The sequence below is a fragment of the Martinezella sp. CNPSo 3890 genome (assembly GCF_057784455.1).
Map to the genome: position 1 here is coordinate 344,721 of NZ_JBXSOR010000002.1, position 55,927 is coordinate 400,647.

The window sequence follows — 55,927 nt, forward strand, 5'->3', positions numbered from 1 at the left end:
GTTTGCGCAAGGAAGACACCGAGCTCAAGGCTAAGCTCAACGCAGCGATCGCCGCGGTACGCGCCAGCGGCAAATACGACGAGATCACGAAGAAGTATTTCAGCTTCGATATCTACGGCGCCAAGTAAACGATCGCAACGATGGCGACCTCTCCTCAGGGCATTCTGGACCTGCTCTCCCCCTATCCTCCGGGCTGGGGTGGAGTACTCTTGACCGGGGCCGCCTCCACGGTCGCCATCTCCGCCGGCGCTTTTCTGATCGGCCTTCTGCTCGGTACGGGCGGCGCGCTCGGCAAGCTCTCCGGCATCAGGCCGCTCCGGCTGCTGCTTGAACTCTATACGACCGCCGTCCGCGCGGTCCCCGAGCTGATCCTGATCGTCGGGCTCTATTACGCAGGGATGGACGGCCTCAATCGGCTCCTCATTGCGCTCAATCTGCCGGCATTCGAATTGAATGGCTTCGCTGTCGCGGTCGCCGTGCTTGGCTTCGTGCAGGGCGCCTATATGACGGAAGTGCTGCGCGGCGCGATCCTGGCGATCCCTGTCGGCCAGATCGAGGCGGCAAAGGCATTCGGCATGGGCGCACGCCTGCGTTTCCGTCGCATCATCTTACCCGCCCTGCTGCCGAATGCCCTTCCCGGTCTTGCCAATCTATGGATGTCGGTCACCAAGGACAGCGCTCTCGTCGCCGTCGTCGGCTACCAGGAACTGGCTCTCGCCACGCGGCTCGCTGGCGCTAGCACCAAGCACTATTTCATCTTTTTCCTGGCTTCCGCCCTCATTTATCTCGCTCTCACGCTCGTCTCGAACGCCCTCTTCGACCTGCTGGAGCGGCGTGTACGCCGCGGCCAGCCGAAGCTTGCCTGAGGGGTGCCGGCATGACCTTCTCATGGATATCCGCCTATTGGCCGCTTCTGTTGACGGGAGCCGTGCAAACGCTGTCGCTGCTTGTGATTTCCGTCGTCTTCGGCTTCGTCATCGCGATCGGCCTCGCCTTTTCCCAGGTCAGCGGCGGCCCCATCCTGCGAAGCCTTGCGCGTGGCTACTGCACCTTCTTTCGGGGCACGCCGCTGCTGATACAGCTCTGGCTGCTCTACTACGGCGTCGGCTCTCTTCTGCCGATGATCCCGGGAATCCGCCAAAGCCTGTTCTGGCCGATCCTACGTGAAGGTTTCTTCTTCGCGGCCGTCAGCTTCACGCTGAATTACGCGGCCTATGAGGCGGAGGTTTTGCGCGGTGCATTGCTGGCCGTTCCGAAAGGCGAGCTGGAAGCCGGCCGCGCCTTCGGCATGCGCCCCCTGACGCTGACGCGGCGCATCTGGCTGCCGCGCGCCATTCGCATCGCATTGCCGACGATCGGCGGCGAAATCGTCATGCAGTTGAAGGCAACGCCACTCGCCTTCACCGTCACCGTGATGGACCTCTATGCCGTTGCCACCAAGGTTCGTCAGGACACCCTGCTGGTCTACGAGCCTCTGATCGTCGTCACCGTCTTCTATCTCGTCATCACAGCCATCATCGCGCGAAGCTTCCGGTTCCTGGAAGCGCAGGTGCCGGTGCGGCGCTAACCCCGGCATGAAGGAGAGATCAAACCTCTCCGCAGATCCGAGCCATTCTGGAGATCCCATTCATGAGCAAACCCTTGATCCTCGACGGCGGCATGAGCCGCGAACTGCTGCGTCTCGGCGCGGAACTGAAGCAGCCGGAATGGTCGGCGCTGGCACTGGTCGATTCACCGGAGATTGTCCGGCAGGTGCATGACGAATTCATCGCTGCCGGCTCGGATGTCGTTACGACCAACAGCTACGCGCTCGTGCCCTTCCACATTGGCGAGGAACGGTTCTGGAAGGAAGGGGCTGATCTCATCACCCTTTCCGGACGGCTGGCGCGCGACGCCGCTAACGCCTGCAAGGATCGAAAAATCCTGGTCGCAGGCTCCCTGCCTCCGATCTTCGGCTCCTACGAACCACAGAATTTCGATCCGTTACGCGTTCAGGACTATCTCAAGGTTCTGGTCGAAAACCTCTACCCTTACGTCGATGTCTGGCTCGGGGAAACCCTCAGCTTGATCGCGGAGGGAGAGGCGGTTCGGACGGCGGTCGCTGAAACCGGCAAACCGTTCTGGATCTCCTTCACGCTTGCGGATGACGCCGCGCAAAGGAATGGCGCCTCGCCTAAGCTCCGCTCCGGCGAACTTGTCGAGGATGCGGCTCGGTGGGCAGCGTCATCTGGCGCGGACGCGCTCCTGTTCAACTGCAGCAAACCGGAAGTCATGCGCAAGGCCGTCGATGCGGCAGCGGAGGTTTTCAAGCAGGGCGGCAATAATCTGCGGATCGGCGTCTATGCCAATGCTTTCGAGGGAGAACAAGGCGAGTCGGCCGCCAACGAGGGCCTTCACGCGACCCGTCAGGATCTGAATGACGACGCCTATTCGCGCTTCGCCTGTTCATGGGTCGATGCCGGCGCGACGATGGTCGGTGGTTGCTGCGGGATCGGCGCCGGGCATATTCATAGGCTGAGGAAGGCTCTCCTTCATCCTCAAGGAGCATAGGAGAGCCTTGCGCAAGCATCGATCCGGGCAGGATCAAAATAGGCTGTATCGGAACGATCAGGCAGCCTTGAAGGGAGCGCTTGCGGCCCTGTAGGCAATCAGATCCTCGATCGTCACGAGATGGAGGCCATGCCGCTCGGCAAAGACCTCAAGCTCTGGAAGGCGGGCCATCGTGCCGTCGTCGTTCGCCACTTCGCAGATGACGCCGGCCGGCGAAAGGCCGGCAAGCCGGGCCAGATCCACGGCTGCTTCCGTGTGCCCAGGACGCGACAGGACGCCGTTTGGATGCGCGCGAAGCGGAAAGATATGACCGGGCCGGGCAAATTCCTCCGGACGCGATCCGTCCCTGACGAGGGCTTGAACGGTTGCCGCCCTGTCGGCGGCGGATATTCCGGTCGTGGTTTCCGGAATGTAGTCGACGGAAACGGTGAAGGCGGTCTTGAGGACTTCCGTGTTGCGCGGCACCATCAACGGAATATCGAGCTCGTCGAGCCTCTCGCCCTCCATCGGAACGCAGATGAGACCACGGGCATGGTTCATCATGAACGCGATCGCCTGCGGTGTGACCGCTTCCGCGGCGATCACCAGATCGCCTTCGTTTTCGCGGTCACGATCATCGACAACCACGATGATCTCGCCCCGCGCAATCGCAGCGATCGCATCTTCAATTTTCGAAATTGCCATTTTCCTGCCTTTCAAGGGTTGCCGTTCGAAACGGCGTGCATGGCCGGTCAAAGCCACCATTTTCCCTTGGGCGAACAAGCATGTGAACGCCGCCACGACGCGGCGTCTCCTGCGTTGCTCTCTTCCATCCGGACTATACCGTCGGCTCCGGCATCTCACCGGATCTGCTGACCCTTCCGAAAGCTCGGAAGGCGCTCGCGGGCTCGAGGAAACTCCCCATACCGCCGGTGGGGAATTACACCCCGCCCTGAGAACAATTGAAAGATAAGGGATCAATGCCTCATTCCGCAAGAGGCTTTGATCGCCAAAACGTCGAGAATCCGATCCGCCCAACGAACGCACCGTTCCTCATTGTCGAACTACGACATGATCAAGCCGCCATCGACATTGATCGTCTGGCCCGTGATATAGGCCGCATCGTCGCTGGCCAGGAAAGTGACGAGACCGGCGACATCTTCGCCCGATCCGGCCCGTTTCATCGGAATGCCCTGGACCCATTCCTTCATGAGTTCGCCGGGGCCGTAATTGCCCAAAAGCTTCCCCCAAGCCTGGTCGTTATAGGCCCACATGTCGGTTTCGATGATGCCTGGGCAAAAAGCGTTCACTGTGATGCCTTCGGTCGCGACTTCCTTGGCAAGGCTCTGGGTAATGCCGACGACGCCCATCTTCGATGCCGCATAATGCGGCGTGTAGATGAAGCCGTCCCGCGCCTGGCCGGAAGCGGTATTGATGATGCGGCCGCCGCGGCCATGTTTGCGCATGCGGGCAATCGCCTCCTGGGCGCAGAGGAAGACACCTTTGGTATTGACCGCCATGACCTTGTCCCATTCGCCCTCGGTCATGTCCTCGACGCGGGCGATGGTGATGACACCGGCATTCTGGATGGAAACATCGACGGCACCGAAGGCCACCTCAGCCGCCTCGTAGAGCCCCTTCACACTGGCCTTGTCGGTCACGTCACCGACGAAGGAAATCGCCTTCCCGCCATCAGCCTTGATCGCATCGGCGACCGCATGGACGGAATCCTCATTGGCCGAGACTACGAGATTGGCGCCCTCACGCGCGAACCGTCTGGCGATCGCGGCCCCGATGCCGCGGCTCGCGCCGGTGATGACCACGGTCTTGTTTTCGAAACGCTGCATTCCTATTCCTTTCGCGGTGACAGCCACGCCAGGCGCCGGCTCAAGGGGCCGAGCGCCCGCCTGTTGCTGGCGACTTCAAACGGCGGCCGAGATAATCCCGGCAAACTCCGATGCCTTCAGGGATGCGCCCCCGACCAGGGCACCATCGACGTTGCGAACGCCGAAGATTGCCCTTGCGTTCGATGCTTTGACCGAACCGCCATAGAGGATCCTGACATCCCTCCCCTCTTCTCCCAGCCGCTTTTCAAGCGCCTGGCGGATGGACGAATGCATCTCCTCGATCTGCTCCAGGGTCGGAACTAGCCCTGTTCCGATCGCCCACACTGGTTCATAGGCGATCACCGTGTTCGAACTGGTTGCGGTGTTGGGAATTGATGCTTCTAGCTGGGCACGAACCACTTCGATCGCCCTGCCCTCGTCCCGTTCCGCACGTGTCTCCCCGACGCAAATGATGCTCGTCAGCCTGGTCTCATGGACCGCGACAGCCTTGGCCGCAACTGCGCCGTCCGTCTCCCTATAGGCCGAGCGCCGCTCGGAATGTCCCAGAATGACGAAACGAGCGCCGATTTCGGCGAGCATCTCGGCGGAAACATCTCCGGTATAGGCGCCTGAGGTCCGCGCGTGACAATCCTGTGCCCCAATGGCAATCCCTGATCCTCGCACCCGTTCGACCGCTTTCTCGACCAGCGTTAAGGGCGGGCAGACGACGATGTCACACGCCGCGTGGTCCGTTATTCCCTTCAGCGCCTCGATCTCGGCCAGGGAGGACGCGAGACCGTTCATTTTCCAGTTGCCGGCAATCAGTTTCCTCATCGCATCACCAGCAGCAAAACCCGCCATCGACGAGCAGATCGACGCCCGTCACGAAGCTTGCGGCATTCGACAGCAGGAAGACGGCGGGGCCGACCATCTCATCGACCGTTGCCATGCGCTGCATCGGCGTCTGCTCTTCGAAAAGTTTTGTCTGATGAACCATTTCCGGACGCGTGTTCATCGGCGTCGCCGTGTATCCCGGCGAGATGGTGTTGACGCGGACGCCGCGACCGACCCACTCCATCGCGAGCGACTTCGACATGTGGATCACACCGGCTTTGGAGGCGTTGTAATGAGCCTGGCTCAGGCCGCGATTGACGATAACGCCGGACATAGAGGCGATATTGACGATCGATCCGCGCCCGTTCTTCAGCATCGCGCGTGCTTCCGCCTGGCAGGACAGAAAAACGCCCTTTAGGTTGATGTCCATCAGCGTCTGGTACTGTTCTTCTTCCATCTCTTCCGCGGGATTGGCGTTGGCGATACCGGCGGCATTGACTGCAAGCGTCAAGGCCCCAAGTTCCGCCTCGGTACGCGCAACCGCCTCCCCGAGAGAGGACTTGCTGGTCACATCGGCTGCAATCTGGATGGAACGGCGACCGGCAGCTTCGATATGCGAAGCCGTGTTCGCTAGACCATCGTCGGATCGACGGTCCAGAAGCGCGACGTTGGCGCCGCACTGCGCAAGACCGATGGCGATACGCTGCCCAATCCCGCTTCCGGCGCCGGTCACAAGCGCGACCTGTCCCTCAAGATCGAAAAGCTTCGGGGCGTTCAGAGTGATGTCGGACACCGCTCTTCCTTTCTGTTTGTCTAGATTGTCGCAAGTTCCATGACAGAGACGTCATTGGCCTCGTCACGATTGAGAATGCCTGCCTGCTTGCCCTGTGCAAGCACGAGAATCCGGTTGGAGACACCAAGAACCTCCTCGAGATCGGAGCTGACGACGATGACGGCCACCCCCTGCTTTGCGAGGTTGACGATGATGTCGTAAATGCTGGCTCGCGCGCCGACATCGATGCCACGGGTCGGCTCATCGAGGACGACGACCTTGGGGTCACGCATCAGCCACTTTGCGATGACGACCTTTTGCTGGTTGCCGCCCGACAGGTCCGAGGCATATTGCTCGGCCCGGCCTTTGACGCCGAATTTCGCCACAGCCTTTTCGGCGAAAGCACGTTTGACACGTGATGTGATCCAGCGTCCACCGAGCTTGTCGAGGTTGGCATAGATGATGTTTTCACTGATGCGATGCCCGACGACGAGACCCTGCTCCTTGCGATCCTCGGGCACCATCACGATGCCCTTGGCGATCGCATCGGCCGGATTGCGAAGCTTGAGCTCCTCACCCTCCAGCTTGATCGAGCCGGCGATGATCGGATCAGCGCCAGAAACGGCACGGACGAGTTCGGTGCGGCCGGCACCAACCAGCCCGGCAATGCCGAGGATCTCCCCGGCGCGAACTTCGAACGTCACGTCCTCGAAGGACCGGTCAGGCGAACTCAATCCGCTGACCTGCAAAACAGGGCGATCCGTCGGTTCGGGAAGAGCCGGGAACATCCGGTCCAGCGAACGGCCGACCATGCTTTCGACGATGGTACGAACAGGTGTGGCGCTGTCGGCGAACTCCTGAACCCGCTCGCCATCGCGCAGGACGACGATGCGATCGGTGATCTGCTTGATCTCCTCCATGCGGTGGGAGATGTAGATGATGCCGACACCTTCAGACCGAAGCTTTCTCACCTGCTCGAACAGCGCTTCCGTCTCCGCGCCACCAAGCGCTGCGGTCGGCTCATCGAGAATCAGCAGCTTGGCATTGAGCGCCAGCGCCTTGGCGATCTCGATGAGCTGCTGATTGGCAGTCGACAGGCCCGCGACCTTGCGTGTCGCTGGAATATGTAGGTTCAGGCGTGCGAGCTGTTCCTGGGCGCGCCGGACCATCTGAGGGCGATCGACAGCCCCGTTCTTCATCGGCCATCGCCCGATGAAGACATTTTCGGCGATCGAAAGATGCGGCAGGAGCTGCAATTCCTGATGGATCAGGACGACGCCCTTGTCGATCGCCTCGCGCGGAGTGGCGGGGGCATAGGGCTGCCCCAGCCATGTCATCGTTCCCTCGGAAGGCGTGCGTGATCCGGCGATGATGCCCGACAAGGTCGATTTGCCGGCGCCGTTTTCGCCGAGAAGCGCGACCACTTCACCCGGATAGACATCAAGGCTGACATTCTTCAGCACCTGAAGCGGTCCGTAGCGCTTGGATATGCCCCTCAGGGAAAGAACGGGCTCAGTCACGGCACACCTCCTCAAGATTTCAGGACGATTACGGGTGGTTGGCGATGAAGCCGGCCACGTTTTCCTTGGTCGTCAGCGTGGCGTCCATGAGCTGCACCGCGGGCACCTTCTCGCCGGCGACGAGCTTGACGGCATTGGCGACCGCGTCGCGGCCCATCTTCTGCGTCTGCTGCGTCGCGGTCACATCGAAGACACCCTTGCTGAGCGCTTCCAGAGCCGCCGTATCGCCGTCGAAGCCGCCGACAACGATCTTCTGGGACGGGTTTGCAACCTTGATCGCCTGCGCGGCGCCGAGGGCAAGCGCGTCGGCCTGAGCAAACACGATCGATACGTCGGGATTTGCCTGCAGCATGTTCTGCATGATCTGGAAGCCCTCGTCCTGGGCCCACATGTTGGAATATTGCTCGGCAACCACCTTCACGCCGGGGTTTGCCTTCAGCGATTCGGCGCAACCCTTGCTGCGGTCGACTTCAGGCGTCGTGCCCTTCTGGCCGTGGATGATCACCATCTTGCCCTTGCCGCCGGCCTGCTTGAGGATGTAGTCGCAAACGGCCTTGGCCGACGCGACGGAATCCGTTGCAAGGAAAGTGTCGCCCGGCGCGCCGTCGGCATTGCGGTCGACGTTGACGACAGGAATACCGGCATTCTTGGCGAGCTTTACCGGAACACTCGCGGCAGCGGCACCGGCCGGAATATAGATCAAGGCGTCGATATTCTGGGTGAGCAGATCCTGAATCTGGTTGATCTGCGTCGGACCATCGCCCTTGGCATCCACGGTGACGACCTGAATGCCACGCTTCTTGGCCTCATCCTCGACGGACTGCTTGATCTGGTTGAAGAAGTTTGCCTGCAGGTTCGCGACCGCCAGACCGATCTTCTTGGTGTCTTTTGCCTGAACAGAGCCCAACGACATCGCCAGCACGGCGGCCGAGGCCAGAAGTATGCGCGCAAGTTTCATTTCATTTCCTCCTTTTTTAGTGAACCCTTGGGCATATCCTCCCCCTCGGGCAAATGATCCGCTCCAAACCTTTCGGAGAGGAAATCGCTGGGATCCGCCGGACGCGGGCCAGAATGTCAGGCCCGCCGCCTGCGGATCGTTTCCGCACCGACCGCGAGCACGATGACGATGCCAATGATGACCTGCTGCAGGAATGGCGAGACGTTGAGAAGATTGAGACCGTTGCGCAGGACACCGATGATCAGGACGCCGATCAGCGTGCCGCCGATACCGCCGGCCCCACCGGAGAGCGAAGTGCCACCAATGACGACGGCCGCAATCGTGTCGAGTTCGTATCCAAAGCCGCTGGATGGCTGAACGGAATCGAGACGAGCCGCCAGTACGATACCGGCAAGACCGGCAAGTACCGCGCTTGCGACATAGACAGCAATCGTCACGAGCTGAACATTGATGCCGGCGAGACGAGCCACTTCCGGATTGCCGCCCACGGCATAGAGCATGCGCCCCTCGGAGCGGAAGTGAAGGAACACCCAGGCCACGGCGACGACCGCCAGCATCAGGAAGACCGTTGCCGTCAGCACGCCGAAATGGCGATCGATCGCGAGCATCATGAACCAGTCGGGAAATCCGACGATCTGCTGGCCATCCGTGATCATGTTCGCGACGCCCCGCGCGGCCGACATCATAGCCAAAGTTGCGATAAAGGCCGGAACCCTGAAAAGAGTGACGAGAAGCCCGACGATCAGTCCGCTCACCGCGGAGGCGACAAGTGCAACCACGATGCCGGCGGCAAGCGGCAGGCCGGCGATATTTGCCGTCCAGCCCATGACCATCATGGACAGCGCAAGAACCGAACCGACGGAAAGGTCGATGCCGCCGATCAGGATGACGAAAGTCATGCCGACGGCCATGATTCCGAGCACGGTGATCTGATCGAGAATGTTGAGGCCGTTGCGCAGCGAAAGAAACGCATCGGTGCTGAGGCTCAAGAAAACGCAAAGAGCGAGCAATCCGACAAGCGGTCCGGTAGCACCGGTGAGCTTTCTCAGCCATGCCACGGACGGACGGCTCTGTTCATTAACGTCGATCGCCACCATCATTCCTCCCAGGGACCTGAGGCTAGCGGCCATGTCTGGCGGCTAGAACTTCAAGCTAGAATATTTATTCACATATGCTGGAAAATTCATTACCAACTCACTTTGGCGCTGTCAACCGGGTCTTGTCTGCCTGTTTTGCTGACAATGGATATATGGGGGCTTGACTAACGGCCCTCCTGTGCAAAAATATAAACTAATGAATATTTATTCACACGAGGAAATAATGGAGCCTTCCGAACTTGAACGTGTTGCTCGCCAGATACGTCTGCGAGACCTCCAGGCAGTCTACGAGGCAGGGGCCGGACATATTGGCGGCGAGATGTCCGTGATCGACCTTCTGACCGCGTTGTATTTCCGCGTGCTGCGCGTCTGGCCGGATCAGCCGAAACATCCCGATCGGGACAGGTTTGTGCTGTCGAAGGGACATACGGCGTGCGCGCTCTACGTCACTCTGGCGAAACGCGGCTTCATCCCGGAAGACGAGATTTCGACGTTCCTGAAGCCGCATTCGCGGCTCAATGGACACCCCAATTGCAACAAGGTGCCGGGCGTCGAAACCAATACTGGTCCTCTCGGACACGGCCTGCCGGTCGCGGTTGGCATGGCCAAGGCGGCGAAATTATCTGGGGCCGGCTACCATACCTACGTGATCACCGGCGATGGCGAGATGCAGGAAGGCTCCAACTGGGAGGCGATCATGGCCGCGGCGCAGTTCCGGCTTGATAACCTCACCCTGATCGTCGACCACAACCGTTTCCAGCAGGGTGCCGCGCTTTCGGATACGAACGACATAGCACCTCTTCGCCCGAAGCTCGAAGCCTTTGGCTGGGACGTCAGCGAAATCGACGGCAACAACATGCACGAGGTCGTCCCGGCGCTCGAGCGCCGAAGCGAGCGCCCCCACTGCATCGTGGCCCACACCAACAAGGGGCACGGAATCTCTTTCATGCAGGACCGTGTCGACTGGCACCACAAGGTTCCGAACAAGGAACAGTACGAAGTCGCATTGGCAGAATTGTCGGAGGCACTTTAATGAACGCGCCCGTGAACGCACCCAAGCTCCATGATTGCCGAGACGCTTTCGCAGCGACGCTCGAACGCCTTGCCGCCGAGAACGAAACGATCGTCGCAGTCTGCAACGATTCGGTCGGCTCTTCGAAGCTCGGCGGCTTCAAGTCCAAATTCCCCGATCGGCTGGTCAATGTCGGCATCGCCGAGCAGAACATGGTCGGCGTGGGCGCGGGCCTCGCCAATGGCGGACGCCTCCCCTATGTCTGCGGCGCGTCACCGTTCCTCACAGGTCGATCGCTTGAGCAGATCAAGGCCGACATCTCCTACTCGAACGCTAACGTCAAGCTCGTCGGCATTTCCTCCGGCATGGCCTATGGGGAGCTCGGCCCGACCCATCACTCGATAGAGGATTTCGCCTGGACCCGAGTTCTGCCCAACCTCCCCGTGATCGCGCCTTGCGACCGCATAGAGACGGCGGCGGCTGTGGAATGGGCGGCAAATTACAATGGCCCTTGCTTCCTGCGCCTGTCTCGGGTCGGCGTGCCCGACCTGCTGCCGGAGGACTACAAGTTCGAGCTTGGAAAGGCCAATCTCTTGCGTGAAGGTTCCGATGTTACGCTCATTGCGAACGGAACGTTGACCCATCGCATGGTGAAGGCCGCCGATATCCTAGCGCGACGCGGCATAGAGGCCAGGGTGATCAATCTCGCCACGGTTCGTCCGATCGACGAGGATGCCATCATTGCCGCCGCCAAGGAAACCGGCGCGATCGTGACGGCGGAAGAACATTCGATCTTTGGCGGGTTGGGATCGGCCGTGGCCGAGGTTGTCGTCGACAACGCCCCCGTGCCGATGACGCGCCTCGGCGTTCCCGGCATCTACGCGCCGACCGGTTCTGCCGAATTCCTGCTCGATGAATTCGGCATGGCCCCACCAGCTATTGCCGACGCCGCGCAAGCGCTTATCAAGCGCAAGTAGACAAACAGACGCATTGGAACCGAGGCGGATTGCCGTCGGTTCCAGTAATTGGAGGCGGATGATTTTAGCTGGAATAGAGCCAAAGTCTGAATCCGCTTTGAAATCAAAGAAATAGAGCATGATGTCGTTCGAGAACCGCTCACACTTTTCGGTACCATGCTCGGGTGGAGGATATGATGCGGGCCATTCTGGCAATCGACCAGGGAACCACCAATTCCAAGGCGGTACTGGTCTCCGAGAGCGGAGACATCATTGCCAGAGGCTCGGCTCCGGTAGGCATCTCCTATCCGCGGCCCGGCTGGGTCGAGCAGGATCCCGATCGGATTTACGCATCCGTCTGTGAAGCGATCGCACTATGCCTGCGAAGCGCGCCCGTCGCGACAATCGAAGCGATAGCGATCTCCAATCAGCGGGAATCCGTCACCATTTGGGATGCCGAAACTGGCAAGGCGCTCGGACCGGTCTTGAGCTGGCAATGCCGGCGCACCGCGTCGGATTGCGAGCGTCTTATCGCGGACGGACATCTCAAGCGCGTCGAGGCGCTGACCGGCCTCCCCCTTGATCCGATGTTTCCTGGTCCGAAATTCCGATGGCTTCTCGATCGGGTCGCGCATGGGAAAAAGGCCCGCATCGGAACGATCGACAGCTGGCTCGTTCACTGCCTTACCGGCGGTCGCAAGCATGTCTGCGACGCCTCGAACGCCGCGCGAAGCCAGTTGTTCGACCTTGAGGCCCAAACCTGGAGCAGGGAATTGGGTGCGATTTTCGGAGTCGATATCCGGCTCCTTCCGGAGGTACTCGACAGTTCCGCGGACTTCGGAACAACGCACGGCCTTGCCGGCGTTCCGGACGGCACGCCGATCAGATCGGCCATCGGGGACAGCCATGCGGCCCTGTTCGGACACGGGGCCTTCAAGCCGGGCGACAGCAAGGCGACCTTCGGAACAGGGTCTTCCGTCATGACCACTCTTCCGCGCTTCATCGCGCCGCGCAACGGCATCACCACGACGGTCGCCTGGCGCATCGCCGGACAACCGACCTTCGCATTCGAAGGCAATATCCTCGTGTGCGCCGCGAGCCTGCCCTGGATGGCCGGCATCCTGGGCCTTCCGGATGTTGGCTCCCTTATCGACCTAGCGGCGACCGCTGAGCCTGATGGCCCGGGCTTCGTGCCCGCCTTCGTCGGTTTGGGCGCCCCTTACTGGAATTCCGACGCCCGTGCCCTTTTCTCACAGATCAACTTCAGCACAACCCGCGCGCAGATGGCGCGCTCGGTTACTGACTCGATCGCTTTCCAGGTTCATGACGTGATTACGGCCATGCGGGCGCAGAGCGGTGACGATCTCGGCACGCTTTATGTCGACGGCGGCCCGAGCCAGAACCACTTTCTCATGCAGTGCGTATCAAACCTGGTGAGGCACGCCATCATCCAGTGCGAGGCACCGGAAGCCTCCGCTCTAGGGGCAGCCTATCTCGCAGGTCTCTCGATAGGCCTGTGGCCGGATCTCGTCGCCATCGCGGCGCTTCCGAGAAACAATAAGATCATCGAGCCGGAGAACATCGACAGTACAGGCCTCCTGAACAGGTGGAATGATGCGCTGGCCCGCTCGACGTTGCGCGCAACTCCGGTTAAAGGTGAATAAAAATTCACCCCGGGATCAACGATGGCTCGCCTTAACGAACTCCGCCTCATCTCAAGAGTTGCCCAGATGTACCATATAGAGGGCAAGCGGCAGGCGGATATCGCGCAGCACCTTCGCCTGTCGCAGGCGACGGTGTCGCGAATGCTGAAACGGGCCGAGGCGGAAGATATCGTTCGCACGAGCGTCATTCCGCCCGTCGGCACCTACAGCGAACTCGAAGGAGCGCTGCGCGAGAAGTACGGTCTCCCCGAGGCAATCGTCGTCGAATGCACGGAGGACCGCGACGGCGCCATCATGGCCCGGATCGGCGAAGCCGCCGCGCATCTTTTGGAGGTGACGCTTGCACCCGGCGAAATCATCGGCGTGTCGAGCTGGAGCCAGACGATCTTCAGGATGGTGGAAAACATTCATCCGCAAAAGAGCGCCCAGGCCAAGTACGTCGTTCAGACGCTGGGCGGCATGGGCGACCCGTCGGTCCAGACTCATGCCACCCAGCTGACCACCCGCCTCGCTCGACTGACCGGCGCCGAACCGAAGCTTCTTCCAGTACAGGGTGTTACGACCTCGCGCGAGGCTAAACTCCTGATGCAGGCGGATCCGTTCGTGCGGGAGACCATGGATCTTTTCGGCAGCATCACGCTCGCCATCGTCGGCATCGGCGCCGTGGAGCCGTCGGAACTGCTGGCGAGATCCGGCAATATCTTCTCGTCGCGGGAGCTCGCCGATCTTGCCGAGGCCGGTGCGGTCGGCGATATATCGCTGCGGTTCTTCGACAAGGACGGCAAGCCTGTCAAAACGCCGCTCGATGAGCGCGTGATCGGCTTCCCGCTAGAAGATCTCGAACGGGTCGATCGGGTCATCGCGCTTGCCGGCGGAGCGAAGAAGACAGCGGCGATCGCCGGCGCCCTGAGGATCGGAGTTATCGATACGCTGATAACGGACAAGTTCAGCGCCGAGCGCCTCATGGAATCATAGGCGGCCACGGCGGCTACAATCTGTTGTCAATGGAATCGCCGCCTATGTGGTGACCGTAGAGAGTTGCGCCACTTTCGTGGGCGCTTGTGGGCGCCGTTTCGTTCCGGCCCACTCCAGCAAGCAAAAAGGCTTTCACCGCATCCGTTCAGGCCCGATGCATTGCATCAGATGGTGTCTTCCTTCAGCGGCGGCACATCCGGCGCTTTGTCCAGCAAGCCTGTCAGCGCACCGCGCTTCGTCGTACCTGCACGCGCTTTCAGGAATTCGCTGGCCGTCTCAACGGCCCCGATCTTCTGCGCGACCGCAGAAATAATCCACTGATTGAGGGACACGCCGTCTTCTTGTGCCAGACGCGCCGCCGTCTCCTTGAGCGACTGCGGCAGTTGCAGCGGGTATTTATAGCGTTGGGTCTGCGTCATGTGTTCAGTCTCCTGACAATCTCTCCCGGTGTTATCACGGTCACGCCCAATCCAAGCGCCGGACGGAAATCCTTGACGTTATACGTCACGATGGCCTCAGCCTGTCCGTTTAAGGCAGCTTCCAGCACCATTTCGTCGGCGACATCGGAGAGCATCGGTCGCGTCCGAAACGAGATATCGACGCCCTCGGCAATGGCGGCAAGCGCGCTCATCACCGAAGCGACATCCTCAAGGCTGTGTCCGGTCGCCTGTCGGGTTTCCTCGCGGCTCAACACCGCCTCATACTCCAGAAACACCGCCGTCGAACAAAGCGGCGTCACCATGCCCCGATCAGCAAAGCGCAGAAGCAGGTTGCTTGCGCCATTCCGGCTGCGGAACGCCGCTACGATCACATTGGTATCCAGAACCAGCCTCATGGCAGAGAATTTATAGACATCCCATAGGATGTCAATGTTTTGAATGGTGGATCCCATTATCCATTGTCATCCTCTGCGCTGTCTTCGCTTCTGCCCCGATTGTCACTGGCAGCCCGCAACGCTTAGAAGTGTTCCCGCGCCATCTGCCTGCCGATCAACTGGGCAATGGACAGCACAATCGCGTTCAGCCGCTCGGAAGCCTCGGCCTTGCCTGCTCCCTCCTGTCCATCAGGCGGTTGATTGTCATTCGCCAGCTCCTCTCTGTCATTGAGCTTTCTATCATCGGCCATCATCGCGCTTTCCCTTCGGCCGCCGCCATGCGACGGGGTTTGCGATCCAGCGGTTGATCTCGGATTCATGCCATCCCGCGCCGTTGACGCTGATCCTGATCTGCGCGGGAAACGTACCCTCGGCGATCTTGCGGTAGATGGTGGAGCGGGAAAGACCCGTGCGGAAACGCACGGTATTCAAGCGGATGATACGGTCTGGCACGGGCATGGCAGCGCTGCCCCCTGCTGGTTGTTCCTGAACCAGGGAGAAATCAAGATTTACCCTTTTGCAATAGGTATTTAGCCGTCGTCGTACTGGTGCATAGAGACGGCGGAAAAAAGGAAAAACTTACAATCGCTGTTCCGGCCTCAACGCGTGGTCTTCTTCGCCAATCGCACGCCCGGACCACCGCCGTTCTCCGGGATGAACTCTATGCCTTCAGCTTCAAGAGCAGAACATATCTTCCGCTGAGTTTCGGAAGATACGACGGGTATGTTCTCGCCCTCACTTTCGCAACGCTTAATCGTCGGCACAGAGACGCCGGCCCGACGAGCAAGCTCTGCCTGTGATATTCCAATCAATGCGCGAGCTGCCCGCATCTGTCCTGCTGTTACCAAAGCCCATTGATCCCTTTAGATCATTTCAGTATGATCCAAAAGGATCAATCGCCCTTAACGCGGCTGAACACGGTGTTCGCGCACCGCGCCCAGCCTGACCACAACCAAGCTGTATGGAGCTCAGATCATGGCTGATTCTGACAATAACACGACTTTGTCTTCCGTCACGCGCAGGATGTTGCTGACGGGCACGATGGCAGCCACGGCGACATGGCCGTTCGACTATGGCGCGGCCGCCGCCGAGGCGCTGGCCGGCGATGTTGTCTCCGATCCCGCGCTGGACCTTTGGCGGCAATGGCTGGCGGCACGCAATGAAACGCAGCGGCTTTGGAACATACAGCTGGACCTTGAAAGCAGGATGGTCGCCGCCGTCGGATTTCCGCAGGTGGAAATCACACTGCCCGGAAAAAAGAAGCCGGTGCGTGCGTTCAGCCTGGAAGACATAGACCGAATATGCGGCGATGCAGCCGGGCATGAGCCCGTGAAGGCGCAAGCAATAGCCGCCTTCCGGGAACGGCAGGAAGTTTGGGATCGTCTGGATGACGCTTTGGGATATAGTCGTGTCGAGAAAGCCGAGATCCAATCTGACCGCATGGAAATGAAGTTGGCCGACGCCCTGATGGCCATGCCGGCCACGACGGTTGCTGGTGTGGCCGGCAAGCTTGATGTGATCTTGTGCGGAGGCGAACACTTCGACAAAGGCCCAGACTTCCCCTCGCTGCAAGTCAGCGCGGCGCTGGCCGATTTGGTGCGCATCGGGCAAGCCCTACAGCCGGGTCTCTTCATGCCCGGAAGCGACCGGCTCCCGGGAGCCAATGGCGGCGCATCATGAAAAGCCTGCTCGGGGAAATAAGACGGCAAAGCCCTCCACGGCACATTTGCACCGGGGGCTGCCGTGTCTGTGACCCTTACTGAACGCCTCAGCCATCTTCCCGAGAACAGGCGTCGTGAACTGGAACGGATCGCGCGAATCCTGTTCGATGAATTCGAGGACGTGCAAAAGAGCAGACTGTCGGACACGGAGAAGGGTGGACGTATCCTCAAACTGCTTCTCTTTAGCCCTTTTGCACGCTGTGACTGGGTAGAGGACCGCGAAAACGATGGTCGTTCCGAATATAACCTGCTCGTCGTCGTTACGACTGAAACCTTTGCCGATCCACGTTTCTGGTACCGGGGTATCGATCGCTTCCTACGGGAACTGACGGTCACCAGACATCTGGCAACGCCGGTCAACTTCATCGTTCATTCCGTCACGGACCTCAATAAGCAGCTCGCGTATGGTTGACCCTTCTTCGTGGACATCGCCCGTGACGGCATCCTGCTCTACGAAACGCCGGGTCTTCCCCGCGCCAAACCCAAGCCGCAGGATCCAGAGGTCGTCGAGGCTGAAATGATCAGGCATTTCGGCCATTGGTTCCCAAGCGCCACGCATCGCTTCGAACTGGCGAAGGAGGCCATGGGTCGTGGTTACGGCAAGGAAGCAGCCTTTGACCTGCATCAGACCGTCGCGACGCAATATCGCTCGCCGTGGGACGTTCTCCATCCCGGTCGCGCCTTCGCGACGAAATTGGCGGCGAGCCCCCTGACGGACGCTGTCCTACAGAAGCGAGTATCTGACTATCTATGATAAAGGCTCAGGGTCCCCACATAAGCCAGGACCTGCAGGTCCCAGCGATCTGGCTGACTACCTCCCTACACGATGGCTCTCACGATGGGGTCAAAGGAACTTTTGATGGCGCAGCGCTGCGACCGACGGGGCAGCTGTCACCAATGGGCATATCGAAGCCACATCGGCGCCGCGCATTCCGGCCCAACCGCCCGACAGACGGCTGAAATAGATCTTTTAGTCATGTGCAGTCACTGCAACCGGTGGCACCGGGCTCGGCGTCCGGCTTTGCAAGAGTTCGCCGCGCTCCTCCAGAACGGGATATGCTGCGGCGGCGACGAGGTGGGAATTGATCTGCTTGAGGTCGCGCAGAAGGTCGAGGTGAAGCGAGCTGGTCTCGGCGGTCTCGATCCCGCCCTGGCGCAAGCGCTGGAAATGGGCTTCCGTCCCCTCGCGCTCCGCCTTGCGGAAAATCACCTTCTCCTCCGCCAGCATACGGGCGGCACTTTCATTCTGCGTCATGAACAGGGCAGCCGCCGTCTGGAGGTTCGACTGCAATCGGTCGAACAATGTCGCCAGTTCGAGCTGTCCTTCCTTCGAGAAACTCAAACCGCGACGCAGGCGTTTTGCCAGGTGCGGCAGAAGGTTCTGGTCGAGCACGTCGCCGGCATGTTCCATGTTCATCGAAAACAGCAGGATCTCGTTCAGACGCCGCCGGTCGGCTTCTCCAAGCTCGTCGGGATCGATCGATGTCAGATAGGTCTTTACGGCCGTGTTCAGGCTGTCGAGGATATTGTCCAGCGATCGCAATCGCGTCAGCGCCTTTCGATCCGTGTCCGATAAGGCAGACTTGGCGCCCGCAAGCATTTCCGAGAGCACGTCGACCAGTCTCAGCGCCTCGCGCGCTGCCGCGCCGAGAGCAACCACGGGCGTTTCCTTGGCCGCCGGATCAAGATATCTCGGGCGCGTCGGATCGGCCTCGTCGATCTTCCGCGGCAGCAATTTGGTCAATAGATCGGCATAGGGCCGCAATAGCGGCATGAACACCACGGCCAAAACGACATTGAAGGCGGTATGAAAATTGGCGACAGCTCGGGCGCTGTCGCCATCGATCATCGCCGACAGACGTGCGGCTGGCTCCAACAGGGCGATCATCGCGATCACACCGACAATGCGTGTCAGCATATTGCCGATGGGCAAACGCTTCACCGATAGATCCGCTCCCGACTGCCCTTCGATGAGTGGGTTGATCGCGGTGCCGAGATTGGCACCGAGAACGAGAGCAAAGGCCTGATCGACATCGATGAGCCCCTTGCTTGCAAGCGACATGATGAGCAGAACCACAGCCACGCTGGAATGGGCGGCCCATGTCAGAATAGCTGCGAGAAGCATACTCAGCACCGGCGTCGCGGCGATCGCATCAAGGACGTAGGCGAGCGCCTTCGACCCCTCATACTGCGTCATCAGGTCGAGGAGCTGATGCAGTGCCAGAAGCATGAAGCCAAGCCCAATCATGACGCGGCCAAGATCGTGCACGCGTGAATTCCCGGTTCGGCGGAACATCAGCACGCCGATCAGGATTAGCGCCGGCGAAGCCGCCGCGACATTGAAAGACAACACCTGAACGATCAGGGTCGTGCCGACATTGGCTCCGAGCATGACGGCAAGTGCCGGCACGAGATCCACCAGGCCGCCCGCCGCGAAGCCGGAGGCCATCAGGCCGGTTGCCGTACTGCTCTGCAGGATGGCGGTGACACCGATGCCCGCAAAAAAAGCCTTCGTGCGATTGCTGAGCGCCCGGCCGAGAAAAGAGCGCAGATCAGGCCCGAATGTGCGCTGGATACCGGTCTGGACCATGCGCGTGCCCCAGAGCAGAAGGGCGATGTGGCCGGCCAGAGCAACGAGGCCGAGAATAAGCGCCATAGTGGTCCTCCATATGCCTACGATGCTGGGCATCAATATCGCGATTATCTAAACTTTCATTAGCCGACTATGTTTCTTTGTCTTGGCGCCTTTTGCAAGGTCAGATTGTCATAAATCGATGAAATAAGAATTTTTACGTTAAAAATCATAGATATAGGATTGCCATGAATCCTACCACCATTCGTTAGGAATATCCATTTTCCCAAGAAAGGTCGGCCTGAAAGCGACGATTTTCTGTCTCCAACGAGATCGTCTGAGGGTTGTTGCGTCGCCTTTTTGCTTTGATCCGTCCAAGGTCTGGCCAATATAGCACAGAAGCCTTCACTTGCCGTGCGGCGGGTCCGTGGTCGCAGGCTGGAAAGACAGACTGGCGAGGAGTTCGAGATGACGCATTTTATCTGCATCACATGCGGCACACAGTTCGACGAAGGCGACGGACCACCTCTGGCCTGCCCAATCTGCGAAGACGAGCGCCAGTTCGTACCTCAATCGGGACAGGAATGGACAGACATGGCGAGCCTCGGCCAGAAGCATGAGGTAATCTGGAACGAGGAAGCGGAAGGCGTCCACAGTCTGCAGATCTCGCCTCATTTCGGCATTGGCCAGCGCGCCTTTCTGATCGAAGGACCTGACGGCAATATCCTCTGGGACTGCCTCAGCCTTATCGACGAGCCTAGCAAGGCACGGATCACCGCCATGGGCGGCTTAAGCGCGATCGCGATCTCCCACCCTCATTTCTATTCGTCGATGACCGAATGGAGCGCCGCCGGCGTCAGCGTGCCGATCCATATCCACGCCAACGATAGCGAATGGGTGCAAAGGCGCGATGGGGCGCTACATCCATGGACAGGCGAGACACTGTCGATTGGCCAGGCGACCATGATCCGTTGCGGCGGCCATTTCGACGGCAGTTGCGTGCTCTATTGCCCTTGGCTCGAAGGCGGGCGCGGCGCGCTCTTCGTCGGCGACACGATGCAGGTGACCATGGACCGCCAGTTCGTCAGCTTCATGCGCAGCTACCCAAACCTCGTTCCGCTCGACGCCAAGGCCGTGACGGCGATATCGGAAGCGGTTCGACCCTATCGGTTCGAAGCGATATACGGTGCATTCCCCGGTCGAACGATCGAGATCGACGGCAATCGCGTGGTGGAACGTTCTACTGAGAGATACCTGAAGGCTATCGCAGGTTGAGGTTTCATTGGGCTAAGAATATGGCATCTGCTGCCTGCTTCTTCCCCAGTGGTCATCGATCGGTCATGATTAAAGGCACCTTAACGCTTCTCAAGCATATCTGACCGCATGTCTCATCAAGACATTCGCGGCGCCATGACGGCATTTGCTGGAATGACCATGACGTTTGGCCCATCCGGCGCGTCGGCTTCTTCAATCATCGACACGCTGGATCACCGTAAAGGACCGATCCCGTGCAAACCCGTTTCAATTTGATGACGAGAATTTTGGTGGTGGCATCTCTGGTCGTCATCGCCGCCCTCTCCGGTTTTTCAATTTACATAGACAGCCTTCAGCGCACGGCCGCCAGCGAAGCGGTCAAGGGAGAGATCGAATCCTCCGGTCTTCAGGCGTCGCAGAGTATCTCGAACTGGCTGGGCGCACGCGTCATGCTGACCGAACTTGCCGCCAATGCCGCCGCCAAGGCTGGAAATCCGGCTGGCATCAGCGGCGCCTTCGACAATCCCGTTCTGCTGCGCGAATTCATGTCCACCTATGTCGGAGACGAGCAGGGCGTCTTCACCAGCGTTCCCAATCAGCCGCTTCCGGCGGATTACGACCCGCGCAAGCGGCCCTGGTACAAGGATGCCGTGAAGGCCGACAAGCTGGTCCTGACCGATCCCTATAATGACGCCTCGACGGGCAACCTCATCATCAGCGCCGCCATGCCGGTCAAGCGCGACGGCAAGCTGTTCGGCGTTGCCGCAAGCGACTTCTCGCTCGGTTCGCTCGTCTCCATGATCAAGTCGGTCACCATGGGCGGCAAAGGTTCGGCATTCCTGGTGAAGAACGATGGAACCATTCTTGTCCATCAGGATCAGCAGCTGGTCACCAAGAAGCTCGCCGATGCCTTTCCGCAGGCAACGCCTGCGATCGGCTCCGGCATTTCCGAAACGATCTTCAACGGCAAGTCCGTCCTTGTCAGCTTCCTGCCCGTTCAAGGCTTGCCGCGCACCGACTGGTATCTCGGCGTGCAGATCGACCGCGACGCTGCTTTTGCCGGCGTCGCCAAATTCCGGATTGCTGCGACCGCCGCGACCGCTATCGGCGTCGTCGCCCTGATCGGCGTCTTGGCGATGCTGCTGTCGAGATTGGTAGTCCGCCCGGTCCTGCAGATGACGAGCGCCATGGGCAAGCTTGCCGGCGGTGACGTTTCCGCCGAAATTCCAGGAACCGATCGCAAGGATGAGCTCGGGCGCATGGCCGCGGCGGTCGCTGTCTTCAGGGACAACATGATTCAGCGTGGTCGCCTTGCGAAGGAGGCCGAAGATACGCGGATGCTGAGCGAGCAGGAGCGGCGCGACCGCGAAGCCCTCAGGGCCATTGAGGAGGAACAGATCGCTTCCGCCGTGCAGTCGCTCGCCGATGGGCTTGGCCGTCTTGCCAATGGCGATCTCGTCCATCGCATTAACGTTCCCTTTGCCGGTGATCTCGACCGCCTGAGAACCGACTTCAATACGTCGGTGGCACGGCTCCACGACGCCATGGCGACCGTCGGGCGCAATGCCCAGGCAATCGACACCGGTGCGGGAGAAATCCGCGCCGCCGCGGATAATCTTGCACGCCGCACCGAGCAACAGGCCGCTTCTGTCGAGGAGACCGCGGCAGCCCTCGAGGAAATCACGACAACGGTCAAGGATAGTGCCCGCCGGGCGGAAGAAGTCGGCCAACTCGTCACGCGAGCCCGCGGCGGCGCGGAAAAATCCGGCGAGATCGTCGAAAAGGCCGTCGGCGCCATGAACATGATCGAAAAATCCTCCGGCGAGATCTCCAACATCATCGGCGTCATCGACGACATCGCCTTCCAGACCAATCTTCTGGCGCTGAATGCCGGTGTCGAAGCAGCCCGTGCCGGCGAGGCGGGCAAGGGCTTTGCCGTGGTCGCGCAGGAAGTCCGCGAGCTCGCACAGCGCTCCGCGCAGGCGGCAAAGGAGATCAAATCCCTGATCACCGCCTCCGGCGAGCAGGTCAAGAACGGCGTTACCCTTGTTAACCAGACGGGCGAAGCGCTTGAGGTGATCGTGCGGGACGTTCAGGAGATCAACCGCAATATCGAAGCGATCGTGCGAGCCTCGCGCGAACAGTCGACAGGTCTGCAGGAGATCAATACGGCGGTCAACACCATGGATCAGGGCACGCAGCAGAACGCCGCCATGGTCGAGCAACAGACGGCCGCGAGCCACGGTCTGGCGTCGGAAGCCGCGACCTTGAACGAGCTGCTCGCACAGTTTCGCATTAGCGAGCAGGGCGCCAACGAAACACGCACCCGACGCGCGGCCTGAGGCGACAAGGTCCAAATTCAATCCGTCCGCCCGCCTTGCGAAAGCAAGAAGGCGGGCGGCAATGCTTGAGCCTATAGCGAACTAGTTCTCCAGCGCCGTCTGCTTATCCTTGACCAGCCGCGTCGGCAAATTGACGGTGACGGACAGCCCTCCGAGGCTGGAACGGGCGAGCGTTAGCTTGCCGTCATAGGCTTCGACCAGATCCTTGGCGATCGCCAGCCCGAAGCCGGTTCCGGCGATGCTTTCGTCGAGTCGCCTGCCGCGCCGGATGAAAGCCATTTCCGCATCCTCGGGCAGGCCCGGGCCATCGTCCTCGATGCACAGTTCCACGCCCTCGGGCAACTGCGACAGGCGAACCTTGACCTTGCCGGCCGTCCATTTCCTGGCATTGTCGATCAGATTGCCGGTAATGTCGGCAAAATCCGCCTCGTCGATCGCCAGCCACATCTCCGGCGGCGCCACGAGCTCGAAATCGATTTTCCGCTCGGCCGAGAGACGCCGCATGACCGAGATGATCTTCTGGAGATCGGCGCTGGCATCCATGACGCCAACGGTATGGGCGGCGGCGAGGCTTGCGCGGGTTTGCGCAAGCGTTCGCTTGATCTGCGCCTCCATCCGGCTCACCTCCGTCTGGATCGCCGCGGCCCGCTCCGACATCCCCTCTTCGGAGAGAATACGCGCGGTCGCCTCAAGCGCCGCGAGCGGGGTCTTCAGGCCATGCGCGAGATCGCCGGCGCGCGCACGCGCCTGTGTCAGTTGGGTTTCACGCGATGCGAGCAGCCCGTTGAGGTCGTCCACGAGAGGCTGTACTTCTCGCGGAAACTGACCAGTGATCTTGCGCGCGGACCGCTCCTGCACCGCCATCAGGGCCGTGCGCAGGTCATTGAGCGGCCGCAGCCCGTATCGCAGGAATACCACGACTGCCCCGATCAGGGCGACTGACAGCACGCCAAGAGAGGGCGCCATGGCATAGAAGAAGCGCCAGCGCGCCGGTGCAAGCTCGCTGTTGTCGAGCGCCATGACGATATCAACCATCTGGTCGCCCGTGGCCGAGGGGATCGAAATGGATCGTTCGACGGCGAGAAGACGGCTGCCATTTGGCCCTTTCATATCCGTCGCCCGACCGGCATCGCGAGGTCGGGCACGCAGCCAAGGCAAATTCTGCTCCCAGAGCGATTGCGAGCGCAGCTCGACAGTGCCATTGCGGCCGACCTGCCAATAGAAGCCACCATTCGGAATGCCGAAGCGGGGATCAGTCGGCGTGTCATCAAGGAAGAGCTGATTCGACGAATTGATATCGACCGCGGCGAGAAGAACGCGCAACTCCTCGTCTATCTCCGAGAGGGCGAGAGCTCTGACGGCCAGCCCGGAAATGGCATTGATGCCGACCCCCGCCAGAAAGGTTGCGACGATGATCGCCACCACGGAACCCAGCAGCAACCGCCCTCGCAGCGAGAACGGTGTCATGACGGCGGCGCCTCGCGCGGGATAATGTAGCCCTGGCCGCGCCGGGTCTCGATGACGGTGCCGTCGAACTTGCGCCTGAGGCGTGCGACAACCACTTCGAGCGCGTTCGACAGAAGCTCCGTCTCTTCGTCATAGATGCTGTCGGCGATCTGCGTTCGGGAAAGCACCGTGCCGGCATTGTGCATCAGATAGGCAAGAAGCCGGTATTCCAGCGCGGTCACCTGAACGGGCTGACCGCGGAACGAGACGGTGCGCTGGCGCGTGTCGAGCTCCAGCACGCCATTGGAAAGGATGGGAGAAGATTGCCCGGCGGCGCGGCGCATGAGGGCGCGCACGCGGGCCAGAAGCTCCTCCATACGGAAGGGCTTGGTCAGATAGTCATCGGCACCCGCATCCATGCCGTCGACCTTGTCGCGCCAGCCGTCGCGCGCCGTCAGTATGATAACAGGCATACCCCGTTTTTCTGCGCGCCAGCGCCGCAGAACCGTCAGGCCATCAAGCTTTGGAAGTCCGAGATCGAGTATGACAAGATCAAAGTGCTCGATATCGCCACGATACCAAGCTTCCTCTCCGTTGCTCACGCTCGAGACGACATAATGCTGATCCTCCAGGCAGCGGCGCATGTCCGCCACGATACTGGGCTCATCTTCAGCAATCAGAATGCGCATTCTCAGCGTCTCTCGATCACGGCAAGCGTTGCGCCGTCGAGCACTATATCACCACGTTTGCCATCCGGCTTCAACACGCGCACGGCATAGGCCTGACGCCCAGCCCGGCGAACCCGCTTGATGCGAAGCACCTTTCCCGGCATTTCGCGCGCAACGACCGCATAGATGTCGCGCAGCGGCCGCAAGCTTCCGGCATCTTCGACCAGAACACTGTTATGTACGCGACCGAATGCCTCCATGCCTGGCAAGCTTAGCGGAACCGCCACCAAGAGAACGGACAGCCAGCGGGGCCAGCCGGCTCCTCGCCCGAATATGCGCAACAATATCAATCCTTCTTTCGAGCTGGCACGCAGGGCTCGCCCTGCAGCGAACCAAGCATAGCTTTCCCAACATTACAATTCACTGACAACGCCCGTAAGAGAGCTGCAAATTGAAGGGTGTATAAGCATGAGCAGATGGCACGCTGATTGTGCCGAGTTTCGTTCCGCAGAAGTTACCATGACTATCCAGATTTCGTCGATTACCCCAAATGCCAGCCTTTCAGTTTCCTCAGGCGGCATTCGGCCTGAATTCGTCCGCAATGAAACCCTGGTGGACATCTTCAAGGCAACGGTTGCCCGCAGCCCAAACAAGACGGCACTCACGCTGATCGGAACCGACCAGGCGATGACCTATGCCGAACTGGACCGGCTTTCCGATGAGGCAGCGCGCGCGCTAAGCCGTCGCGGCATTGGTCCGGGTGACTTCGTCGGTCTGTGGTTCCAGCGTTCCCTCGAGCTACATGTCGCACTTTTGGCGATTCTCAAGGCCGGAGCTGCCTATATTCCCTTCGATGCAGCGGCCCCTGCCGACCGCGTGGCGGTTAGCCTCGCCGATTGCGGCGCGAAATGGCTGCTGACCCATGATGAAAAGGCGGCCCTTGCCCCCGAATTCGACGGCCAGACCCTGATCCTCAAGGGACTGCTCGCAGAAGACAATGATGGCATCGCGCCGCGTGCCGCCACGCATGACGATCCCGCCTATGCGATCTACACCTCCGGCTCCACGGGCAAGCCGAAGGGCATCGTCATCACGCACCGGAATATCTGCCACTATCTGCGGGCAGGCAACGATGTCCTCGGCATGGTCGAATCGGACGTCGTTCTTCAACAGGCTTCGGTCGCCTTCGATCTTTCGCTCGAGGAGATATTCGTTCCCTATCTGGTCGGCGCGACATTGAAGGTTGCGACATCTGCCGTTATGGCCGAACTCGACAGGCTCGCAGATGTACTGGAAGCAGAAAAGATCACGGTCATCGACACCGTGCCGACGCTGCTCACCATGTTGGAGCGCGATGTCGAAAGCCTGCGCGTCATCATCGTCGGCGGCGAAGCCTGCCCTCCGGCGATCGTCAGCCGCTTTTCGAAAGCCGGCCGGCGCCTGATCAATACCTACGGCCCGACCGAGACGACGGTGGTTGCAACCTACGCCGAACTCGATCCATCCCGGCCGATCACGATCGGTGGGCCGATCGCCAACACGACCGCCTATGTCGTCGACGAAAACCTGCAACTCGTGGCACGTGGCGATACCGGTGAATTGCTGATCGGCGGACCGGGTGTCGCTGCCGGCTACAGAAACCTGCCGCAGCTGACAGCCGCGAAGTTCATCGCCAATCCCTTCGCCGGTCATGACGACCCGATGCTTTACCGCAGCGGCGACGCCGTGCTGATGGACGAGGAAGGGCAGCTCCATTTCCTCGGGCGCATCGACGACCAGGTCAAGATTCGCGGCTATCGCATCGAGCTCGGCGAGATCGAAACCGTCGTGGGCGAGCTTCCCGACGTGAAGGCCGCATCCGTCGTCGTGCATCGTCCACCGGATGGCGAGGACATGCTGGTTGCCCACGTCGTTACCACGGGCAGCAGCTTCGATCGTGACAAGGCGCGCGCCGTGCTTGCAGCCAAGCTGCCGCCCTACATGGTGCCCGCCGCCTGGCATAGCCATGTCTCGCTGCCGCGCCTTCCTTCCGGCAAGATCGATCGCAAGACGCTTGCCGCCATCCCGCTGGTGGCCGATCAGCCGACCCAGGCACAAGAGCCGCCGCGCACATGGACGGAAGCACAGCTGCTTAAGGCCGCCACGGAAGCGCTTCGGCTGCGCTCCATCAGCTTCGAGGCGGATTTCTTCACCGAGCTCGGCGGCCATTCCATGCTGGCGGCCCGGTTTGTTTCCGAAGTGCGTAAGATCCCGCTGCTGGCGGGCATCGCCCTGCGCGACGTCTATGCCGGCCGCACTTTGCGCGGCATCGCGGCGATCCTGGAGCAGCGCGCGGAGCGCGCTTCCGGACAGGAGCGCAAGAATTTCGAGCCGGCTCCCTGGCGCCGGCGCTTTCTCTGCGGTCTTGCTCAGGCCGTGGTGCTACCCTTCATCGTCGCGATCGCAACGCTACAATGGATCGGCCTACTGCTCGCCTCCATCCTGCTGATCGATGACGGCGCGTCGGTCTGGAATGAGATCCTCATTCTGGGCGGCGTCTATCTGGCTCTCAATCTCGGTGAGAAGCTGGTCGTCATCGCCCTCAAATGGCTTGTCATCGGCCGCACGCGGCCCGGCGTCTATCCCTTGTGGGGCACCTATTATTTCCGCATCTGGCTGATGCAGCGCATCGTTCAGCTCACCGCTCCGAAATTCCTGAAAGGTTCGCCGCTTATCCGCGTCTATATGCGCGCACTCGGCGCCAAGGTTGGCAAGGATGCGATGATCGACGAGTTCGAGGAAGGCGCGATCGATCTTGTACGCATCGGCGCGAGATCCAGCCTCGGTGTCAAGATCAAGCTCGCCAATGTCGAAGTCATCGGCAATGAGATCCATGTCGGCACGATCGATATCGGCGAAGGCGTGCAGGTCGGCAATGGCTCCGTCATCGGCCACAACGTCAAGATCGATGACGGCGCCGTCATCGGCGATCTGACGGCGATTGCCGCCGGCACCCATGTTGAAGCCCATACGCGCTGGGATGGCTCGCCCGCCCGCCAGACCGGGCACGCCGAGCACGAAGAGATGCCCGCCCATCCGGAGCTCGGTACCGTCGGGCGCATCTTCCAGTTCGCCGCCTATTTCGTTGCCTACAATCTCAGCCTCGTCGTCGGCCTGCTGCCGATCTTCCCGGCCTTCTATCTGTTCTCCGCCGTACAGCAGATCTACGCACCCGGCTCCGATGAGGCCTTGTCCTGGGGTATGATCGCCGCGCTCTCCTGGCCGGCTGCCTTCCTGCTGATCGTCGTGTCGATGGCTGTCGTGGTTGCACTCAGATGGGTACTGTTGCCCCGCGTCGTGCCAGGTCGCTATTCCATCTTCGGCAATCTCTATTTCCGCAAATGGATCGTCGGCCTGACCACAGAGGCCATGCTGGAAACCCTGAATTCGCTCTACGCCACCGTCTTCATGCGCAATTGGTACCGCCTGATGGGGGCCAAGATCGGCAAGGGCACGGAGATCTCGGCAAACTTCGCCGGCCGCTACGACCTTATCGAAATGGGCCGCGACAACTTCATTGGCGACGAGACCATCTTCGGCGACGAGGAAATCCAGAATGGCTGGATGATACTCAAGCGCCTGAAAACAGGCGATCGCTGCTTCTTCGGCAATTCCTCCGTCATCTCCCAGGGTGCGGTGATCGAGAGCGATTCGCTCGTCGGCATCAAGACGCGCCTGCCCGATTCCCTGCACGTCAAGTCGGGCGAAACCTGGTGCGGCAGCCCCGCCTTCCAGTTCCCGACGCGCGAAAGGCTGCAGGCGGCTGCCAACACCACTTATGCACCGCCGCTCCGCATGCGCCTTGTGCGCATCCTGTTCGAGGCCATGCACACGTCGCTGCCGACCGCCATCCTCATCGTCATGGCACTCGCCATGTCCGATATGCTGGCCAGCGAAATCGACAATGGCGCTTGGGGCAGCCTTTTCTGGACGCTGATGGCTGCGGGCCTTGCCACCTCCGGCATCCTCTACCTCGTTGCCGTCGCATTCAAATGGACGCTGATTGGTACCTACAAGCCGATGAACCGGCCGATGTGGTCATGGTGGGCCATGCGCACCGAAGCCGTCGCGGTCTTCTACGGCGGTCTCGCCAGCAAGATGCTGCTCGACTATCTGCGCGGCACGCCGTTCCTGCCCTGGCTGCTCCGTCCCTTCGGCGCCAAGATCGGCCAGGGAGCATGGATCAACAGCACCGATATCTGCGAATTCGATTGTACCCATATCGGCGACCACGCCGTCCTCAATATGGGCTCCTGCCCGCAGACCCATCTCTATGAAGACCGCATCATGAAGGTCGGCCGCATCACGATCGGCGACGGCGTCTCGATCGGCTCGGGCAGCACCGTGCTTTACGAGGCCAATGTCGGCGATTTCGCTGAAATCGGACTGCTGACCCTGGTCATGAAGGGTGAGGCCATCCCGCAAGGAACGTCGTGGGTCGGCGCACCTGCCCAGGCGGTTCAAACCGAGCAGGAACCGGCTCCCGTCGCTCAGAAAGAAGCCCTGCCCTCCGCCGCGGCGTGAGCGCGGGATGACTGCCCCTCGACTAGAGGTCGTCCTGGCGGTCGCGGATGCGATCGCCATTCTCGTCCGCCCGATGCCTGGCGGACGAGCGGAGCGTGATCAGATCGCGCAAACAGCCTTGAGAACAGCCACGCAGCGGGACGATCTTTCCATCTATCGCCGACCGAGCGAGCGGCCGGCGCTGAGGCAGCCCTATCACGAGCTGGGTGTTTCGCTTTCACATCGCACCGATCTGCTGCTGGCGGGCTTTGCGCCCAATAATGCTGTCGGCGTGGATATAGAGGTCGAGGATATCAACGGCTTCGACCCAATCGCTTTTGCCGCCGACCACTTCTCGCCGAGGGAAGCGGCCGCGGTTGCCACGTTCGATAGCGCGATCGCGCTGGAAGTCTGCTACCGGCTCTGGGTCGCAAAGGAGGCCGCGCTGAAGATCAGCGGCCGCGGCATCTTCGACGGGCTGGACGAACCCGATCTGGCGACCCAACTGAACCTCCTGCGCACCGATGGCGCGACCATCCGTCTTGGCGCAGGATCGCGGCTGCCGCCAATTGCGCTCACCGTAACGCGACTTGGCGGAACCGTGGATCAAGCCGTCTATTGCGCCCTTGCCACGGATATGAACTGAACGACCATTCAGCGATGGGAAGCATTTCGGCCGGCACGACGCGGCTTGAAGCCGCGCCCCATCCATACCCGTAGATTTCACGGCCGCGGCGGCGCGTCTGCGTCTTGGCGCGAAGCAAACCAGTTTGCCAGGGTTGCACCGGAAATATTGTGCCAGACGGAGAAGATCGCGCTCGGAACGGCGGCGATCGGCGAGAAATAGGCTGTGGCCAGCGCTGCACCCAGGCCTGAATTCTGCATGCCCACTTCGATCGCCAGCGCCTTGCGCTTGTAGAAATTGAGCCCGAGCACTTTCGATGCATAATAGCCGAACAGGTAGCCGAGACCGTTGTGCAGGACGACGACGGCGAAGATCAGCAAGCCGGACTGCACGATGGCTGCCTTCGATGCACCGACGACAGCCGCAACGATCAGTACGATGCCGATGACGCTGACGAGAGGCAGGACCGGGATTGCCGCGCGAACCAGGCCGGGCACGGCCTTTTGTGCGATGACGCCAAGCAGCAGCGGCACGATGATGACCTGCACGATGCTGATGAACATCGACCAGGCATTGACAGGCAGATACTGGCTCGCGAACATCCAGACGAGGAACGGCGTGACGATGGGCGCTGCGAGCGTCGTCACACTCGTGCAGGCGACCGACAGCGCCACGTCGCCACGGGCAAGATAGGTCATGACATTGCTCGAGGTGCCGCCTGGGCAGCAGCCGACCAGAATGACGCCGGCTGCGACTTCCGGCGGCATCGGAATGATCCGCGTCAAAAGCAGTGCCAGCGCCGGCATAATGCCAAAATGTGCGATGACGCCGATCGCGACTTCATGGGGACGACGTGCCAGCTCGCGAAAATCGTCAACGGATATGGTCAGCCCCATACCGAACATGATGATGCCGAGAAGGACGACGATCCAGGGTGCGAACTGCTTGAAGACATCGGGCAGGAAAAAGCCGAGAACGGCAAACAGGATGACCCATATGGAAAAAGTCTTGCCGACGAAGGCGGAAAAGGATGCCAGGAATTTCATGGAATCTCCGGGGGGAAGGAGCATGATGATGTTCGGCCGGTCTAAACCCGGCGCATCGCGTGTCAAGGCTTCGAACCGCCCGATCCGTTCGCTTCCATCATCTAAGCAGCATAAATCCACCGAAGGGCGCGGCAAGTTTGCCTTGCAAGGAGCAAATGCATGACTGTTACCGAACCTGAACCCATGTCCCGCGGGAAGGCCATATCCTACGCGATCGGTCTGCCGCTTGGGCTGCTTGCTCTCGTCTTTTTACCTGTCGGTCGCCTCGACTGGCGGCCCGGATGGGTCTTTATTGTTTTCCTCCTGGTAATCTACGGGATCGCGATACTGGTCATGCGACGCGTGAACCCCATGATCTTCAGGGCACGCAGCCGCTTCCAGGCCGGAACCAAACGTTGGGACCTCATTCTGGTCTCGCTCATCTGCCTGGGTATGATCGCCGAAATACCGCTTGGAACCCTGGATGCCGGCAGGATGAATTGGTCGGTGATGCCAACCTCCGTCGTGATCCTGGGTTATATCCTGCTTGCGGTCGGCATTGCGCTCGGCACATGGGCGCAGGCCGTCAATCGCTTCTTTGAACCCGGTGTCCGCCTCCAGCGCGAACGCGGCCAACATGTCATCAGCAATGGTCCCTACGCCTATGTGCGCCATCCGGGCTATGTCAGCGCGATCTTGGTATTTGCAGGGCTGGCGCTGGCGCTCGGTTCCTGGTGGGCTTTAATCCCAGCCGCTTGGGCAAGCGGGGTGCTGATTCTGCGTACCAGCTGGGAGGACGCCCTGCTGCAGGCGGAACTCGAGGGTTATGCCGATTATGCCGGGCGCGTGCGGTTCCGATTGCTGCCGGGTGTGTGGTAATGCTCGATTTCGGCCGGCGCTAGGCTTTGCCATGCCATAGAGAGAGGAGGCCACCGGCCCCTCCTTTCAATGGATCCCTTGCGGGCACGCCAAGTTTTTCGATCATCGCCTGCTGCTTGGCCGTGGGCATTTCCCGGCAGAGATCGGCCTCCTGACCGGGAGGATAGCCGCCGATCACGAGCAGGTCTTCGCTCGCCTCCAGCCGGCAATGGCCGGTTCCGGCCGGTAGCAGCAGGGCATCGCCGGCCTCGACCGTGATTTCCTTGCCGCTGGGTCCGCCGATCATCAGCCGGGCCCGACCTGCCGCAACGCCCAATATTTCGTGCGCCGTGGAATGAAAATGGTGAAAGGGATAGACGCCATTTCGCCAGAGGCCGCCCCAGCCATTGGTTCGAAAGAGCCGTTCGAAACTCTCAGCTCGGTCGGGGCCATCGAGCACCTGCCGATAGACGATCACAGGAAATCGCTGATTATTCGGGATCCAGCCGGACTGCTCGAATTTGATTGCCTGCTCCATCCGATCTCTCCCTGTAGATTTCCATCATAACCGCGGGATCGCGCTGCGGTTCCCACAAAGCCGGGGAACGATTGCCTGCGGCTGGGGTTTGGAAACGGGCGTTCCGATCAACGATACAGCGAAAGGATAGATCATGCCTTCCATCAATTCCGCACATATCCTCATTCTGGCGACCGACGGCTACGAACGTTCAGAACTTCGCGTTCCCCTCGACGAACTCAGGAAGCGTGGCGCCGATGTCAAGGTTGCCTCCATCAAGAAGGACAGCATCAAGAGCTGGGACAAGACCGATTGGGGCGACAGCGTTGAGGTCGATATCATCGCTAAGGATGTCGACGTGAACCAGTTCGATGCGCTGGTGCTGCCGGGTGGCCAGATCAATCCCGACAAGCTGCGCATGGATGGCGATGCCATGCGGGTCGTCCGTGATTTCCTGAATTCCGGCAAGGTGGTCGCCGCCATATGCCACGCGCCCTGGCTGCTCGCTGAAGCCGACGCGTTGCGTGGGCGCCAGGCAACCTCCTACTGGTCCATCAAGACGGACGTCAAAAATGCCGGCGCAACCTGGAAGGACGAAAAGGTCGTGACTGATGAAGGCATCATCACATCTAGGTCGCCCGACGATCTTCCCGCCTTCGTAGACAAGATCGTCGAGGAGGTTCAGGAGGGCCGGCACCACCGGCGCGTAGCCTGACCACCCGATCCCTGCGAAACTTGCCAAGCCCCGACAGCATCTGCCGGGGCTTTCGCATCCTTTCCCTGTAGCAGAACGATAGCTCAGCCAATCCGCATATTGACTGGTCGCGCTTGCTTTGATCTGTTGGCTGAACATGACGATGCCTGATGCCCGCCGGAGGTAGACGGATATCGGGGAGGAAAGCAGGGCATGACGATGGAGGCTGTGAGGGCGGTCAGCCTGAAACAGGTGGCGATTTCCTTTGAAATGGCCGGCAAGACACGGTTCGACGCCGTAGCGGCGACCAATCTGAATGTTGAGGCGCATGAGTTCGTGGCTATTGTCGGCCCGACGGGCTGCGGCAAATCCACACTTCTCAATGCGACGGCGGGGCTTTTGACGCCCGCGTCAGGGACGGTCGAAGTCTTCGGCCAGCCCCTGAAATCCATCAACCGCCAGGCAGGCTATCTCTTCCAGCAGGATTCGCTGATGCCATGGAAAACGGTTCTCGAGAATGTTGCGATCGGACTAGAGATCACGGGAACGGATACTGCCGAGGCAAGAAGGATTGCGCGGGATTGGTTGGGACGCGTCGGCCTTGCCACATTTGCCGATCGTTTCCCGCGCATGCTCTCGGGCGGCCAACGCAAGCGGGTCGGTCTTGCCCAGGTGCTCATCCGCAATCCCAAACTGCTCCTGATGGACGAACCATTCGGTCCGCTCGATGCGCAGACCCGCCTGATCATGGGCGACCTCCTGCTGAAACTCTGGTCCGAGGACCGCAAAGCCGTGATGTTCGTCACGCACGATCTCGATGAGGCGATCGCCCTTGCCGACCGTGTCGTCATCATGTCCGCCGGTCCGAAGTCCCGCATTATCGGTGACTTCAAGGTGCCGCTGGAACGGCCTCGCGAAATCGGCGAGATCCGGCACGATCCCGTTTTCAACCAGCTTCATCGTGATATCTGGCAGGCGCTGCGCGACGAGGTGATGACCGCCTATCGCCAGAGCAGCGGAGAGATCGCATGAACCGCTCCCTCCTTCTCCTGCTACAGATCCTGGTGGCGCTGGTCATTCTGGTCCTCTGGCATCTGGCGACGAATACCGGCCTCTTCGGCAATCCGAAGACCATATCCTTCTTCTTTGCCGATCCGCTCAAGGTCGCGCAACGTGTGATCCAATGGTTCGCCAGCGGATCGATCTGGTATCATCTCTGGATCACGCTATCGGAATCGATCCTGGCCTTCCTGCTCGGCGCCTTCGGCGGCGTCGTCTTCGGCTTCTGGTTCGCCCGCCGGCCGCTGATCGCGGCAGTCTTCGACCCTTATGTGAAGGCGGCGAATGCACTGCCCCGTGTCGTGCTGGCACCGATCTTCGCGTTGTGGTTCGGCCTCGGCATCTGGTCCAAGGTGGCGCTCGGCATCACGCTCGTCTTCTTCATCGTCTTTTTCAACGTCTACCAGGGTGTCAAGGAAGTCAGCCAGCCGGTGCTGTCCAATGCCCGCATGCTTGGAATGAACGAGCGGCAGCTGCTGCGCCATGTCTATCTGCCCTCCGCGCTTTCCTGGGTGTTTTCCAGCCTGCATACTTCGGTCGGCTTTGCCGTTGTCGGTGCGGTCGTCGGCGAATATCTCGGTTCCGCCGCTGGTCTCGGCTACCTCATCCAGCAGGCCGAGGGTGTCTTTGATGTGACGGGCGTCTTTGCGGGCATGGCGGTTCTGACCGCTTTCGTCCTGCTGGTGGATTGGGTCATGACGATGGTCGAACGACGGCTGCTTGCCTGGCGCGGCCAGTAGCGCAACGAAACGGAGACGTGGAGGAAAAACTATGGAACGCAGGACATTTCTGATCGGGACCGCGAGCTTTGGAATCGGCGCTTCGCTTGCGGGGATTCTGCCGGCGGTGGCGCAGGATGCGAAGCCGGAAAAGCCGGACCTGTTGATCGGCGTCGGCGGCAAGCCGCTGCTCTATTATCTGCCCCTGACGATCGCCGAACGGAAGGGCTTCTTCAAGGAAGAGGGTCTCAACGTCACCATCAATGATTTCGCCGGCGGTTCGAAGTCGCTGGAGGGACTGATCGGCGGCTCCCTCGATGTCGTCGCCGGCGCCTATGAACATACGATCCGCATGCAGAACAAGGGTCAGGATATCGTCGCGATCTGCAATCTTGGCCGCTTCCCCGGCATCGTCATCGCCGTGCGCAAGGACCTCGCCGGCGAGATCAAGTCGATGGCGGACATGAAGGGCCGCAAGATCGGCGTCACCGCGCCAGGCTCCTCGACGGCGCTCATGTTCCAATATGCCATGCTGAAGAACGGACTGAAGACGGACGATGCGTCGCTGATCGGCGTCGGCGGCGGGGCCGGCGCCGTTGCCGCGGTCAAGAGCGGTCAGATCGACGGCCTTTCCCATCTCGATCCGGTCATCGCGCAGTTGCAGTATGATGGCGACGTCACGGTGCTTCTGGATACACGCACCGAGGCCGGTACACGTGCGCTTTTCGGTGGTCCGAACCCGGCCGCGACCGTCTACATCAAGCGCGAATTTGCGAAAGAGAACCCAATCACCACGCAAAAGACGGTCAACGCCTTCATGAAGGCCCTGAAATGGATCGCGACAGCAAGCCCCGAAGATGCCGCCGGCGTCGTTCCGGAGGAATATCTGCTCGGCAATCGTGACCTCTACATGCAGGCATTCAAGAATTCCAAGGAAATGTATTCCCCGGACGGCATGGTCACACCGGAAGGCTATAAGTCCATGATGGGCGTGTTGAAGACGCTCGATCCCGAACTCGCCAATGCCGACGTACCCTTCGAGAAGACATTCGATCCGACTTTCGCCAAGGCTGCAAAGATCTGACCGAAGCAATGGGTCTGCCCGGCGGTTGACCGGGCACATCCATATCCTGTCGGCTCCCGGGCTAGCGAACCAAAATCCCTATCAGATCGGCGAGCGTCGGTGGGCCGGCGTGATGCTGGTGGCGAAGGCTCTCCCGCCTTATGGATCCAGCCCGCTGCTGTCTTTGCACGTCAAGCGATCATAACGGCAACTAAAAGCTTCCATCCCTCTCGAAAAAATCAACCAGGCGCCTAGATCACGCATGGTAATGTGATCTAAGGTGTAACGAGGTTTTATTGCCCGTGCCTTTCGGCGGCTTCATTCGTCGTCAAACGCCGGGATTCAAGCGGAAATCTATGGAGCACCAACGGCATGGCTTCACTTGCCAAACTGTTTCGAGCGCCCTTCCTAATTGCCTTATTTATCCTTTCCTGCGGGATTTCCGTTGCCTGGGCCGATGATGCCGGTCAATCATCAGGTGGGGCTCAGCTCCCGCGACCGACGAGCAGCTATAGAGCGACGGCGACGGAAAATATCCGCAATACATCAACTCAATGGTTATGGAGACGATGAAAATATCAACCTGAGGCTAAACAAAAATGAATCAGTGGGTGTGTGGGACGGACAGACCTTTTATGACGAGCTCGACGGCACCAACAGACCAGACCGTGACCTCACCATAGCCGATAGCGTCTCGCTCCGGATTTGCCCCGGAACGACGAACTTGGCCAGGCGCAGATAGCGAAGTCACTTGCTTGCCACCGCGACAAGCCTCGGCGTTCTGGAACGGTCGATCCTGTCGATTTTACCGCCGCGGCCATCGGCAGCGCGATCATATTTATGCAGCTAACGGTGGAATATCTCTACGTCAGGTATGATTAGTAATCTCATTGTCATATGACGATAGCGAAAACCTGATACGGCGTTGACAGGCGCACCAGCCAACTACCCTATTCCGTAAAGCAACACACGGGGGAAAAATATGATCGGCACACGATATCAGATCAAGGCGGGCGATACGCTCTGGTCTATCGCCCACGAACATCTCGGCCATGGTGCGCAATGGCCGCGTATCTGGCGCTATAACAACCGCCGCGATGTCATTCGCACCACCGGACATGGAATCCCCGATCCGGATTTGATCCATACCGGCAGCACAATTTTGATCCCCGTTCTGCCAGGTCAGCGCGAGCATGGCAGCAACGGCCATAACCATACACCGCATATTTCGCAGCATCATAATCCCTCGACATCCGCCGCCACTTCGGCGCCGCATTCAGCCTCGCCGCAGCCGCTTCGCACCGGCAACCCGGCTACGGAACTGAAGAAGGAGTTGCCGCACGTCTATTCGCCGATCTCGATCAAGTACCGCTTGAATGATCTGACAATGCCCGTCATTGAGACCCCGACGGCGACAATCGAGTTCCGCATGACCGGCGATGTCGTCCTGATGACGGACAAGCGCTACCCGGCGACCTATGTGAGCAATGGCGGACGGCTGGAAACGCAGATTTCGCAGCAGGCCAACGTCGCTTTCGGCCAGCTCATTGGCGACACCCGCTTCATCTACGATTCGAAGAAAAAGGAAGTGACAGTGCGCTCGATGCTGGTCAGCCAGAGCACGACGCCCAACGCGGCCGCCACCGCGGTTGGCGTCGAGTTCAGCTCCGGCAGCCCGATCCCGAAGCTGCGTGCCGAGGTCCGCTTCCCCAAGCTGCAGGGCAGGATCGGCCCGTTCCACTATGTCGCGATGAGCGTGGCCTTTGTGATTCTGATCACGCCTAAAGCACAGATTCCTCCGTCTGCGCCTTCGCCGCAGGCCGTGCGTGACGCGGTGCGTATCCGCGAGCCCGATGAAGGAACAAACTGGAGCCGCGTCATCGGCACCGGCCTGGTCATCGGCGCTGGCGTCATTGTCGTCGGCACCCTCGTCGAGGATTTCTTCTCCGGCGGCGTCGGCGTCGCCGATGATCCGGCCTCCTTCGCGGCCGCCGGCGCCTCGCTGACGCGCGGCCTCGCCATGCTTCGGGGTGCGGCCATCACAGCCCTGCCACGCGCCGCGGTTCCAGCCGCCGTGCATGTCGGCGCCCGGGTTGGACTGGCACATTGATTGTCTCACGGCGTCTTCTACTTGGCGCAGCGGTGGTTCTGGCCGGGAGCGGTTCCTACCTTCTCGGCCGATCTACACCGAAAGAGGATACCATTGCCGATGCTGATGCTTATGCGGCCAAGCTTGGCCAGCAACAGGGCCTGACGATCGGCTTTGGCGATCCGTCAACCTTCTACGTGCCACCCTATCTACCCGCCGACGCGCCGGTAGAGGGCGTCGTGTTGAGCCCTGCCGACCATACCGCCGTGAAGGACTCGCTGCGCGGCATTGCCAGGGCTTTCGAAGCTTATCCGGATCAATGTCTCGGCCGGATCATCAAGGCGATCTTCATCGCCGGCAAGATTTTGATCGACGGCGCCGAAGCGGGCGGCACCTATGGGCAGGACTGGATATTTCTCGCCGCACCCTCCAACGTATCGGCCGAGACGCGTCAGCTGACCGCGGAGCTTGGCGTGCACCACGAAACAAGTTCCTTCATTTGGCTCCGCAATGATGCCCTGCAACGGTCCTTCACCGCGCTCGAGCCAGCCGGGTGGCAATTTCAGAACAGTGCGACCGATCAGATCGCTCGCAATGGCCAGACCGCTCCACCGGTGGAAACCGGCTTTCTCTCCGCCTATGGCGCGACGACCTCGGAGAATGACTTCAATACCTATGCAGAGATCGTGTTTTCCGATCCGGAGCGTCTGATAAAGCTGGCCGAAAGCTTACCGGTCATTGCAAAAAAGCTCGCGCTGACACTCGATTCCTACATCGCCGTCGACGAGCGGCTGCGCGAGACCTTCGCTCGCAACGGCCTGCTGAAAGCGGCCGTGCGATAGACCGGCCGATCGCCTCACCGCCATCGCGATGAAGATGGCAGTCGATGCCGCGCCGAGATGCGGCATCGATCTGATATCACATTACGTGGAGATCGTTTCGTCGCTTACTGTTGCGCAGGTGCGGCTTTCTGAATCTTATCCTGGACTTTCTTAACGAGTACAGGATCCTTCTTTGCAGCCGTTAGAATTGCGTTGTATTCGTCTACCGACATCCCAGGAGAGGTCTGAACGGCCTGCACCATCTGCTTGCTTGCCTCGGTCTGCAGCTGTTGTTTCGCGGTCGGATCCTGTGTCGCGCCGATCTTGGCCGAATATTCCTGCCTGATCTTATCCACCTGGAGATAAGCGACCGCAAAAGCCTCTATTTTTTGATCGCTGACCGTGGGAGCGGCAGCATTGCTATCGGGCTGTTGTGCTTGAGCAGGCTGCTGCTCCTGTGTTGCTTGCTGTGCGAAGGCTTGATTGCTGAGAACCATCAGGCTCAAGGCTGCAGCGGTCAACGATACAGCGGGCATATGACGAATCATCATCTCAATTCCTCTTGGTCGTGCGGGGGGAACACCTCTTTGATGGCGTAGAGCGAAATTTGGCATACCATATTGGATTCAGCCGCCGGTTAGGGTCGAGGAACGATCCGGCGGCAATGTGGCCGTCAAACGTTTTCTATGAGGCAATAGCATGGCGATCCCCTGACCATGACGCGGCAGCTTCATGGCGATTGCTATCGCGTATCCATGACGTCATTGGTCTAAAGAATCGGGCGGTGTGACAGGCGGACCGCTGATTACACGGCCACTACGCCTCTCCGCGAGACGAAGCAGCCGTGATCCTTGTCCCTCATCGGGGATGGGTGACGATTTCGACCCAGTTCGCGCGATGTCGACGGAATAATAGTCGATTAGCATGAGCACGCCATTTGACTAGTCCATGGCATGGATGAATGTCTGGAACACACATGTGTCGACGCAAGCATCGCCGAGGTGGCCATCATGTCGGTAGAAATTCGAGACGGCAAGCTAATCACGAGTATCTTCCCCCCGCAAAGCGGGATCGCCGGCATTGCCGACGATCGTTCGCATGTGCCTGGCTGAGCCTCACGCGGCCTTGGCCGCCTCGATGATCTTTGCGAGCGCTGCCAGTTCCTCCGGCGTCAGATCGGTCAGCGGTGGGCGCACAGGACCTGGATCCTTGCCGAGAACATGCAAGCCGGCCTTGATGATCGAGACCGCATAGCCCTTCTTTCGATTGCGCAGGGCGACGAACGGGAAGAAGAAGCCCGTGAGGATTTCATCGACCGTTGCCTGATCTCCGCCCCGCAACGCGCTGTAGAAACGCTGGGCAAGCGCGGGAATGAAATTGAAGACGGCGGAGGAATAGGTCGTGACGCCTGCGGCGAAATAGGCTTGGGCATAGACTTCATGGGTCGGCATGCCGCCGACATAGACGAGACGGTCCTTGAGGGTCGTGGTGATCTCGATCACCTTGTCGACCTCACCGACCCCGTCCTTGTAGCCGATGAGATTGGGGCACTCGTCGGTAAGCCGTGCGATGCTGTCGGCGCTGAGCACCGCATTGTCACGGTTGTAAACGATGACGCCTATTCCGACGGATTGGCATACAGCCTTGACATGAGCGATCAGGCCGGCCTGTTCGGCGAACATGAGATAAGGCGGCAGGAGCAGCAAACCGTCCGCCCCCGCCTTCTCGGCTGCCTTGGCGATCTCGATGGCAAGCGACGTGCCATAGCCCGTCCCTGAGATGATCGGCGTATTGCCCGCGGATGCCTTTGCGGCGCGAACGACCTGCGGGATTTCGGCGGGATTGAGGGAGAAGAACTCGCCGGTTCCGCCGGCGGCGAAAAGAGCGGCGGCATCATAGCCTGCCAGCCACTCGACATGGCGGCGGTACTTCGCCTCGTCGAATTTGAGGTCGCTGTCGAAATGAGTGACGGGAAAGGACAGCAGACCGCTGCCAACCGCCTTTTTCAGTTCAATCGGGTTCATATCGGAATCCTGTTATCGATTGGTAGGGGCGATGGGTCTCAGGCGCCTTCGAGTGACTGGACGAGGGCGGCGATGTAGCCGTAGCAGAAGGCGAAGGCGACTCCGGTCGGGTCCCGGCCGCTGATGGTCGGAACATGATCGGGCATCAGCATGTATTGGTAGCCGACCTCCTTATAGACCTTCGCGGAGCGGACCATGTCCATGTCGCCCTCATCCGGGAAGGTCTCCATGAAGGAGAGCTTGCCACCGCGAATGTTGCGGAAATGGACGTTGAAAAGCTTGCCGCGCGTGCCGAACCAGCGGATGATGTCGTCGATCTCCTCGCGCGGATTGTCGAGCATCTCGCCGACCGATCCCTGGCAGAAATTCAGCCCGTGATAGGGGCTTTCACGCATCAGCACGAACTTCTTCAAGCCTTCCACGGAGCCGAGCACACGCGTGACGCCGCGATAACCCGGCGGTGTGTAGGGATCATGCGGGTGGCAAGCGAGGCGGACGCGATTGCTCTCCGCCACGGGCACAACCCGCTCCAGGAAATAATCGATGCGCTCCCAGTTCTCGTCTTCCGACAGGACGCCGGCAAGGCCGGGGGCGGCGTGGTGGTCCGCCTTGTCCCAGCGGAAGCTCGCATTCATCGAACCGCCGCGTCCAGGCTCTTCCGGCGTGCGCGGTATGCCGATGAGATTGAGATTGTATTTTGCCGCGGGGATGCCGGCCGCCGCCACATCTTCGATGAGCTTGCAGACCGCATCGATCTGGCGATCGCGATCCGGTCCGGCAAGTAGAATATCAGGATAGGATGCCTTTTCGATCGGTTGAGACGGCAAGGGAAGCTGGATCATATCCAGAATCAGCCCGAAACTCTCGACCTTGTCGCGAAGGCGCTCAAGGTCGGATAGCGTCCAGCTCTCCGGCTTTCCCGGCGGGTCCGCACATATATGCTTCAGCCCCAATTGCGCGAAAACGCGATAATCGTCGTCGTCGCGCGCCTCGACCTGTGTTCCTACATACACCGAGCGTCTCTCCCGTGAGATTGATCCATATCATATGACATAATATGAATTCTTAGAGGTGTCGAGAGCTATTGCCGCTCCGTGAGGAGGCGACACGCGCAATCGCTGATATCGAGCCGCCCCATCTCCGGCCTTATCAAATGCCACCCCATCTGGTACCTTTTACCGCCAAGCCATATGGCAACCGATCGATTGCCCGTTACGCCAGCTTCAGGCAACCCGGGTCTCATGTCGCCACTTTTGACCTCCGCTCATTCGCATCAGGTCATCCGCCTGGCCTTGCAAGCCATGCCGATTTTCGATAAATCATAATATGACATAAAGGCAACATCATACGTATTACATCGCACTCCCGGGGGGAGCCATATATGCGATCGCGTGCTGATCATGAAGGACGGGACCTTCGTCGATGAACTGACTAAGGCGGATTTGAAGGCCGGCACCACGCCTATACGCGCGAACTCTTCGAGGCGAGTTCCCTTTAAGTGGGCGTGACCGATAGCCGATCGCTCCATCTTCACGCGAAGGCAGATCGTCATCCGATTCCTATCGTGATCGTGATTACGATTTTCGTGGCCATGATTTTTCTACAACGGAATGCGGAAGTCCGAAGGACAGGTTGATGTAGGGCCATTCGCCTCGTTTCGATATGGTCCATGATGATGGTGGGTTTGCATTCATCATATGATCCTGTAATCGAAGACGGATGATGCACAAGTTTCTTGCTCTCCTCTTGATCGGTCTCACGCTTTCCGCATGCGAGCAACGCGGCACAGAGGCCGTGGATTGCCCGTCGCAAACCCCAAATCTGGAAGCTATGGGTCCCAATGGCGTGTATGAGTTCCGCGAGGATTGTGATCCCCATGCCTTGACATGCATCGATCCCAACAAGAAGGCGCGAACGGGTGACGGTACCGTCATCTGCAGGATCCGGAAGCAATAGGCGCCGTTGCCGGAACTTCGGAACGTCTGAGGACCATATGACCGAAGTCTGGGCGTTCAGATGGCACGCCCAGACGCAGCGCATCGAACATGTGTCGAAACAGCGGCGGCGACGAAATACGTTTATTGCAGCCGTGGCCTCAGGTGCCGGGAATTGGCTCCCAGGCAGAATTGCCGGTCCTGGAGAATTGAGGAATATGAGCGAGGCCCTGAATGAGGTCGCAATCGGATCCCAGCGTCTCCTGCCAGTCTCGGGCCTCGGTCAGGATAACGCCAATGCCGACAACTTCGGCTCCCGCCTTGCGCACCAATTCCAGCGAACCCTTGAGGCTTGACCCCGAGGCGACCACGTCGTCGACGACAAGCACGCGCTTGCCCTTGAGAAGGGGGATCGCGGCGCGGTCCAGCAGCAGGCGCTGCTCGCCCTTGGAAGTGATCGAGGAGATGCGTTGTTCCAGCGCATTTGCCAAATGGATCTTCGGCGACTTCTGCAGGACCACATAGTTGTCGAGGCCGAGCGCCCGCGTCACTTCAATGGCGACGGGAATGCCGAGTGTCGCCGTACCGACCACGATGTCGGGCTTGAGCGACGCGAACTTGGCGGCAAGCTTGATGCCGACGTGCTCACCGAATTTCACGCCGAGATCGATGACCATCATGAGGGAAATGGCAAAATCCGGTTTGATAGCCACGATCGGCAACTCGACGGCATAGCCAGCAACATCGACCTTCCAGTTCTGCCCGGTTCTAGGGTCCGCGGTCTCAGGGGTCATGGGCCTTATCCTTCATACTGAGGCGCTGCTCGACCATCAGGCCGACTTCTCGCCAGGTTGTTCGCTTGTGTTTCAGATCATACCCGTAAAGGGTGAGGGAAAACGAGATGGCGTGCGCCATGCGGATCGCCTGGACGAGCAGCGGAATGCCGCGTGCCAGCGCAAAACGCAATTTTGTCGGCAGGCTGACATTGTCGATCTCCATGCCGCGAGAACGCTGGGCGTCCGCAATGCGCTCGAAATCATCGCGCAGCATCGGAATGACGCCGAAGGTCAGTGATAGGACGAGCGTGGCGATGGACGGCAGCCTCGCAGCGCTTGCCGCCGCCAATATTTCGCCCGGCGAGCTTGTCTCCATGACGAAATAGAAGGCGGCAGTCGTGGTCACCAGCCTGGCGGCCATCGCCGCCGCGACCGACAAGGCTTCCGGCGTCGAAAGACCCTGCAGCCAGAGATTTATCATCCAGCTCACCATGACCATGCCGGTCAGCAGCGCGGCGCCCTTGAGGTAGCCGCGGAGCCCGGGAACCCTCAAGCTCCATAGAAGGGCCAGGCAGATAAGCGCAAGGGGTACTCCGAACCGCCAGCCCGGGGCAAACCAGGCGGCCATCATGATGATGAAGGCGATTCCCAGCTTGATGAAGAAATTGAGCTCATGAAGCCGCGTCATGCCATGCTCCACGCTGTCATATCGTAGGGTGCTTGCCATCCGAGAGAACCGAAGGTGCCGCTTTCCCAGCCGTCTTCGGGCGCCCCCATGAACGCGATCCTGCCATTGTCGAGGATCATCAGGCGGGTAGCCAGATCGTCGACCAATTCCAGATCGTGCGAGATCAGCATGACCGCCCGCCCCGAAGACTGCATCGACGAGATGAAACGTTCCAGCATTTGCCGGCCTTTGATGTCTCTGCTCAAAAGCGGCTCGTCGATGATGGCAACAAGCGCGCCGGTCGCATCGGCGCAAGCAAGCCCCAGCAATGCTTGCTGGCGGGCCGAAAGAGCAAACGGATTGGCTTCCGCCAGGTCGGAGAGTGCGTATCGCTCCAGCGCTGCCTTGGCGCGCGCAACGACGGCCGGGTCGCTCGACGATGCGCTCGACGCCGTAATGGCAAAGATCACCTCGCCGATTACGGTTATGTTGAACAGGATATGGCGCATGTTCTGGGGAATGTAGGCGATCTTGCGCGCCCTCGCCGCAACAGACCAGTCGTCGGCCTTTGTCCCGTCGAGAAGAATGGAACCCGAGGTGGTTTTCACCAGCCCGAGGATCGATTTGAACAGCGTCGTCTTGCCGGCACCATTGCGGCCGATGAGCGCCAGCACGTCCCCAGCCCGGATATCGAAACTGACGTCCTTCAATACCGGGTTGCCGCGCGATCGGGAAAGCTGGCTCGTCAGACCCGAAACGGTCAACAGCGGGCGACCCGGCTCAGCGGTCTGCCGCGCCGGCCGGGCGCGCATCGGTGGCAAAATGCCCGCGTCGATCCAGGCGGCGTCGTGCTTAAGCACCGTCTCCGGCGGCATGCTCGGAGAGACGCCGCCGCGACGCATCAGGGCAATGCTGTCTATTACGGAGCGGAGTGTCAAAGGGTCCTGCTCAGAGATCAGCAGTGTCGGGGTGCTGTCCAGCACTTTCAGCAGGATATTGGACAGCCGCACGCGCGCGGCGGGATCAAGCCCGGTCGTCGGTTCGTCCAGCACCAGAATCGATGGGCTCGAGACGATCGCCGCGGCGATGGTGACCATTCGCCGCTCACCCCCGGAAAGGGTGAGAACCCGACGGCCGCTCAGGGCCTGTAGCTCGAATTCGGCCATCAGTTCGGTCAGCCGGTCCCGAATCTCGTTGCGCTCGATGCCCTTGTTTTCCAGGGGAAAGGCGATGACGTCCTCGACGCAGATATCCCAAAGCTGGTCTTCGCTATTTTGCGACACGAAGCCAATCGTGCCGAACAGTTCCTTCTTTGTGAAGGAAAGCAGCGGGCGGCCAGCAAGCTCCACCTGCCCGGAGAATTCGGCAACTGGAATAAGGCGCGGAATGAGGCCGGCGGCAACGCCGAGCAATGTCGACTTGCCGCTGCCCGCTTCACCACAGACGAGAAGCCGCTGCCCCTCGTCAAGCATGAGATTGGTTTCGGCAAGCACCGGCGCAGCGCCGCCGAAACCGATCGTCAGATTAGCGATATTGAGCACTTGTTGATCCAGATCGGGTTCAGAAGCGCTTGAAACCGGATGGATGCGCACTCTTCAGGATTTTCATGGCCGGGATGATCAGAAGCGGCGTGCCGACAACCATCGGGACGATGTCGGACAAGCCGAGATAGCCAAAACCCCACCAGAACGGGAAAATGCCGAGATAGGCAAGGCTCGCAGACACCGCTGCCACCATAACGAGCCCGACGATAAGGCAGACCACGGCAATCTTGATCAGCCCACTGCGATCGAAGGTCGTCTTGGCAGGATCGAAAAGCAGCCCTGGCACGAGGCCGGTCAGGCCGACCATGATGCCGTCAACAAGAAGCGAATGCGCAGGTATGAAGGTGCCGGCCAGCAGCGACCAGACGATGGTGCCGAGATAGCCGCAAATGAAGCCGCTGCGCCAGCCGAGCAGAATGCCGATCACCGATGGCAGAAAGGCGAAAATGCGCCATTGAATGACGCCAGGCACGAGCTGGATTGGATTGGCATAAGCCCAAAGCACGCCAGTCGCGGCAGCCGACACGATCGAGAGTACGATAGGAAAGAGTGTATTGCCGTCGGTTTGTGAAACGGTCGCTGGTTGCATGATCTTGGTCCCTTTAAAAAGCAATTTCCAGAAATTCTCGGAAAACCCATTGGATGGTCCTCCGCGATCATTCAGGCGCAGTTTCGCGCTCTCTTATTGACGCATCCGATTACTCAGATCCCGGACTTCATCCAATCACGAACGGAGACCGGGACACCACACCCTACAGACCCTCGGGATCCCCCATAAACTACTGCTTCAGCCCCCTAAAACTCACAGGGACAATGGAGAAAAGGCCAGCGTAACGCGCGGTTTGGAATTGCAGTAGGAATGCAATGCCCGCGCACGGAAGTTCTCTCCAACATTCAAACGACGTATAGGAAATTCAAATCACGAAAACCACCCATGATTGCATATGGAACTTGATCTAGCACACGCAGTATCGGCAGGCCAATCCAATCACGCGCGTCGCGACCAACGCGAGCGACAAAGATAGTCGGCACCCTGCCTATATTCGCACGACGTCTTTCTCAGCCATGGAACGTTTCCGCCGGATCCGCGCGATCGGCTTGCTGACCGAAGCGCGATCTTCCGTCCAAGCATCCTTTTCGGTCGCGCCATCCGGCGTCGCCACTCCCTCGATAACATCAAACTGCGGAATGTGGCCCAGACTGGTCACCAGCTTGGCGTCCTCTCCGAGTAGCGTCCGCCAGGAATGACCTTCGGTCAGAATGGCGCCCGCACCAATTATGTTTGCGCCGGCACGACGCACGAGCCTGATCGCCGCCGCCATGCTGGAACCGGTGGCGATGACATCGTCGACAACCAGAACGCGTCTGCCCTGAAGCAGCCTTATCGAACGGCGATCCAGCAGAAGACGCTGTGGCATTGCGGTCGTGATGGAACGAACATCCTCGACCAAGGCGTCGGCAAGGTGAAATTTGGGTGATTTCTGCAAGATTACATATCGATCGATGCCAAGGCGCCGCGAGACCTCGATGGCGACCGGGACGCCCAAGGTCGCGCTGCCGACGACGATGTCGGGCCGCAACGGCGCAAAATGACGGGCCAGGGCCTCGCCGACGAGATCTCCGAACCGGATACCCATGTCGATGACCATCAGCAATGCGATTGCTCGCCGATCGCTCAGCTGGACGATCGGCAAGTTGAAATTCTCGCCTGCAACCTGCACCTGATGGGTTTGCGGGGTCTCCAGATACATGCTGCGGCCTTCTTGGCACATTGATTGCATTCAAATTATTGTCTTAATAGACACTAGATCACACAATTTTTACAACCAACAAAATTCGTCCGGTGTGTTTCCTTTTCTTCAACGAGGTATACTTCCGAATGAGCCGACTCCTGTTTTCTCGCTTCGCGCATTACCTCGACGAGATAGCCAACCATGGCTCGATCAGAAAAGCCGCGGAAAGACTGAATGTGTCGGCTTCGGCGATCAACAAGCAGCTCATCAGCGCAGAGGAGGAATTCGGTGTTGCCCTGTTCGAGCGCCTGCCGCGCGGCATGCGGCTGACATCGGCGGGCGAACTGCTCGTCAATGGCTACAGGGAATGGAATAAGGACCTTTCCCGCATCAAATCCGAGATCGAGGAACTGAAGGGACTACGCCGCGGCGAGGTGAAAATCGCGGCTTCCCAGGAAACCGTGCCCGATTTCCTGCCGGCAGTGATAGCGCGATTCACGAAGGACCACCCACGTATCCGCAATGCGATCGCAGTGGAGGATTCCGATCGCGTGCGACAGCTGGTCAGGGACGGGGACGCAGATTTCGGACTGACCTTCAGCCCCCTGCCCCTGCCGGGGGTCATTGTTACGCGCTCCGCCGATTTTCATCTCATCGCCATGCTGCCCGCAGGCGTAGAGCAGCAGGACAGCATCTCCATCGGCGAATTCTTCAAGAAGCCGACGATCGTTCCCGACACCAGCAGTCATCTACGTGATGTCGTTGATATTGCGGCGGCGCGTATCGACATCCGCTTTCAGCCTGTCTTGACGACCAACAGCTTGTCGCTCATGCGGTCCATGGTCCGCGAGGGCTGCGGTTTCGGGGTGACCGCGATCGCTTCCGGCATGCCCCTCCCGCATGAGGACGGATTGCACTATTCTCGCTTAGCCGACAGCGGCTTGCCGCCAATGATCCTTTCCTTGATCGTTGACCCCAGACGCAGCCTCTCGATGACATCCATCATTGCCCGCAGATATTTCGAGGAATATCTCGATGAGATCGCAGTTCGAGCCGGAAAGGCATCCGCGCATTCATTGGAATAGTCGCTCCCTTGTCTGGACAGGATGATCCTTGCTCGGCGGCGCTATCCATCACGGCGCTATCTCGCCTCCGTCGACCCATTATCAATCAAAGGTGGCAGGCATCGCATTTTTTACTCCAGCTTGAGATGTCAACGCTCATGTCATTTTCGTGAGCGGCAGGCCGGAGCGCTGGCGCGTAACGTTATTCATGCATCGCGGAAGTATTCGGGGGCCGCTAAAGCAAATGTGGCTCAATATATTCGGATTAGAGGCGTCGGGGACACGTCGCCGTTGAAGAAAAGGCAACACACCGAACGAATTTTGATGCTTGCAAAAGTTGCACAAGCTCGCGCCTATGGGGCCAATATCTTCTGCTGCTAATTCTCGAGGTGGCATGGGAATGGCGAATGATTATAGCCCATATGAATCCCATAGGAGAGCACGACCGCAGCTTCGCCTCGTTCGTGCGCAAGAACCGCACTTCGTCGAACGGCAAACGGAAGAAATTCCCATGCCAGAAGCCAAGTCATATCTTTTAAGCACGGTCGACGGAACGATCCGGACGGTGATGCTTCCCGCCGGCAACCGGATCGAGCACATCCGCAAGTTGGTCGGCTCCAGTGGGATCGATATCGTCCGCATCGCGGACTCCCATCTTCTCTATGCCGATAATAACGGCCTTATCGACGGACTTTCCAGCATAGCGGATTTGAAAGATCACCCCTCGCCGCTGGCCGGCAATCTTTTGATCGTCGGCAAGGATGAAAGCGGCAAGACCACAAGCGTCAGTGCCAACATCGACGAGGTCGCTTCCTGGTTCACGATCATTCGTCCGGTTTTCCTGCCCGTTTTCGAAACCGTGCGCGAATCTCAAATTCTCAGCACGCGCGTCATCCGTCTGGATGTTCGCATTGAACGCTCGATCCCGAACATCATAGAATAAGGCGCGAGAAGATTTGGCATCGCAGCGCAAATTAGAAATATCTATTATATTTTTTTCCACGATACCCCGCTGACGGGATGTGAAGAGCATCGCTCGTCAACCTGTTTCCCGATAGCCGCATAACATAATCAGCGCCCATCCGGCAGATAAAGAGCCTCATTTAGGATCAGACAACGCCGCGCGATCAGCCCAATTCCACGAAGCAAGCTTGTCAGCTCTGGTTTCGAGTGCCATTGGTCTGGAAACGATAAGTGACGACAACAAGCAGCTTTCACATGAAACTTGATGCAATCGATCTGCGGATACTGGACGCCATTCAGCGCGATGGCCGCATCACCAAGCTCGCGCTGGCCGATAAGGTGGGATTGTCGCCGACACCATGCTGGCTCCGCCTTCGAAAGCTGGAAAAGGCTGGAATTATCACCGGTTACCATGCACATCTGGCACTGCGGCGTCTTGCTCCGATCGCCAGCGTCATGGTCGAGGTCACGCTCGCCAATCATCGCCAGGCGGATTTCGAGCGCTTCGAACGAACGGTCGCGGCGACGCCGGAGATCGTTGCCTGCTGGGCCGTCGGCGGTGGCGTCGATTACATCCTGAAGATCATGGCGGCAGATATCGATGCCTATCAGCGTCTGATCGACGACCTCCTAAATCGCGACCTCGGCATCGAACGCTATTTCACATACATCGTGACCAAGACCGTGAAGGAAGAAACGGTGCTTCCCGTCGCCGACCTGCTTTCCCCGGATGCGCCTGGCGGCGAATAGAGAGATTCTCTAGAGACACCATTCACTTTAGGTCCTTTCTCTCTTCCAACCGCCAGCAATGGACAATCTCTCGCGGCGTTCCATGGCAGCATCGGGTATCTGGAACGAGAGACCCGACCATGACCGCGCTCCACGCTCGCGCCACCTATCATGAAGCCCTTTCAAGGCTGAACGACCGCCATCTGCTGCGAGATCTTTCCTATATTGCCGGTCGTTGGGTCGCCGGCAAAGCCAATCAAAGCTTCGAGGTCACGGACCCTGCATCGTCCGCGACGCTTGCCTGGGTTGCCAGTCTCGACAGGCAGGAGACCATCGGCGCCATCGATACTGCCGCGCGTGCCTTTGCCGCCTGGCGTTCGCTTCTGCCGCAGCAGCGATCAGCGATTCTGCGCAAGTGGTATGAACTCATGCTGGAGGCACGCGAGGATCTGGCGCTCATCATGACGCTGGAACAAGGCAAGCCGCTCGCCGAATCCCGCGGCGAGATCGATTACGCCGCAGGCTTCATCGAATGGTATGCCGAGGAGTCAAAGCGCATCAATGCTGAGAGCGTGACCAGCCATCTGCCAAATGCCGAAATGATCGTGCGCCGGGAAGCGCTTGGCGTCGTCGGCATCGTCACCCCCTGGAACTTTCCTTCCGCCATGATCACGCGTAAGGCCGCTGCAGCGCTTGCGGCCGGCTGCACCGTCGTCGCTCATCCGTCGTCCGAAACTCCGCTATCGGCGCTGGCCCTTGCCGAACTCGGCGAACGTGCCGGGCTTCCGGCCGGTGTGTTCAATGTCGTGACCGGTGATGCCGCAACCATCGTCGGCGCCTTCTGCGACGACCTCCGGGTCAGGGCATTGAGCTTCACCGGCTCGACCGGCATCGGCAAGATGATCGCCGGCCAGTGTGCCAGGACAATGAAGCGTCTTGTGATGGAGCTTGGCGGCCATGCGCCCTTGATCGTCTTCGACGATGCGGATCTCGACCGCGCCGTCGATATCGCTATCAGTGCCAAATTCGCGACCTCCGGTCAGGACTGCCTCGCCGCCAACCGTATCTTCGTCCAGCGCCCGATCATGGACGCTTTCGTTACGGCTTTCGCCAAGCGCATCGAAGCTCTTAAGGTCGGGAACGGATTGGATGGCACCTCCGACATCGGGCCGCTCATGCATGAACGTGCGGTTGCCAAGGTCGAGGAGCAGGTCAGGGACGCCTTGCAGCATGGCGCAAGGCTCGTTACCGGCGGCAAGCGCCATGCGGCCGGCTCCCTCTTCTTCCAGCCGACCCTGCTCGTCGAGCCTGCGCCGGACGCGTTGATCATGCACGAAGAAACCTTCGGACCGGTCGCAGCCGTCAGCGTCTTCGACAGCGAGGACGAGGTGGTGGCCCGGGCTAACAACACGGAATATGGCCTCGTCGCCTACGTTGTCACGGCCAACGGTGCGCGGCAGATGCGGCTTGGCCGATCGCTTGAATACGGCATGGTGGCCATCAACCGCGTGAAGATCACGGGCGGCCCAATTCCCTTCGGCGGCTGGAAGCAATCCGGTCTCGGCCGCGAAGGCTCCCGCCACGGCATCGAGGCTTTCACCGAGCTCAAATATCTCTGCGTCGACACGACAGCCTGACGCCGCGAATAAAAAAGAAGGAACGAGAATATGTTGGACAAGCGCAACGAATTGAATGCCTGGGACAGGGACCATTTCTTCCATCCCTCGACCCACATGGGAATGCATGCGCGCGGCGAAACTCCGACGCGCGTCATCGCCGGCGCCGAAGGCGTCTACATCACGGATACCACTGGCAAGAAGAGCCTCGATGCCTTTGCCGGCCTTTATTGCGTCAATGTCGGCTATGGAAGGGAGAAAATCGCCAATGCAATCGCCGAGCAGGCAAGGAACCTTGCCTATTACCACGCCTATGTCGGCCACGGCACGGAAGCTTCCATCACGCTTTCGAAGATGATCATCGACCGCGCCCCGGAAGGCATGAGCCGCGTCTATTTCGGGCTTTCCGGGTCCGATGCCAACGAGACCAACATCAAGCTCATCTGGTACTACAACAATATTCTCGGCCGACCGGAAAAGAAGAAGATCATTTCGCGCTGGCGCGGCTATCATGGCTCAGGCGTCATGACGGGCAGCCTCACCGGTCTCGAACTGTTCCACAAGGCCTTCGACCTGCCACGTGCGCCGATCCTCCACACCGAGGCGCCCTATTTCTTCCGCCGCGCCGACCGCGCGATGAACGAGGAACAATTCGCGCAGCATTGCGCGGACAGACTGGAGGAGATGATCCTCGCTGAAGGTCCGGAGACGGTCGCGGCCTTTATCGGCGAGCCGATCCTCGGCACCGGCGGCATCGTTCCGCCACCGAAGACCTACTGGCAGAAGATCCAGGCCGTCCTCGACAAATATGACGTGCTGCTCGTCGCCGACGAGGTCGTCACCGGCTTCGGCCGTCTCGGCACGATGTTCGGCTCCGATCATTACGGTATGAAGCCGGATCTGATCACCATCGCCAAGGGCCTGACTTCCGCCTATGCGCCGCTTTCGGGCAGCATCGTCTCCGACAAGATGTGGCAGGTTCTCGTGCAGGGATCCGACCAGCTGGGCGCCATCGGTCATGGCTGGACCTATTCGGCGCATCCGATCTGCGCGGCTGCTGGTATCGCCAATCTCGAGCTGGTCGACGAACTCGGCATCGTCGAAAATGCAGGCTCTACCGGCGCCTATTTCCGCTCCGAACTCGCCAAGGCCGTCGGCGGCCACAGGCATGTCGGCGAGGTTCGTGGCGACGGGCTGATGGCGGCCATCGAATTCGTCGAGGACAAGGATGATCGCAAGTTCTTCGATCCCGCGCAGAAGATCGGACCGCAGGTGGCGTCGGCATTGCTCGAGCGCGGTGTCATCGGCCGCGCCATGCCGCAAGGAGACATCCTCGGCTTTGCGCCGCCGCTATGCCTGACGCGCGAGGAAGCCGATATCGTCGTCAAGGCGGCGGCCGGCGCCATCGAAAGCGTATTTTCGAATCGCTGATCCGCTCCTGACGAGGCGACCCTGCACATCCTACGCCAATGGCGCGGCCTGTTGTTGACAAAAGGCCGCGCCATTGCATTCGGTCGTCGCCATCCGGTGCCGAATGGTGTACATGGACTCCTGTAATTGTACCGGATCAATCCATGTATCGTCATGATTCAAAAAGCCAGGACAATGGCGCCTGGAAGCCCGTCCTTCAGCATCGCAAGGGCGTGACCAAGCACAAGCTGCTCACCGACAAGATCATCTCCGACATCGATGACGGCATTCTGCCCGTCCACGCGCAGATGCCAACGCATCGCGATCTTGCCCATGCACTGGGAATTTCCGTCCAAACCGTGAGTTTGAGCTACAAGGAGGCGGAGCGCCGCGGCTACCTGCGCGGCGAGGTGGGGCGCGGCACCTTCGTGCGCAGCCGCGTCACCGAACGCGCCGACAGCTTCATGCTCGATCGCGATCCGAGCGGCAGCGCCGATCTCTCCATCATCCGAGCTGTCTATACCGAGGCGCATGAGCGATCGGCCCGTGAACTGATGCAGGCGCTTGCCGAAAGCGACAATAGCAGCTTCATGCGGCCCTGCCGGCCGATCGCCGGCCTCGATGCCCATCGCGCCGCGGCGCAGGTCTGGCTCGCCGGCTTGTCGGTGAAGACCGATCCAGACCGGATCCTGATCACGAATGGCGCGGCGCACGGGCTTTTCCTTGCCGTCGCTTCGGTCGTTCGTCCCGACGAAGTGGTCCTGACCGAGAGCCTGACCGATCACGGCATCATCGGCCTTGCCAATGTTCTCGGCTTTACGCTGCGTGGTCTTCCGACCGATCGCGAGGGTATCCTGCCCGAGGCCTTCGAGGCGGCCTGTGCCATCGGCGACGTAACGGCGCTTGTCATCGTTTCCTCGCTTGGCAATCCCACCAGCCATGTCATGGGGGCCGAGCGTCGGCGTGCAATCGCGGATATCGCCCGCCGGCATGGTGTCTTCGTCATCGAGGATGAGGTTTACAAGCCGATGCTGCGCGATCCCCTTCCCTCGATGGCGGACCTCATACCCGAGCTCGGCTTCTTCGTGACCAGCTTCACGAAATCCGTGATGACTGGATTGCGCATCGGCTATCTCGTCGTGCCGGCGCATTATTCGATCCGCGCCGCTTCGATCCTGCGCGTCACCGGATGGAGCGCCACTAACGTCGTCGCCGAAATGGCGTCGCGCTGGGTGTTGGATGGGACGGCGCAAGCCCTGCTTGCCGTCCAGCGAAGCGAGGCGGAGGCCCGGCAGGCGATCGTCTCCGATGTGCTGACGCCATTCGTCGCCGGCAGCCATTCGCTGTCGCTTTGTGCCTGGCTTTCTGTTCCGGAACGTTGGACCGAGGAAGGCCTCGTGCGGGCGCTTGCCCGCAAAGGCGTGGCGGTCACGCCATCCGATCCGTTCGTCGCCGGTGGAGAGCGGCCAGTCGGAGGCATCCGCATCTGTCTCGGCGGCCGCCTCTCCCATTCCGCCCTCCGCTCGGCGCTCGAAACCGTTCGCGGCACGTTCGAACAGCTGCCGCCCGTCTTCGATGTGGGATCGATCGTTTAGCCTTGCCGCAGCTCAATCCCATCAAAGAATGGAGCGCAGAAACTCCTTGGTGCGGTTTTCCTTCGGCGCGCTGAAGATATCTTCCGGCTTGCCTTGCTCGCAGATACGGCCCTTGTCGAAAAAGCAGACGCGATCGGAGACTTCGCGGGCAAAGCGCATCTCATGGGTGACGAGCAGCATGGTCAGATCGTGTTCATGGGCGAGATCGCGGATGACGCCGAGCACCTCGCCGACGAGCTGCGGATCGAGCGCCGATGTCGGCTCGTCGAACAACAACACCCTTGGACGCATGGCGAGCGCGCGGGCGATCGCGACGCGCTGCTGCTGACCGCCGGAAAGCTGACTTGGATAATGATCCTTCTTCTCCGAAAGTCCGACCATGCGCAAAAGCTCGACCGCCCGGCACTCGGCCTCCGCCCGGCCAAGCCCGAGCACGCGTGTCGGCGCTTCGACGACGTTGCGCAGCACGGTCATGTGCGGAAACAGGTTGAAGCTCTGGAACACCATGCCGACATGGGTACGGATCTGGCGCAGATGCGCCTCGCTGGCAAGGAAACGACCACGGCCGTTATCCTGATGATAGGACATACCGGCCAGATGCAGGGTGCCTTCCTGGAAAGGTTCGAGCGTCATCAGGATGCGCAGGACCGTCGATTTTCCAGAACCGGAAGGACCGATCAACGTCACCTTCTCGCCGGGCGTGACGTCGAAGCAAAAATTGTCGAGAACGGTCAGGTGGCCGTAGCGCTTGGTCACATCTTGAAAGCGGATCAGTGGTTGCGTCATTTGAGAGCAATTCCGTTTTTCGGCAACGCCTTTTCGAGCCAATGAATGGCCGCC

Annotated in this window: 56 protein-coding genes, 1 pseudogene and 1 riboswitch (2 of these 58 only partly in view); of the genes and pseudogenes, 29 read left to right on the plus strand and 28 right to left on the minus strand. The window is 60.0% G+C overall.

Going from position 1 to position 55,927, the window contains the following annotated elements:
• The 4 genes from AC13RC_RS07785 to AC13RC_RS07800 all read left to right on the plus strand — a co-directional run.
• Window positions 1-128 carry the final stretch of a transporter substrate-binding domain-containing protein gene (locus AC13RC_RS07785; RefSeq protein WP_113353188.1) on the plus strand. Its footprint begins 646 nt before the window's first position, so the window shows 128 of its 774 coding nt (coding positions 647-774); its start codon lies off the left edge, out of view; its stop codon occupies window positions 126-128.
• A 12-nt stretch (window positions 129-140) separates the two neighbouring features.
• Window positions 141-866 carry an ABC transporter permease gene (locus AC13RC_RS07790; protein WP_113353189.1) on the plus strand — a complete coding sequence of 242 codons (726 nt, stop codon included), beginning with the start codon at window positions 141-143 and terminating at the stop codon, window positions 864-866.
• An 11-nt stretch (window positions 867-877) separates the two neighbouring features.
• On the plus strand, window positions 878-1,567 hold the full coding sequence (locus tag AC13RC_RS07795; protein WP_113353190.1) for an ABC transporter permease: 690 nt from the start codon (window positions 878-880) through the stop codon (window positions 1,565-1,567).
• Between the two features lie 62 nt (window positions 1,568-1,629).
• A complete protein-coding gene (locus AC13RC_RS07800) occupies window positions 1,630-2,550 on the plus strand; it encodes a homocysteine S-methyltransferase family protein (RefSeq protein ID WP_113353191.1) in 921 nt (306 codons plus the stop codon).
• 57 nt (window positions 2,551-2,607) lie between these two features.
• On the opposite strand, the gene ribB is transcribed toward AC13RC_RS07800, so the two are convergent.
• The 7 genes from ribB to AC13RC_RS07835 form a co-directional block, all read right to left on the minus strand.
• Window positions 2,608-3,234 carry a 3,4-dihydroxy-2-butanone-4-phosphate synthase gene (gene ribB / locus AC13RC_RS07805; protein ID WP_113353554.1) on the minus strand — a complete coding sequence of 209 codons (627 nt, stop codon included), beginning with the start codon at window positions 3,232-3,234 and terminating at the stop codon, window positions 2,608-2,610.
• 112 nt (window positions 3,235-3,346) lie between these two features.
• Window positions 3,347-3,493, minus strand: a riboswitch (FMN riboswitch).
• 100 nt (window positions 3,494-3,593) lie between these two features.
• Window positions 3,594-4,376: a glucose 1-dehydrogenase gene (locus AC13RC_RS07810; protein WP_113331064.1), complete on the minus strand. Its 783-nt coding sequence runs from the start codon at window positions 4,374-4,376 to the stop codon at window positions 3,594-3,596.
• A 75-nt stretch (window positions 4,377-4,451) separates the two neighbouring features.
• Entirely contained in the window at window positions 4,452-5,189 is a 738-nt protein-coding gene (gene tpiA, locus AC13RC_RS07815; protein WP_113353555.1) for a triose-phosphate isomerase, read from the minus strand.
• Between the two features lie 4 nt (window positions 5,190-5,193).
• On the minus strand, window positions 5,194-5,982 hold the full coding sequence (locus AC13RC_RS07820) for an SDR family oxidoreductase (protein WP_113353193.1): 789 nt from the start codon (window positions 5,980-5,982) through the stop codon (window positions 5,194-5,196).
• Between the two features lie 20 nt (window positions 5,983-6,002).
• The gene (locus tag AC13RC_RS07825) at window positions 6,003-7,481 is read right to left on the minus strand and encodes a sugar ABC transporter ATP-binding protein (protein WP_113353194.1); all 1,479 of its coding nucleotides are present in this window, start codon (window positions 7,479-7,481) and stop codon (window positions 6,003-6,005) included.
• Between the two features lie 28 nt (window positions 7,482-7,509).
• Window positions 7,510-8,439, minus strand: a complete 930-nt coding sequence (locus AC13RC_RS07830) for a sugar ABC transporter substrate-binding protein (RefSeq protein ID WP_113353195.1) — start codon at window positions 8,437-8,439, stop codon at window positions 7,510-7,512.
• Between the two features lie 116 nt (window positions 8,440-8,555).
• Complete coding sequence (locus tag AC13RC_RS07835; RefSeq protein ID WP_488557041.1) at window positions 8,556-9,536, minus strand: ABC transporter permease; 981 nt, start codon at window positions 9,534-9,536, stop codon at window positions 8,556-8,558.
• 223 nt (window positions 9,537-9,759) lie between these two features.
• On the opposite strand from AC13RC_RS07835, the gene AC13RC_RS07840 reads away from it, so the two are divergent.
• The 4 genes from AC13RC_RS07840 (at window position 9,760) to AC13RC_RS07855 (ending at window position 14,143) form a co-directional block, all read left to right on the plus strand.
• Window positions 9,760-10,569, plus strand: coding sequence for a transketolase (locus tag AC13RC_RS07840; RefSeq protein ID WP_113331069.1), 810 nt, complete (start codon window positions 9,760-9,762; stop codon window positions 10,567-10,569).
• Window positions 10,569-11,525, plus strand: a complete 957-nt coding sequence (locus AC13RC_RS07845; protein ID WP_113353196.1) for a transketolase family protein — start codon at window positions 10,569-10,571, stop codon at window positions 11,523-11,525. The genes AC13RC_RS07840 and AC13RC_RS07845 overlap by 1 nt, the downstream gene beginning before the upstream one ends.
• 176 nt (window positions 11,526-11,701) lie before the next feature.
• Window positions 11,702-13,168 (plus strand): FGGY family carbohydrate kinase, encoded by a 1,467-nt coding sequence (locus tag AC13RC_RS07850; protein ID WP_113420792.1) that lies wholly within the window; start codon window positions 11,702-11,704, stop codon window positions 13,166-13,168.
• 21 nt (window positions 13,169-13,189) lie between these two features.
• Window positions 13,190-14,143, plus strand: coding sequence for a sugar-binding transcriptional regulator (locus AC13RC_RS07855; RefSeq protein ID WP_488556862.1), 954 nt, complete (start codon window positions 13,190-13,192; stop codon window positions 14,141-14,143).
• A gap of 164 nt (window positions 14,144-14,307) precedes the next feature.
• Here the strand turns inward: AC13RC_RS07855 and AC13RC_RS07860 are convergent, their stop codons facing one another.
• The 5 genes from AC13RC_RS07860 to AC13RC_RS07880 all read right to left on the minus strand — a co-directional run bounded on the left by AC13RC_RS07860 (window position 14,308) and on the right by AC13RC_RS07880 (window position 15,847).
• A complete protein-coding gene (locus AC13RC_RS07860) occupies window positions 14,308-14,562 on the minus strand; it encodes a toxin-antitoxin system HicB family antitoxin (protein ID WP_037155628.1) in 255 nt (84 codons plus the stop codon).
• Window positions 14,559-15,035 (minus strand): putative toxin-antitoxin system toxin component, PIN family, encoded by a 477-nt coding sequence (locus AC13RC_RS07865; RefSeq protein ID WP_233788508.1) that lies wholly within the window; start codon window positions 15,033-15,035, stop codon window positions 14,559-14,561. Before AC13RC_RS07865 ends, AC13RC_RS07860 begins: the two co-directional genes overlap by 4 nt.
• A gap of 65 nt (window positions 15,036-15,100) precedes the next feature.
• Window positions 15,101-15,271 carry a hypothetical protein gene (locus AC13RC_RS07870; protein WP_162748833.1) on the minus strand — a complete coding sequence of 57 codons (171 nt, stop codon included), beginning with the start codon at window positions 15,269-15,271 and terminating at the stop codon, window positions 15,101-15,103.
• A complete protein-coding gene (locus AC13RC_RS07875) occupies window positions 15,258-15,476 on the minus strand; it encodes a helix-turn-helix transcriptional regulator (RefSeq protein WP_113353199.1) in 219 nt (72 codons plus the stop codon). The genes AC13RC_RS07870 and AC13RC_RS07875 overlap by 14 nt, the downstream gene beginning before the upstream one ends.
• Window positions 15,477-15,616: 140 nt before the next feature.
• Window positions 15,617-15,847: a helix-turn-helix domain-containing protein gene (locus AC13RC_RS07880; protein WP_233788507.1), complete on the minus strand. Its 231-nt coding sequence runs from the start codon at window positions 15,845-15,847 to the stop codon at window positions 15,617-15,619.
• 145 nt (window positions 15,848-15,992) lie between these two features.
• Here AC13RC_RS07880 and AC13RC_RS07885 point away from each other — a divergent pair, with 145 nt between their 5' ends.
• The 3 genes from AC13RC_RS07885 (at window position 15,993) to AC13RC_RS07895 (ending at window position 17,492) form a co-directional block, all read left to right on the plus strand.
• Complete coding sequence (locus AC13RC_RS07885) at window positions 15,993-16,697, plus strand: hypothetical protein (protein WP_152094019.1); 705 nt, start codon at window positions 15,993-15,995, stop codon at window positions 16,695-16,697.
• 63 nt (window positions 16,698-16,760) lie between these two features.
• A complete protein-coding gene (locus tag AC13RC_RS07890; protein WP_145634484.1) occupies window positions 16,761-17,150 on the plus strand; it encodes a hypothetical protein in 390 nt (129 codons plus the stop codon).
• Window positions 17,151-17,159: 9 nt separating this feature from the next.
• Window positions 17,160-17,492 carry a GIY-YIG nuclease family protein gene (locus tag AC13RC_RS07895; protein ID WP_113353203.1) on the plus strand — a complete coding sequence of 111 codons (333 nt, stop codon included), beginning with the start codon at window positions 17,160-17,162 and terminating at the stop codon, window positions 17,490-17,492.
• A 216-nt stretch (window positions 17,493-17,708) separates the two neighbouring features.
• On the opposite strand, the gene AC13RC_RS07900 is transcribed toward AC13RC_RS07895, so the two are convergent.
• A complete protein-coding gene (locus AC13RC_RS07900) occupies window positions 17,709-19,394 on the minus strand; it encodes a Na/Pi cotransporter family protein (protein ID WP_113353204.1) in 1,686 nt (561 codons plus the stop codon).
• Between the two features lie 384 nt (window positions 19,395-19,778).
• Between AC13RC_RS07900 and AC13RC_RS07905 the strand changes: the two genes are divergently transcribed.
• Both AC13RC_RS07905 and mcpU read left to right on the plus strand, forming a co-directional pair.
• Complete coding sequence (locus AC13RC_RS07905) at window positions 19,779-20,585, plus strand: MBL fold metallo-hydrolase (RefSeq protein ID WP_113353205.1); 807 nt, start codon at window positions 19,779-19,781, stop codon at window positions 20,583-20,585.
• A 254-nt stretch (window positions 20,586-20,839) separates the two neighbouring features.
• Entirely contained in the window at window positions 20,840-22,906 is a 2,067-nt protein-coding gene (mcpU, locus tag AC13RC_RS07910) for a methyl-accepting chemotaxis protein McpU (RefSeq protein WP_113353206.1), read from the plus strand.
• Window positions 22,907-22,987: 81 nt separating this feature from the next.
• Here the strand turns inward: mcpU and AC13RC_RS07915 are convergent, their stop codons facing one another.
• From AC13RC_RS07915 to AC13RC_RS07925, 3 genes are read right to left on the minus strand one after another with little or no spacing between them, the layout of a single operon-like run.
• The gene (locus AC13RC_RS07915; RefSeq protein ID WP_113353207.1) at window positions 22,988-24,373 is read right to left on the minus strand and encodes an ATP-binding protein; all 1,386 of its coding nucleotides are present in this window, start codon (window positions 24,371-24,373) and stop codon (window positions 22,988-22,990) included.
• A complete protein-coding gene (locus AC13RC_RS07920; RefSeq protein WP_113353208.1) occupies window positions 24,370-25,041 on the minus strand; it encodes a response regulator transcription factor in 672 nt (223 codons plus the stop codon). The genes AC13RC_RS07915 and AC13RC_RS07920 overlap by 4 nt, the downstream gene beginning before the upstream one ends.
• Window positions 25,042-25,043: 2 nt before the next feature.
• On the minus strand, window positions 25,044-25,361 hold the full coding sequence (locus AC13RC_RS07925; protein WP_488556863.1) for a PepSY domain-containing protein: 318 nt from the start codon (window positions 25,359-25,361) through the stop codon (window positions 25,044-25,046).
• A gap of 178 nt (window positions 25,362-25,539) precedes the next feature.
• Here AC13RC_RS07925 and AC13RC_RS07930 point away from each other — a divergent pair, with 178 nt between their 5' ends.
• Window positions 25,540-29,583, plus strand: coding sequence for a Pls/PosA family non-ribosomal peptide synthetase (locus AC13RC_RS07930; RefSeq protein WP_113388738.1), 4,044 nt, complete (start codon window positions 25,540-25,542; stop codon window positions 29,581-29,583).
• A 7-nt stretch (window positions 29,584-29,590) separates the two neighbouring features.
• The gene (locus AC13RC_RS07935; RefSeq protein ID WP_113353210.1) at window positions 29,591-30,208 is read left to right on the plus strand and encodes a 4'-phosphopantetheinyl transferase superfamily protein; all 618 of its coding nucleotides are present in this window, start codon (window positions 29,591-29,593) and stop codon (window positions 30,206-30,208) included.
• Between the two features lie 77 nt (window positions 30,209-30,285).
• On the opposite strand, the gene AC13RC_RS07940 is transcribed toward AC13RC_RS07935, so the two are convergent.
• Window positions 30,286-31,233 (minus strand): bile acid:sodium symporter family protein, encoded by a 948-nt coding sequence (locus tag AC13RC_RS07940; protein ID WP_113353211.1) that lies wholly within the window; start codon window positions 31,231-31,233, stop codon window positions 30,286-30,288.
• Window positions 31,234-31,392: 159 nt separating this feature from the next.
• Here AC13RC_RS07940 and AC13RC_RS07945 point away from each other — a divergent pair, with 159 nt between their 5' ends.
• Complete coding sequence (locus AC13RC_RS07945; RefSeq protein ID WP_488556864.1) at window positions 31,393-32,091, plus strand: methyltransferase family protein; 699 nt, start codon at window positions 31,393-31,395, stop codon at window positions 32,089-32,091.
• Window positions 32,092-32,110: 19 nt separating this feature from the next.
• Here AC13RC_RS07945 and AC13RC_RS07950 read toward each other — a convergent pair whose 3' ends face one another.
• On the minus strand, window positions 32,111-32,608 hold the full coding sequence (locus tag AC13RC_RS07950; protein ID WP_113353213.1) for a cupin domain-containing protein: 498 nt from the start codon (window positions 32,606-32,608) through the stop codon (window positions 32,111-32,113).
• A gap of 133 nt (window positions 32,609-32,741) precedes the next feature.
• Here AC13RC_RS07950 and AC13RC_RS07955 point away from each other — a divergent pair, with 133 nt between their 5' ends.
• The 6 genes from AC13RC_RS07955 to AC13RC_RS07980 all read left to right on the plus strand — a co-directional run bounded on the left by AC13RC_RS07955 (window position 32,742) and on the right by AC13RC_RS07980 (window position 39,053).
• A complete protein-coding gene (locus tag AC13RC_RS07955) occupies window positions 32,742-33,302 on the plus strand; it encodes a DJ-1/PfpI/YhbO family deglycase/protease (protein WP_113353214.1) in 561 nt (186 codons plus the stop codon).
• Between the two features lie 192 nt (window positions 33,303-33,494).
• Window positions 33,495-34,313, plus strand: coding sequence for an ABC transporter ATP-binding protein (locus tag AC13RC_RS07960; protein WP_113353215.1), 819 nt, complete (start codon window positions 33,495-33,497; stop codon window positions 34,311-34,313).
• Window positions 34,310-35,080, plus strand: a complete 771-nt coding sequence (locus tag AC13RC_RS07965) for an ABC transporter permease (RefSeq protein WP_113353216.1) — start codon at window positions 34,310-34,312, stop codon at window positions 35,078-35,080. The genes AC13RC_RS07960 and AC13RC_RS07965 overlap by 4 nt, the downstream gene beginning before the upstream one ends.
• 31 nt (window positions 35,081-35,111) lie before the next feature.
• The gene (locus AC13RC_RS07970; RefSeq protein ID WP_113353217.1) at window positions 35,112-36,143 is read left to right on the plus strand and encodes an ABC transporter substrate-binding protein; all 1,032 of its coding nucleotides are present in this window, start codon (window positions 35,112-35,114) and stop codon (window positions 36,141-36,143) included.
• A gap of 961 nt (window positions 36,144-37,104) precedes the next feature.
• Window positions 37,105-38,232, plus strand: a complete 1,128-nt coding sequence (locus AC13RC_RS07975; RefSeq protein ID WP_113353218.1) for a LysM peptidoglycan-binding domain-containing protein — start codon at window positions 37,105-37,107, stop codon at window positions 38,230-38,232.
• Window positions 38,229-39,053 (plus strand): hypothetical protein, encoded by an 825-nt coding sequence (locus tag AC13RC_RS07980; protein WP_152095135.1) that lies wholly within the window; start codon window positions 38,229-38,231, stop codon window positions 39,051-39,053. Before AC13RC_RS07975 ends, AC13RC_RS07980 begins: the two co-directional genes overlap by 4 nt.
• A gap of 104 nt (window positions 39,054-39,157) precedes the next feature.
• Here AC13RC_RS07980 and AC13RC_RS07985 read toward each other — a convergent pair whose 3' ends face one another.
• The 3 genes from AC13RC_RS07985 to AC13RC_RS07995 form a co-directional block, all read right to left on the minus strand.
• Window positions 39,158-39,583, minus strand: a complete 426-nt coding sequence (locus tag AC13RC_RS07985) for a DUF4168 domain-containing protein (RefSeq protein ID WP_113353220.1) — start codon at window positions 39,581-39,583, stop codon at window positions 39,158-39,160.
• Between the two features lie 564 nt (window positions 39,584-40,147).
• A complete protein-coding gene (kdgD, locus tag AC13RC_RS07990; RefSeq protein WP_113388740.1) occupies window positions 40,148-41,056 on the minus strand; it encodes a 5-dehydro-4-deoxyglucarate dehydratase in 909 nt (302 codons plus the stop codon).
• A 38-nt stretch (window positions 41,057-41,094) separates the two neighbouring features.
• Window positions 41,095-42,069, minus strand: a complete 975-nt coding sequence (locus AC13RC_RS07995; RefSeq protein ID WP_113353222.1) for a mannonate dehydratase — start codon at window positions 42,067-42,069, stop codon at window positions 41,095-41,097.
• A 363-nt stretch (window positions 42,070-42,432) separates the two neighbouring features.
• Between AC13RC_RS07995 and AC13RC_RS08000 the strand changes: the two are divergent.
• Window positions 42,433-42,554, plus strand: a pseudogene (locus AC13RC_RS08000) (ABC transporter ATP-binding protein); the annotation flags it as partial.
• A gap of 597 nt (window positions 42,555-43,151) precedes the next feature.
• Here AC13RC_RS08000 and AC13RC_RS08005 read toward each other — a convergent pair.
• From AC13RC_RS08005 to AC13RC_RS08025, 5 genes are all read right to left on the minus strand, one after another.
• Window positions 43,152-43,784: a phosphoribosyltransferase family protein gene (locus AC13RC_RS08005; RefSeq protein ID WP_113331104.1), complete on the minus strand. Its 633-nt coding sequence runs from the start codon at window positions 43,782-43,784 to the stop codon at window positions 43,152-43,154.
• A complete protein-coding gene (locus AC13RC_RS08010) occupies window positions 43,774-44,454 on the minus strand; it encodes an energy-coupling factor transporter transmembrane component T family protein (protein WP_113388742.1) in 681 nt (226 codons plus the stop codon). Before AC13RC_RS08010 ends, AC13RC_RS08005 begins: the two co-directional genes overlap by 11 nt.
• Window positions 44,451-45,974 (minus strand): ABC transporter ATP-binding protein, encoded by a 1,524-nt coding sequence (locus tag AC13RC_RS08015; protein WP_488556865.1) that lies wholly within the window; start codon window positions 45,972-45,974, stop codon window positions 44,451-44,453. Before AC13RC_RS08015 ends, AC13RC_RS08010 begins: the two co-directional genes overlap by 4 nt.
• Window positions 45,975-45,993: 19 nt before the next feature.
• Window positions 45,994-46,566, minus strand: a complete 573-nt coding sequence (locus tag AC13RC_RS08020; protein WP_488556866.1) for an aminotriazole resistance protein — start codon at window positions 46,564-46,566, stop codon at window positions 45,994-45,996.
• A 448-nt stretch (window positions 46,567-47,014) separates the two neighbouring features.
• On the minus strand, window positions 47,015-47,728 hold the full coding sequence (locus tag AC13RC_RS08025) for a phosphoribosyltransferase family protein (protein WP_113353559.1): 714 nt from the start codon (window positions 47,726-47,728) through the stop codon (window positions 47,015-47,017).
• Between the two features lie 128 nt (window positions 47,729-47,856).
• On the opposite strand from AC13RC_RS08025, the gene AC13RC_RS08030 reads away from it, so the two are divergent.
• The 6 genes from AC13RC_RS08030 (at window position 47,857) to ehuR (ending at window position 55,087) form a co-directional block, all read left to right on the plus strand.
• Window positions 47,857-48,795 carry a LysR family transcriptional regulator gene (locus AC13RC_RS08030; protein ID WP_113353227.1) on the plus strand — a complete coding sequence of 313 codons (939 nt, stop codon included), beginning with the start codon at window positions 47,857-47,859 and terminating at the stop codon, window positions 48,793-48,795.
• A gap of 490 nt (window positions 48,796-49,285) precedes the next feature.
• Window positions 49,286-49,717, plus strand: a complete 432-nt coding sequence (locus tag AC13RC_RS08035) for a DUF3846 domain-containing protein (RefSeq protein ID WP_113353228.1) — start codon at window positions 49,286-49,288, stop codon at window positions 49,715-49,717.
• Window positions 49,718-49,992: 275 nt separating this feature from the next.
• Window positions 49,993-50,487 carry an Lrp/AsnC family transcriptional regulator gene (locus tag AC13RC_RS08040; RefSeq protein WP_113353229.1) on the plus strand — a complete coding sequence of 165 codons (495 nt, stop codon included), beginning with the start codon at window positions 49,993-49,995 and terminating at the stop codon, window positions 50,485-50,487.
• 119 nt (window positions 50,488-50,606) lie between these two features.
• The gene (locus AC13RC_RS08045) at window positions 50,607-52,103 is read left to right on the plus strand and encodes an NAD-dependent succinate-semialdehyde dehydrogenase (RefSeq protein ID WP_488556867.1); all 1,497 of its coding nucleotides are present in this window, start codon (window positions 50,607-50,609) and stop codon (window positions 52,101-52,103) included.
• 30 nt (window positions 52,104-52,133) lie between these two features.
• Window positions 52,134-53,513, plus strand: a complete 1,380-nt coding sequence (locus AC13RC_RS08050; protein WP_488556868.1) for an aminotransferase — start codon at window positions 52,134-52,136, stop codon at window positions 53,511-53,513.
• A gap of 143 nt (window positions 53,514-53,656) precedes the next feature.
• Entirely contained in the window at window positions 53,657-55,087 is a 1,431-nt protein-coding gene (ehuR, locus tag AC13RC_RS08055) for a MocR-like ectoine utilization transcription factor EhuR (protein WP_488556869.1), read from the plus strand.
• 21 nt (window positions 55,088-55,108) lie between these two features.
• Here the strand turns inward: ehuR and ehuA are convergent, their stop codons facing one another.
• Entirely contained in the window at window positions 55,109-55,873 is a 765-nt protein-coding gene (gene ehuA / locus AC13RC_RS08060; protein ID WP_488556870.1) for an ectoine/hydroxyectoine ABC transporter ATP-binding protein EhuA, read from the minus strand.
• Window positions 55,870-55,927, minus strand: partial view of an ectoine/hydroxyectoine ABC transporter permease subunit EhuD gene (gene ehuD, locus AC13RC_RS08065; protein ID WP_113353234.1) — the final stretch only. The gene runs 635 nt beyond the window's last position; the window shows 58 of its 693 coding nt (coding positions 636-693); its start codon lies beyond the right edge, outside the window; it ends in the stop codon at window positions 55,870-55,872. Before ehuD ends, ehuA begins: the two co-directional genes overlap by 4 nt.

Coding starts and splice junctions, on each gene's coding strand:
- AC13RC_RS07790 (WP_113353189.1), top strand. CDS start 141: ATGGCGACCTCTCCTCAGGGCATTCTGGACCTGCTCTCCCCCTATCCT.
- AC13RC_RS07795 (WP_113353190.1), top strand. CDS start 878: ATGACCTTCTCATGGATATCCGCCTATTGGCCGCTTCTGTTGACGGGA.
- AC13RC_RS07800 (WP_113353191.1), top strand. CDS start 1,630: ATGAGCAAACCCTTGATCCTCGACGGCGGCATGAGCCGCGAACTGCTG.
- ribB (WP_113353554.1), bottom strand. CDS start 3,234: ATGGCAATTTCGAAAATTGAAGATGCGATCGCTGCGATTGCGCGGGGC.
- AC13RC_RS07810 (WP_113331064.1), bottom strand. CDS start 4,376: ATGCAGCGTTTCGAAAACAAGACCGTGGTCATCACCGGCGCGAGCCGC.
- tpiA (WP_113353555.1), bottom strand. CDS start 5,189: ATGAGGAAACTGATTGCCGGCAACTGGAAAATGAACGGTCTCGCGTCC.
- AC13RC_RS07830 (WP_113353195.1), bottom strand. CDS start 8,439: ATGAAACTTGCGCGCATACTTCTGGCCTCGGCCGCCGTGCTGGCGATG.
- AC13RC_RS07835 (WP_488557041.1), bottom strand. CDS start 9,536: ATGGTGGCGATCGACGTTAATGAACAGAGCCGTCCGTCCGTGGCATGG.
- AC13RC_RS07840 (WP_113331069.1), top strand. CDS start 9,760: ATGGAGCCTTCCGAACTTGAACGTGTTGCTCGCCAGATACGTCTGCGA.
- AC13RC_RS07845 (WP_113353196.1), top strand. CDS start 10,569: ATGAACGCGCCCGTGAACGCACCCAAGCTCCATGATTGCCGAGACGCT.
- AC13RC_RS07850 (WP_113420792.1), top strand. CDS start 11,702: ATGCGGGCCATTCTGGCAATCGACCAGGGAACCACCAATTCCAAGGCG.
- AC13RC_RS07855 (WP_488556862.1), top strand. CDS start 13,190: ATGGCTCGCCTTAACGAACTCCGCCTCATCTCAAGAGTTGCCCAGATG.
- AC13RC_RS07860 (WP_037155628.1), bottom strand. CDS start 14,562: ATGACGCAGACCCAACGCTATAAATACCCGCTGCAACTGCCGCAGTCG.
- AC13RC_RS07865 (WP_233788508.1), bottom strand. CDS start 15,035: ATGGGATCCACCATTCAAAACATTGACATCCTATGGGATGTCTATAAA.
- AC13RC_RS07870 (WP_162748833.1), bottom strand. CDS start 15,271: ATGATGGCCGATGATAGAAAGCTCAATGACAGAGAGGAGCTGGCGAAT.
- AC13RC_RS07875 (WP_113353199.1), bottom strand. CDS start 15,476: ATGCCCGTGCCAGACCGTATCATCCGCTTGAATACCGTGCGTTTCCGC.
- AC13RC_RS07880 (WP_233788507.1), bottom strand. CDS start 15,847: ATGCGGGCAGCTCGCGCATTGATTGGAATATCACAGGCAGAGCTTGCT.
- AC13RC_RS07885 (WP_152094019.1), top strand. CDS start 15,993: ATGGCTGATTCTGACAATAACACGACTTTGTCTTCCGTCACGCGCAGG.
- AC13RC_RS07900 (WP_113353204.1), bottom strand. CDS start 19,394: ATGGCGCTTATTCTCGGCCTCGTTGCTCTGGCCGGCCACATCGCCCTT.
- AC13RC_RS07905 (WP_113353205.1), top strand. CDS start 19,779: ATGACGCATTTTATCTGCATCACATGCGGCACACAGTTCGACGAAGGC.
- mcpU (WP_113353206.1), top strand. CDS start 20,840: ATGACGAGAATTTTGGTGGTGGCATCTCTGGTCGTCATCGCCGCCCTC.
- AC13RC_RS07915 (WP_113353207.1), bottom strand. CDS start 24,373: ATGACACCGTTCTCGCTGCGAGGGCGGTTGCTGCTGGGTTCCGTGGTG.
- AC13RC_RS07920 (WP_113353208.1), bottom strand. CDS start 25,041: ATGCGCATTCTGATTGCTGAAGATGAGCCCAGTATCGTGGCGGACATG.
- AC13RC_RS07930 (WP_113388738.1), top strand. CDS start 25,540: ATGACTATCCAGATTTCGTCGATTACCCCAAATGCCAGCCTTTCAGTT.
- AC13RC_RS07935 (WP_113353210.1), top strand. CDS start 29,591: ATGACTGCCCCTCGACTAGAGGTCGTCCTGGCGGTCGCGGATGCGATC.
- AC13RC_RS07940 (WP_113353211.1), bottom strand. CDS start 31,233: ATGAAATTCCTGGCATCCTTTTCCGCCTTCGTCGGCAAGACTTTTTCC.
- AC13RC_RS07945 (WP_488556864.1), top strand. CDS start 31,393: ATGACTGTTACCGAACCTGAACCCATGTCCCGCGGGAAGGCCATATCC.
- AC13RC_RS07950 (WP_113353213.1), bottom strand. CDS start 32,608: ATGGAGCAGGCAATCAAATTCGAGCAGTCCGGCTGGATCCCGAATAAT.
- AC13RC_RS07955 (WP_113353214.1), top strand. CDS start 32,742: ATGCCTTCCATCAATTCCGCACATATCCTCATTCTGGCGACCGACGGC.
- AC13RC_RS07960 (WP_113353215.1), top strand. CDS start 33,495: ATGACGATGGAGGCTGTGAGGGCGGTCAGCCTGAAACAGGTGGCGATT.
- AC13RC_RS07965 (WP_113353216.1), top strand. CDS start 34,310: ATGAACCGCTCCCTCCTTCTCCTGCTACAGATCCTGGTGGCGCTGGTC.
- AC13RC_RS07970 (WP_113353217.1), top strand. CDS start 35,112: ATGGAACGCAGGACATTTCTGATCGGGACCGCGAGCTTTGGAATCGGC.
- AC13RC_RS07975 (WP_113353218.1), top strand. CDS start 37,105: ATGATCGGCACACGATATCAGATCAAGGCGGGCGATACGCTCTGGTCT.
- AC13RC_RS07985 (WP_113353220.1), bottom strand. CDS start 39,583: ATGATGATTCGTCATATGCCCGCTGTATCGTTGACCGCTGCAGCCTTG.
- kdgD (WP_113388740.1), bottom strand. CDS start 41,056: ATGAACCCGATTGAACTGAAAAAGGCGGTTGGCAGCGGTCTGCTGTCC.
- AC13RC_RS08005 (WP_113331104.1), bottom strand. CDS start 43,784: ATGACCCCTGAGACCGCGGACCCTAGAACCGGGCAGAACTGGAAGGTC.
- AC13RC_RS08010 (WP_113388742.1), bottom strand. CDS start 44,454: ATGACGCGGCTTCATGAGCTCAATTTCTTCATCAAGCTGGGAATCGCC.
- AC13RC_RS08020 (WP_488556866.1), bottom strand. CDS start 46,566: ATGCAACCAGCGACCGTTTCACAAACCGACGGCAATACACTCTTTCCT.
- AC13RC_RS08025 (WP_113353559.1), bottom strand. CDS start 47,728: ATGTATCTGGAGACCCCGCAAACCCATCAGGTGCAGGTTGCAGGCGAG.
- AC13RC_RS08030 (WP_113353227.1), top strand. CDS start 47,857: ATGAGCCGACTCCTGTTTTCTCGCTTCGCGCATTACCTCGACGAGATA.
- AC13RC_RS08035 (WP_113353228.1), top strand. CDS start 49,286: ATGCCAGAAGCCAAGTCATATCTTTTAAGCACGGTCGACGGAACGATC.
- AC13RC_RS08040 (WP_113353229.1), top strand. CDS start 49,993: ATGAAACTTGATGCAATCGATCTGCGGATACTGGACGCCATTCAGCGC.
- AC13RC_RS08045 (WP_488556867.1), top strand. CDS start 50,607: ATGACCGCGCTCCACGCTCGCGCCACCTATCATGAAGCCCTTTCAAGG.
- AC13RC_RS08050 (WP_488556868.1), top strand. CDS start 52,134: ATGTTGGACAAGCGCAACGAATTGAATGCCTGGGACAGGGACCATTTC.
- ehuR (WP_488556869.1), top strand. CDS start 53,657: ATGTATCGTCATGATTCAAAAAGCCAGGACAATGGCGCCTGGAAGCCC.
- ehuA (WP_488556870.1), bottom strand. CDS start 55,873: ATGACGCAACCACTGATCCGCTTTCAAGATGTGACCAAGCGCTACGGC.